General features: G+C 67.5%; 42 protein-coding genes (1 of these 42 running past the window's edge). 15 read left to right on the top strand and 27 right to left on the bottom strand.

The window, feature by feature from the left end; genetic code table 11:
• Both ACTJJX_RS04290 and ACTJJX_RS04285 read left to right on the top strand, forming a co-directional pair.
• Nucleotides 1-272, top strand: the end of a protein-coding gene (locus ACTJJX_RS04290) for an alpha/beta fold hydrolase (protein ID WP_003091278.1). Its footprint begins 730 nt before the window's first position; only the last 272 of its 1,002 coding nucleotides appear in the window; its start codon lies off the left edge, out of view; its stop codon occupies nt 270-272.
• 167 nt (nt 273-439) lie between these two features.
• A complete protein-coding gene (locus ACTJJX_RS04285; RefSeq protein WP_016852658.1) occupies nt 440-2,344 on the top strand; it encodes a M14 family metallopeptidase in 1,905 nt (634 codons plus the stop codon).
• Between the two features lie 116 nt (nt 2,345-2,460).
• Here the strand turns inward: ACTJJX_RS04285 and ACTJJX_RS04280 are convergent, their stop codons facing one another.
• On the bottom strand, nt 2,461-2,937 hold the full coding sequence (locus ACTJJX_RS04280) for a helix-turn-helix domain-containing protein (protein WP_003130642.1): 477 nt from the start codon (nt 2,935-2,937) through the stop codon (nt 2,461-2,463).
• Between the two features lie 37 nt (nt 2,938-2,974).
• The gene (locus ACTJJX_RS04275; protein ID WP_009313801.1) at nt 2,975-3,451 is read right to left on the bottom strand and encodes a helix-turn-helix domain-containing protein; all 477 of its coding nucleotides are present in this window, start codon (nt 3,449-3,451) and stop codon (nt 2,975-2,977) included.
• 125 nt (nt 3,452-3,576) lie between these two features.
• Between ACTJJX_RS04275 and ACTJJX_RS04270 the strand changes: the two genes are divergently transcribed.
• Nucleotides 3,577-3,807 (top strand): hypothetical protein, encoded by a 231-nt coding sequence (locus ACTJJX_RS04270; protein ID WP_003091282.1) that lies wholly within the window; start codon nt 3,577-3,579, stop codon nt 3,805-3,807.
• A gap of 40 nt (nt 3,808-3,847) precedes the next feature.
• On the opposite strand, the gene pelG is transcribed toward ACTJJX_RS04270, so the two are convergent.
• The 12 genes from pelG to ACTJJX_RS04210 all read right to left on the bottom strand — a co-directional run bounded on the left by pelG (nt 3,848) and on the right by ACTJJX_RS04210 (nt 24,636).
• On the bottom strand, nt 3,848-5,218 hold the full coding sequence (pelG, locus tag ACTJJX_RS04265; protein ID WP_003091283.1) for an exopolysaccharide Pel transporter PelG: 1,371 nt from the start codon (nt 5,216-5,218) through the stop codon (nt 3,848-3,850).
• Between the two features lies 1 nt (nt 5,219).
• On the bottom strand, nt 5,220-6,743 hold the full coding sequence (gene pelF, locus ACTJJX_RS04260) for a GT4 family glycosyltransferase PelF (protein WP_003103472.1): 1,524 nt from the start codon (nt 6,741-6,743) through the stop codon (nt 5,220-5,222).
• Nucleotides 6,740-7,729: a tetratricopeptide repeat protein gene (locus ACTJJX_RS04255; RefSeq protein WP_003143628.1), complete on the bottom strand. Its 990-nt coding sequence runs from the start codon at nt 7,727-7,729 to the stop codon at nt 6,740-6,742. The genes pelF and ACTJJX_RS04255 overlap by 4 nt, the downstream gene beginning before the upstream one ends.
• Nucleotides 7,707-9,074 carry a PelD GGDEF domain-containing protein gene (locus tag ACTJJX_RS04250; RefSeq protein ID WP_010793211.1) on the bottom strand — a complete coding sequence of 456 codons (1,368 nt, stop codon included), beginning with the start codon at nt 9,072-9,074 and terminating at the stop codon, nt 7,707-7,709. Before ACTJJX_RS04250 ends, ACTJJX_RS04255 begins: the two co-directional genes overlap by 23 nt.
• Before the next feature lie 5 nt (nt 9,075-9,079).
• A complete protein-coding gene (locus ACTJJX_RS04245) occupies nt 9,080-9,598 on the bottom strand; it encodes a pellicle/biofilm biosynthesis outer membrane protein PelC (protein WP_003091288.1) in 519 nt (172 codons plus the stop codon).
• A gap of 39 nt (nt 9,599-9,637) precedes the next feature.
• Complete coding sequence (locus ACTJJX_RS04240) at nt 9,638-13,219, bottom strand: tetratricopeptide repeat protein (protein ID WP_016852657.1); 3,582 nt, start codon at nt 13,217-13,219, stop codon at nt 9,638-9,640.
• A complete protein-coding gene (locus ACTJJX_RS04235; RefSeq protein WP_016852656.1) occupies nt 13,197-16,043 on the bottom strand; it encodes a bifunctional glycoside hydrolase 114/ polysaccharide deacetylase family protein in 2,847 nt (948 codons plus the stop codon). Before ACTJJX_RS04235 ends, ACTJJX_RS04240 begins: the two co-directional genes overlap by 23 nt.
• Before the next feature lie 481 nt (nt 16,044-16,524).
• Complete coding sequence (locus ACTJJX_RS04230; protein WP_003119773.1) at nt 16,525-17,511, bottom strand: FUSC family protein; 987 nt, start codon at nt 17,509-17,511, stop codon at nt 16,525-16,527.
• A gap of 12 nt (nt 17,512-17,523) precedes the next feature.
• The gene (locus ACTJJX_RS04225; protein WP_003103486.1) at nt 17,524-18,096 is read right to left on the bottom strand and encodes an isochorismatase family cysteine hydrolase; all 573 of its coding nucleotides are present in this window, start codon (nt 18,094-18,096) and stop codon (nt 17,524-17,526) included.
• A 42-nt stretch (nt 18,097-18,138) separates the two neighbouring features.
• Complete coding sequence (locus ACTJJX_RS04220; RefSeq protein WP_003109601.1) at nt 18,139-18,582, bottom strand: MarR family winged helix-turn-helix transcriptional regulator; 444 nt, start codon at nt 18,580-18,582, stop codon at nt 18,139-18,141.
• A 147-nt stretch (nt 18,583-18,729) separates the two neighbouring features.
• Nucleotides 18,730-23,592, bottom strand: coding sequence for an NAD-glutamate dehydrogenase GdhB (gene gdhB / locus ACTJJX_RS04215; protein WP_003103491.1), 4,863 nt, complete (start codon nt 23,590-23,592; stop codon nt 18,730-18,732).
• 273 nt (nt 23,593-23,865) lie between these two features.
• Nucleotides 23,866-24,636, bottom strand: coding sequence for a hypothetical protein (locus ACTJJX_RS04210; RefSeq protein ID WP_003091293.1), 771 nt, complete (start codon nt 24,634-24,636; stop codon nt 23,866-23,868).
• A gap of 339 nt (nt 24,637-24,975) precedes the next feature.
• On the opposite strand from ACTJJX_RS04210, the gene ACTJJX_RS04205 reads away from it, so the two are divergent.
• The 9 genes from ACTJJX_RS04205 to cprS all read left to right on the top strand — a co-directional run bounded on the left by ACTJJX_RS04205 (nt 24,976) and on the right by cprS (nt 34,954).
• A complete protein-coding gene (locus ACTJJX_RS04205; protein WP_003103494.1) occupies nt 24,976-25,956 on the top strand; it encodes an AAA family ATPase in 981 nt (326 codons plus the stop codon).
• Nucleotides 25,957-25,966: 10 nt separating this feature from the next.
• A complete protein-coding gene (locus ACTJJX_RS04200; RefSeq protein WP_003091295.1) occupies nt 25,967-26,905 on the top strand; it encodes a DUF58 domain-containing protein in 939 nt (312 codons plus the stop codon).
• Entirely contained in the window at nt 26,902-27,396 is a 495-nt protein-coding gene (locus ACTJJX_RS04195; protein ID WP_003113947.1) for a DUF4381 domain-containing protein, read from the top strand. The genes ACTJJX_RS04200 and ACTJJX_RS04195 overlap by 4 nt, the downstream gene beginning before the upstream one ends.
• A complete protein-coding gene (locus ACTJJX_RS04190) occupies nt 27,389-28,411 on the top strand; it encodes a vWA domain-containing protein (protein ID WP_004350938.1) in 1,023 nt (340 codons plus the stop codon). Before ACTJJX_RS04195 ends, ACTJJX_RS04190 begins: the two co-directional genes overlap by 8 nt.
• Nucleotides 28,408-30,168, top strand: coding sequence for a VWA domain-containing protein (locus tag ACTJJX_RS04185; protein WP_003119769.1), 1,761 nt, complete (start codon nt 28,408-28,410; stop codon nt 30,166-30,168). The genes ACTJJX_RS04190 and ACTJJX_RS04185 overlap by 4 nt, the downstream gene beginning before the upstream one ends.
• Nucleotides 30,165-31,796 (top strand): BatD family protein, encoded by a 1,632-nt coding sequence (locus ACTJJX_RS04180; RefSeq protein WP_003113945.1) that lies wholly within the window; start codon nt 30,165-30,167, stop codon nt 31,794-31,796. The genes ACTJJX_RS04185 and ACTJJX_RS04180 overlap by 4 nt, the downstream gene beginning before the upstream one ends.
• Nucleotides 31,797-31,849: 53 nt before the next feature.
• On the top strand, nt 31,850-32,929 hold the full coding sequence (locus tag ACTJJX_RS04175; RefSeq protein ID WP_016852655.1) for an alpha/beta hydrolase fold domain-containing protein: 1,080 nt from the start codon (nt 31,850-31,852) through the stop codon (nt 32,927-32,929).
• A 61-nt stretch (nt 32,930-32,990) separates the two neighbouring features.
• Nucleotides 32,991-33,662, top strand: coding sequence for a cationic peptide response regulator transcription factor CprR (cprR, locus tag ACTJJX_RS04170; protein WP_003091311.1), 672 nt, complete (start codon nt 32,991-32,993; stop codon nt 33,660-33,662).
• Nucleotides 33,659-34,954 carry a cationic peptide sensor histidine kinase CprS gene (cprS, locus tag ACTJJX_RS04165; protein WP_003110077.1) on the top strand — a complete coding sequence of 432 codons (1,296 nt, stop codon included), beginning with the start codon at nt 33,659-33,661 and terminating at the stop codon, nt 34,952-34,954. The genes cprR and cprS overlap by 4 nt, the downstream gene beginning before the upstream one ends.
• A 70-nt stretch (nt 34,955-35,024) precedes the next feature.
• On the opposite strand, the gene ACTJJX_RS04160 is transcribed toward cprS, so the two are convergent.
• From ACTJJX_RS04160 to ACTJJX_RS04115, 10 genes are all read right to left on the bottom strand, one after another.
• Nucleotides 35,025-37,406, bottom strand: coding sequence for an efflux RND transporter permease subunit (locus ACTJJX_RS04160; protein ID WP_003110076.1), 2,382 nt, complete (start codon nt 37,404-37,406; stop codon nt 35,025-35,027).
• Between the two features lie 12 nt (nt 37,407-37,418).
• Nucleotides 37,419-38,516 carry a WD40/YVTN/BNR-like repeat-containing protein gene (locus ACTJJX_RS04155; RefSeq protein ID WP_003158751.1) on the bottom strand — a complete coding sequence of 366 codons (1,098 nt, stop codon included), beginning with the start codon at nt 38,514-38,516 and terminating at the stop codon, nt 37,419-37,421.
• A gap of 179 nt (nt 38,517-38,695) precedes the next feature.
• A complete protein-coding gene (locus ACTJJX_RS04150; RefSeq protein WP_003091320.1) occupies nt 38,696-40,063 on the bottom strand; it encodes a DUF1329 domain-containing protein in 1,368 nt (455 codons plus the stop codon).
• 58 nt (nt 40,064-40,121) lie between these two features.
• Nucleotides 40,122-42,086 carry a DUF1302 domain-containing protein gene (locus ACTJJX_RS04145; RefSeq protein ID WP_003104994.1) on the bottom strand — a complete coding sequence of 655 codons (1,965 nt, stop codon included), beginning with the start codon at nt 42,084-42,086 and terminating at the stop codon, nt 40,122-40,124.
• 446 nt (nt 42,087-42,532) lie between these two features.
• Nucleotides 42,533-45,190 carry an aminopeptidase N gene (gene pepN / locus ACTJJX_RS04140; protein WP_017001934.1) on the bottom strand — a complete coding sequence of 886 codons (2,658 nt, stop codon included), beginning with the start codon at nt 45,188-45,190 and terminating at the stop codon, nt 42,533-42,535.
• Nucleotides 45,191-45,208: 18 nt separating this feature from the next.
• Complete coding sequence (locus ACTJJX_RS04135; protein ID WP_003091329.1) at nt 45,209-46,042, bottom strand: DUF2797 domain-containing protein; 834 nt, start codon at nt 46,040-46,042, stop codon at nt 45,209-45,211.
• Nucleotides 46,042-46,305, bottom strand: a complete 264-nt coding sequence (locus ACTJJX_RS04130) for a YeaC family protein (RefSeq protein WP_003104989.1) — start codon at nt 46,303-46,305, stop codon at nt 46,042-46,044. Before ACTJJX_RS04130 ends, ACTJJX_RS04135 begins: the two co-directional genes overlap by 1 nt.
• Before the next feature lie 83 nt (nt 46,306-46,388).
• Nucleotides 46,389-47,249 carry a rhomboid family intramembrane serine protease gene (locus tag ACTJJX_RS04125; RefSeq protein WP_003104987.1) on the bottom strand — a complete coding sequence of 287 codons (861 nt, stop codon included), beginning with the start codon at nt 47,247-47,249 and terminating at the stop codon, nt 46,389-46,391.
• Nucleotides 47,246-48,226 carry a metallophosphoesterase gene (locus ACTJJX_RS04120; RefSeq protein ID WP_003091336.1) on the bottom strand — a complete coding sequence of 327 codons (981 nt, stop codon included), beginning with the start codon at nt 48,224-48,226 and terminating at the stop codon, nt 47,246-47,248. Before ACTJJX_RS04120 ends, ACTJJX_RS04125 begins: the two co-directional genes overlap by 4 nt.
• Nucleotides 48,226-49,113, bottom strand: a complete 888-nt coding sequence (locus tag ACTJJX_RS04115; RefSeq protein ID WP_003091343.1) for an NAD(+) kinase — start codon at nt 49,111-49,113, stop codon at nt 48,226-48,228. Before ACTJJX_RS04115 ends, ACTJJX_RS04120 begins: the two co-directional genes overlap by 1 nt.
• Nucleotides 49,114-49,237: 124 nt before the next feature.
• Between ACTJJX_RS04115 and ACTJJX_RS04110 the strand changes: the two genes are divergently transcribed.
• Complete coding sequence (locus ACTJJX_RS04110; RefSeq protein ID WP_016852653.1) at nt 49,238-50,203, top strand: DUF1853 family protein; 966 nt, start codon at nt 49,238-49,240, stop codon at nt 50,201-50,203.
• Here the strand turns inward: ACTJJX_RS04110 and ACTJJX_RS04105 are convergent, their stop codons facing one another.
• From ACTJJX_RS04105 to ACTJJX_RS04095, 3 genes are all read right to left on the bottom strand, one after another.
• On the bottom strand, nt 50,204-51,103 hold the full coding sequence (locus ACTJJX_RS04105) for a 1-aminocyclopropane-1-carboxylate deaminase/D-cysteine desulfhydrase (protein WP_003091346.1): 900 nt from the start codon (nt 51,101-51,103) through the stop codon (nt 50,204-50,206).
• A gap of 37 nt (nt 51,104-51,140) precedes the next feature.
• A complete protein-coding gene (locus ACTJJX_RS04100) occupies nt 51,141-52,580 on the bottom strand; it encodes a hypothetical protein (protein ID WP_016852652.1) in 1,440 nt (479 codons plus the stop codon).
• 336 nt (nt 52,581-52,916) lie between these two features.
• On the bottom strand, nt 52,917-54,956 hold the full coding sequence (locus ACTJJX_RS04095; RefSeq protein ID WP_003119758.1) for an oxidoreductase: 2,040 nt from the start codon (nt 54,954-54,956) through the stop codon (nt 52,917-52,919).
• Nucleotides 54,957-55,170: 214 nt separating this feature from the next.
• Here ACTJJX_RS04095 and ACTJJX_RS04090 point away from each other — a divergent pair, with 214 nt between their 5' ends.
• Together ACTJJX_RS04090 and ACTJJX_RS04085 are read left to right on the top strand one after the other, a co-directional pair.
• The gene (locus tag ACTJJX_RS04090; protein ID WP_003103515.1) at nt 55,171-56,289 is read left to right on the top strand and encodes a carbon-nitrogen hydrolase family protein; all 1,119 of its coding nucleotides are present in this window, start codon (nt 55,171-55,173) and stop codon (nt 56,287-56,289) included.
• Nucleotides 56,286-57,323 carry an AraC family transcriptional regulator gene (locus ACTJJX_RS04085; protein ID WP_003103517.1) on the top strand — a complete coding sequence of 346 codons (1,038 nt, stop codon included), beginning with the start codon at nt 56,286-56,288 and terminating at the stop codon, nt 57,321-57,323. Before ACTJJX_RS04090 ends, ACTJJX_RS04085 begins: the two co-directional genes overlap by 4 nt.
• Nucleotides 57,324-57,671 lie beyond the last annotated feature (348 nt).

Here is a 57,671-nt window from a genome sequence, read left to right as displayed (position 1 = left end):
TCACCCAGCCGGTGGTCTACGAACTGGACCGGTTGCAGATGCCGACCCTGCTGCTGATCGGCGAGAAAGACAACACCGCCATCGGCAAGGACGCCGCGCCGGCAGAACTGAAAGCCAGGCTGGGCAACTACGCGCAACTGGGCAAGGACGCCGCCCGACGGATTCCCCAGGCGACCCTGGTGGAATTCCCCGACCTTGGCCATACCCCGCAGATACAGGCTCCGGAACGCTTCCACCAGGCACTGCTGAAGGGTCTGCAAACCCAGCCCTGAACCATCCACCGGCGGCGCTCTCGCCATCGGCTTCGCCGCGCCTTGCCCGGCGTCAACACCGATGCCTGCCGCCGGCGTTTCACTGCACTGGCTGCGCGACGACGCGTGGCTCGCGTCGCGCAAGCCCACCCACGCCGCGGCCGTTCCCATCCACATGGAGGTTCATCGTGTTCCCTTGCCAACCCCGTTCGCTACTCGCCGGCGTCCTGCTGGCGAGCGCCCTGCCCGCTCACGCGGAGCTGCCCCACGCGCCCGCCTACATCGATGACAGCGCCTACCCGGCCGCGGCCCGCCAGCGCATCCTGCCACCGATGTTCGAGCAGAAGCTGGGCAGCCTGCGCTACCTCGCCAAGCCCGGCGACCCCTTGATCACCCAGGCCGAGAGCAGCGACTTCCAGCGCACCAGCGACTACCGCGAGACCCGCGCCTACCTGGAGAAACTGGTAGCCGCCTCCTCCGGCCGCATCGCCCTGCGCGAGTTGCCCGAGCGCAGCGCCGAGGGCCACCCGATGCTGCTGGTGACCGCCTCCACCGAGGCCGACAAGTCCGCCGCCGGCCTGAAGCGCTCCGCCAAGCCGACCTTGCTGGTGGAAGCCGAGATCCATCCCGGCGAGGCCAACGGCAAGGACGCCATGTTCATGCTGCTGCGCGACATGAGCGCTGCCGACCGCCCGCTCGCCGGGCTGCTGGAGAAGATCAACCTGCTGTTCATCCCGGTGGTCAACGTCGACGGCGACCTGCGCCGCAGCGCCTACGGGCGGATCAACCAGAACGGCCCGCAGGAGACCGGCTGGCGGGTGAACGGCCGCAATCTCAATCTCAACCGCGACTTCACCAAGCTCGACAGCGCGGAGATCCGCAACGTCGCCTGGGTGTTCAACCACTACGAGCTGAGCTTCTTCGCCGACACCCACTCCACCGACGGCGCCATGTATCCCTACGACAGCTCCTACTGCCACAACGGCAACGGCTGGTCACCGGCGAGCAGCGCCTGGATGGACCAGGTCATGCGCAAGCCGGTGTACCAGGCGCTGGAAAGCCTCGGGCACATGGTCCATGAATGCATCAGCCTGAACGACAACCAGGATCCGACCCAGGGCTACTACCCCTACCGCACCGACCTGGCGCGCTTCTCCAACCAGTACGGCGACATCCGCAACGTGCCGTCGATCCTCATCGAGCAACACGCCCTGCATCCGTACAAGACCCAGGTGCTGGGCAACTACGTGATGCTCAAGGCGATGTTCGAGGTGATCGGCGAGCAGGCCGCCAGCCTGCGCCAGGCCATCGCCAGCGACCGCGAGCGCCTGCTGCGACAGAAGGAGGTGATCCTCACCTGGAAGCCGGGCGAGGCCGCCGAGACGCCGTTCGTGGTGGGCGACTACCGCTACGAGCAATCGCCGGTCACCGGAGCCCGCACCATCGTCTGGAGCAACCAGCCGAAGACACTGAAACTACCGGTGACCGACAACGGCGTACCCGACCTGGTGGTGCCGCGTCCCCAGCGTTTCATCGTCCCGGCGCAGTGGCACGAGGTGATCGCCCGGATCAAGGCCCATGGCATCCGCTATAGCACCCTCGAGCGTCCGACCGAAATCGCCGTGACCCTGTACCGCATGGACGACATCAAGCTCGCCGATGGCTTCGAACCGGATCGCGTGCAAGGCAACCGGATTCCGGGCTACGAAGGTCGCCTGCTGGTCAGCGGCACGCCGAAGCCGTTCCAGCGCCTGCAGACCTTCCCGGCCGGCTCGCTGTCGATCGACACCGCCCAGCCGCTGGGCGTCCTGGCCATCGACCTGCTGCAACCGCAGAGTCCGGATTCCTTCTGGTCCTGGGGCTTCTTCAATTCCACCCTGGTGGCCGCCGAGGAACCGGAGGAATACGTGATGGAGCCGATGGCGCGCAAGATGCTGGCGGAAGACCCGGCGCTGAAGGCCGCCTTCGACAAACGCCTGCGCGAGGACAAGGCCTTCGCCGCCGATCCGCAGGCGCGCCTGCAATGGTTCTACCAGCGCACGCCGTTCTACGACGTGAACGCCTTCGTCTATCCGGTAGGAGTGGTGTTCTGAGGCCCACCTGGGGCTGACGGCGGATAACGCTGCGCGTTATCCGCCCTACCGCTGGGCTTCGGGAGCCCCGTTGCCTCTCCCGCTTGCGGGAGAGGGCTGGGGAGAGGGAGCCGGTCTCAGGTACCGTCGGTGGGTGTGGGCAGGTTGCTTCTCGGCTTGCGCTTGCGCCTGGGTTTCAGTGGTTTTTCAGGTGGCGGCGACAGTTCCCGCTTGCGCAGCTTCTTGAGGATTTCCCGATGCTTCTCGCGCCAGGCCGGCACGTCGAGACCGTGGAGTTCGAGCAGCTCGGGGTTGCGCTCCACCAGATAGACCGCCGCTTCCTGGGCGGCCTCGGCGATCTTCCAGGCGATCGACTGCGGTTCGATGCTGCCTTCATAGGCGATCCAGTCGCTGAACTCCGGAAAGGTCCCGCAGACCTTCTCGAAATCCTCGTCGTGCATACGCTGCCGGCCACTCTCGATGTTCTCAAGGCGTTTGGGATCCATGCCGACCACCTCGGAAAACTGCGGTCGGTTCAACCCCGTCAGCCCGCGCAACCCGAACAGGCGCTCGCCGGCGCGAAACAGGCAGCGCTTCCTCACTACATAGACCATGTACAGATACTTCCCTTCGTTTCTGGCGCGATGCGCCTCAGTCGCCCTTGCCGCTCGCGGGCGTTTTCCTCTTCCGCTGGCGCCTGGGTTCCGGCGGCTCTTCCAGGGGCGCCGGCTCCGCCTCCGGCGCCTGTTCCGCCGCCAGCAGCGCCTCGCGTATCTCACGGTGGCGTTCGCGCCAGGCCTGCATGTCGATGCCGTGCCGCTCCAGCAGCACCGGGTTGCGCTCCACCAGGTAGACCGCGGCCGCCTGTGCCGAGTCGGCGACCTTCCAGGCGATCGACTGCGGCTCGATGCTGCCTTCATAGGCGATCCAGTCGCTGAACTCCGGGAAGGTTCCGCAGACCTTCTCGAAGTCCTCGTCGTGCATGCGCTGCAGCTCGTTCTCGATGTTCTCCAGGCGCTTGGCCGTCATCCCCACCAACTCGGCGAACTGCGGACGGCTCAAGCCCATCAGCTCGCGCAGGGCGCGCAAGCGCTTGCCAGCAGTGAACAAACGTCGATTCTTTACCATGTGTAGTCCGCGTCTGATGGTTCCCTATGCATATTGATTCACTAACTGTTAGTAGATCAATATGAATCCAAGCCCTCTAGACCGAGGGTTCCCCTCCAACATCGGACCATGGTGCAGGACGCCTGATGAAAGTGGAAGAACTCCCCCAAGAGGGTTTCGCCGAGTGCCCCCGCTATATAACCCTGATGCGTTTCGCCTTCCTGACCGGCCTCAGCGACCGGCCGGACCTGCTCTACGCCTGGATAGAGAGCGGCGACCTGCCGATGCGAACCTTCGGTACGCAACGCCTGGTGGATATGCAGAAGCTGCAAAAACGCATCGAGGAAGCAAAAAAAGGGGCCGATTCAACCGGGTGAATCGGCCCTTTCTGAAAGACCCTGCCGCCGGCGAAACCCCTCAGCGATTGAGCATGAAGGTCTCGTACTCCAGGTCGTCCAGCGCGGTGGTCAGGCGGTACAGCCCGACCAGCACGCAGACCAGCAGCGACAGGGTGAAGCCGTAGCCGAAGAAGCTCGGCCCGAGCAGCAGGCTGACGAAGGTCAGGGCGCCGTTGACGATCACGAACAGCACGCAGAGTTCGAGGACGATGCGGCGCTTGTCCAGGTAGAAGAAGACGTTGAGCAAGGCCATGAACACTACCTGGATGCTCACCCCGATCAGGTCGATGTAGAACAGCGGCAGGTAATAGCGGGAAATTCCCAGCCAGCCGAGCAGTTGCGGCGCCAGCAGGAACAGCAGGACCACCGCCAGCCCCTGCACCTTGCAGATTTCCAGCAGGCCCTGGCGGATGGCGAGGATCATCTGCTCCTTGAGCAGGCCGATGTGCTGCAGGGTCTCTCCGCCGCGGATCGCCTCGTAGACCCGCTCGTACCACTCGGCGAAGTCGGTCTCGATGCGCACCAGGAACACCGCCATGCCGGGAATGATCGACAGGTAGGCGAGGAAGATCGGCAGGTCGTAGAGGATCGAGGCGCGCAGCGGGCCGATCACCAGGTCCGAGGTGGAGGGGTTGAACCAGAAGATGAACTTGTCGATCCAGATCCCCAGGTTGTAGCAGAGGCCGGTCAGCAGCAGGCTGACGAAGACCTGCCGGCGGTCGAGGAAGTCGAAGGCCACCATGCGCCTGGCCGGGTACTCGCGGAGGATGTCGTAGAGGAAGACGAACAGCAGGCTGGCGTGGCCGATCAGCAATGCCAGCAGCAGGCCGTCCATCTGCATGAAACGCAGCAGGTAGGCACAGGCGACCATCAGCGCGTAGCCGATGAACATCACCAGCAGGATGCGTTTGTAGGCCTTCATTCCCGACAGGAAGATGATCACCAGCCACAGGTTGCAGAGCACCACGAAGTTGGCCATCACCAGCAGGCGGTAGGCGAACGGCTCATCGAACAGGGTCGCCAGCAATATCGCCGAGAGCAGGCCCGCCGCCAACGTCACCAGCAACAGCACGCCCACCAGGTTGGGCAGGATCGCCTCGTGCTTGCGCTCGAACAGGCGATCGGAAATGAAGCGGGTGAAGAACAGTTGCAGTCCCCCGGTGAAGATCAGCGACAGCGCCATCAGGTAGGTCACCGTGATCAGGAACTGCCGGACCAGCACGTCCGGCACCACCACGCCGAGGCTCAGCACGCCGATCAGCATCACGCTGACGATCGACAGCACCCAGGGACCGGAGCTGATCAGCCCGGCGTAGAGGTAGGCGCGCAGGGTCGCCGTATAGGAATCGCGGGAAAGGATCTTCCGCAGTTCGAAGCCGATGCCGGCCATGTCATGCAATCTCCGTGGCTTCGCGGTACAGCCCGCGGTAACGTCCGAGCATCAGCGCCTCGGTGTAGTAGCGTTCGACCCGTTGCAGGCCGACCGCCTGGGCCGCCTGCCAGCGCTGCGGATTGCGCAGCAGGGCGAGGATCGCCCGCGAAGTGGCCTGCGGGTCGGCGATCGCCACCACCTCCCCGGCGCGACCCAGGGCGCGATCTTCGGCGTCGGCGCCTTCGATCAGTTCGCGGCAGGAGCCGACGTCGCTGCTCACCACCGGGGCGCCGGCAGCCCAGGCTTCGAGGATCACCAGCGGCTGCGCTTCGCTGATCGAGGTGAGGACCATCAGGCCGAGTTGCGGCAGGACCTCGCCGATCCGACGGAAACCGAGGAACTTCACCTTGTCCTGCAGGCCGAGGCTGGCCACCAGGCTGCGGCATTCGCTGGCATAGTCCGGATCTTCCTCCTCCGGACCGACGATCCAGCCCTCCGCCTCCGGCATCGCGCTGACCACCCCGCGCATGGCGCGGATGAAGGTCTTCACGTCCTTGATCGGCACTACCCGGCCGACCAGCCCGACCACCGGCGGAATCCCCGGCGGCCGCCGTTCGAGGGCGCCGGCCCAGGCATCGAGGTCGATGCCGTTGGGGATCACCCGGGTGCGCCGTGGCTCGGCGCCATCGAGTACCTGGCGCTGGCGGTTGCCTTCGTAGAGGGCGACGATCGGATTGGCGGCGCGATAGGTGAGCAGGCCGACACGCTCGAAGAAGCGGATCCACAAGCGACGGATGTAGCTGACCTCGGCATCCAGTCCGGTACTCAGCTGCTCGTCGGGGTTCTCCGCGATCCAGTTGGCCTGGGCCAGGTCGATCTTGCGCTCCTTGGTGTAGATGCCGTGCTCGCTGAGCAGGTAGCGGCAGCCCCAGCGACGTTGCAGGATGCAGCCCAGCAGGCCGGCGTAGCCGGTGGAGATCGAGTGCAGCATGCGCGCCCGCGGCATCCGCCGGGCCGCCTCGGCGAGCATGAACACCGGCGCCTGCATCGAGCGCAGGGTCCAGAAGTAATTGACGAAGGACGGATCGGTGCAATAGCGCTCGTAGCCTGCGGTGATCGCCTCCCAACTGGCCTTGCTGTGGAGAAAGTCCTCGCGGCCGATGCGGCCCTCGGCGAGCAGGTCGAGCAGCGCGTCGCCCTCCTCCACGTCCGGCGTCTCCGGGTAGTGGAAGAAACGGTGCAGATCGCGCAACGCCTTTTCGGTCTCGCTACTGCCCTGTCGCGTCTGCGGGTTCGGCGAACTCCAGGCGGTTTCCAGGAAGTGTTCCTCGATGTGCAGCACATTGTCCGGGATCGGGTAGTGGCGCTTGCCGTAGGCATCCTTCTGGCCGCCGATGAAGAACACCGAGAAGGTCAGGTCGGGGAGACCGAGGATCAACTGGTTGACCCAGCTGGAGACGCCGCCGCGGACATAGGGCCAGGTGCCCTCCAGCAGCAGGCAGACATCGGCGACGGGCGCCGTCGGAGCGGTGTGTTCGGTCATGTCCAGTATCTCGCCAGGGCCGCGAAGGGCGGCCGTTGCAGCATGTCGTCGGGCATTCCGGCGAGAAGCCGGGGGATGTCCCGGTAGCGCCGCTGGAAGAACGCCACCTCGGCGCGGAACGGCGCCAGCTGGGCGCTATCGATTCCCGCCTCCTCGGCGGCCTGGAGGGCGCGTCCGGCATCCTCCAGGCGGCCTTGTTCGAGGGCGATGCGCCCGGCCAGCAGATGCAGGTCGGCCGAGGGTGTGCCGCGCAGCGCCTGGTCGGTATGCTCGCGCGCCTGCTCGAGGATGTGCTCCAGCACGCTGCCCTGGGCCAACCCCAGGTAGGCCAGTTCCCAGTACCAGCGCGCCAGGGTCCCGTGCAACGCGCCGCGTCGCGCCGGCGTGGCGCCGGCGAGGCGGCCTAGGGCGGCCTCGATGCGCTGGTTGATCCGGCTTTCCTTCTGGTCGAGCATCGAGTAGGCCAGCAGGCGGACGTCGTCGGCAGGGTCGCGCAGGGCCAGCTTGAGGATCGGGATCGCTTCCTTGCCGGGCATCCGCCGGGTGGCGAAGATCGCCGTGAGCCGCTGGTTCGGGTCCGGCGCATGGCGCAGGACGTCCTGCAGGCCGCCGTCGCTGAACATCATGTCGAGGCGCTTTTCCTTCGGCCGGAACGGCAGCTCGGGGACGCCCATCGCCTGCCAGGCCTGCTCGCCACGCTGGCGCGGCAGGTACAGCGCCGGGAATACCGCCGCAGCGACGCCGACCGCTCCGATCAGCGGCACGAAGAAGGCCAGGCTGAAGAGGAACAGCGGGCTCCACGGCAGCGGGAACTTGTAGCGCCGCGGCAGCAGCAGCCATACGCCGACGCACAGCAGCGCGCTGCCCAGGCCGTGGGCGAACAGGTAGAGCGCCAGCGCCTGGCCGAACGGCAGGTCGGCGAAGACGCTCGCCCAACTGCTCAGCTCGAACAGGAAGGCGCCGCTAAACAGCCACTTGCTGATCATTCAGGCCGCACTCGTTGAAAAGGAAATGTCCCAGCGCCTGCCGATCGTTGCCGGCGTCCAGTTCGTACTGGCGGATGCGCACGCCCAGCGACTCCAGCTCGCGGGCCTGGCCGAAGCGTTCGGCGAAGAGAATCCTCAGGCGCTGCAGATACCCCTGGGAGCCTTCGGCGGAAGTCAGCGGCAACAACACCAGCAGGACCCGCCGGCCCTCGTCGTTGCGCAGTCGCAACTGCACGTCGAGGCCACGCTGGCTGCCTTCCAGCAGACGCTGGACCTCTTCGCCGTAGCGCGCATCGGTCAACTCGAAGGCATACAGGCAGGCCGGCAACCCATGGTCGCGGGCGTCCAGCAGGGAGCGCTTGAGGTACTGGGAGAAGCGCTGGGCGTCGATGTCGGCCAGTTGCAGTGCGCGACGGTCGCTCTGCAGCAAGTCGGCGATGTGCCCGGCGAGGATCGCCAGCAGGCTGAAGGTACGTTCGTTGAAGACGAAGAACGGCATCTGCTCCACCGCCAGCAGGGCGAGGATCCGCCCATCGGTGTCGACCAGCGGCACGCACACCTGCAGCGCGCTGTGCGCACGCTGCTCGCCGCGCTCCAGCAGTTCCTGGCGCACGCTGACCAGTTCGCCGCGCTCCAGGCAGGTGCGCACCAGCAGATCGTCGGCGTCCAGCGCCGGCATCTCGCCGAGCGTCGCCAAGGGTTGCGGCTCCGGGGTGCGGTCGTGGCGCACCCGGTAGAGTCCGGCGATGCGCAGCGAACCGTACTGGGCCAGCAGCGCCAGCACGGTTTCCGCCAGCGCATCGAGCGGTGCCTCATCGCCCGGCAGCTCGCGCAGCAGTTGTCGCAGACCGAGCAGCGAACTGCGCAGGCTCTGGTCGTTGCCGGCGACCCGCTGTTCCAGGCGATCGTGGGAGATGCGCAGGATGTGATGGGCGCGGGTGAATTCGTCGAGGCGCAACTGACGGTACTCGTTCGCCAGCTCCAGGCGCTCCAGGCGGCGTTCCCAGATGTCGCGGAACTCGCCCACCAACATGGCGCAGAGCAGCACGCCGACGATGAAGGCCGCCGGTACCTGGGCATAGGCCTCGACGCCCTGGACGCGAAACGCGAACAGCGCCGCCACCAGCAGCGCCGCGCTGGCCAACCCGCGGACGAAGCCGTAGCGCATGCCCAGCAACAGGGGCGCGAGGATCACCCAGGGAAAGGTGGCGTTGACCTGCAGCGGGTCGTCCGGGCTGAACCACCAGCCCAGGCCCAGCGCGAGCACGCTGATGACCAGCGTCTCGACCCAGGAGACGCTGCCGCTGGCGCGCGGTGCGAGGGCGAAATCCTTGTGCGCGGACATCGCCGTCACTCGAGCCGCAGGTCGCCGACCAGCTCGCGCAGGACTTTCTGCGCGGCGCCCGCCAGGCTTTCCCGGGACCAGCCGGCGCGCGCCCCGCTGGTGCTCCAGAGCACCCGCCCGGAGGCCGGCTCCAGCACCTGCAGGCTGACGCCCACCGCCGGCTCGCCGTCCAGGCCGTTCTTGTACTGCCACTCCTCGACGCTGCCGGTGACCACGTAGGCCAGCTTCTGCTGGCGTGCCCAGTCCAGCGCGCGCTGCTGGCGCTCGCGGTCGTCGACCAGTTGCAGGTCGCCTTGCGGCTGCGCCGGGTACAGGCGCGGCCGCACGCCCTCCTCGGCCAGCACGCTGAGCAGGATCTGCTCGGCACGCTCGCCGGCCTGCGGCGCCTGGGAGTAATTGAGCAGCGGCACCAGGCCCCACTGCGCGCCGCGCGCCAGCGGCGTAGCGCTTTCGCTGGTGAAGCTGGAGCAGCCCGCCATGAACAGGGCGACGGCCGCGAGAGCCAGGCAGCGGATGGATTGCATGTTGTGTTCCTCCTGTTGAATTCCGTATCCGGGCCGCGTTCAGCGGCCGAAGCGCGTGCTGTAGGTCACCCCGAGCGTGCCGCCGGCATCGCCGCCGCCGCCCTGGGGAGCCGACTGGTAGCCGAAGGTGAACGCCAGTTCGTCGTCGCCCAGCAGCTCCATGCCGATGCCGAGATCGATGCCGTAGTTGAACTCCTTCTCTGTCCACTGCCAGCCGGCCAGGGTGTCGACGATCCAGGTGTATTGCGGACGGCTGCGGTTCAGCGCGCCAGGGAAGCCACGGCGCCAGGTGCTGTCGAGGTAGACCTGGCCATAGCGGTCCTGCAGCAGGTCCTGGCTGCGCGCGCCATCGAGCGCCAGCGCACCGCCATGGGCCGCCAGCAGGTCGTCCGGCACGCGGTTCTCCAGGCGATTGCGCTGGTAGTCGATGCCGCCGCGCAGTTGCCAGGCCGGGCCGTCGAAGAACAGTGTGTGGGCCCATTCCAGGGACAGCGCCTCGCCGTTGCCGAGGTCGTCGCCCTGGCGGGTAGAGAAGCGGTTGTGCGCCAGCGACCAGCTCAACTGGTCGCGCCCGCTGAGGGTGTGGCGGCCGCCGAGCCGTAGGCTGTCGCGCATGCCGAGGGCTCGCATCAGGCCGGTCTCGTCGGTCTCGCGGTGCCAGTCGAGGCCCGCTTCCAGTTCGTCGCGCGAGCTCAGCCGCCAATTGCGCAGCAACCCCAGACCGTGGCGGTCCTCGTCGTCGCGCCAGCTGCCATCGAGCGTCGCCGCGGCGAAGCCATCGGCCAGTTCGCGCCGCAACGTCAGCCTGGCGTTGCGTTCGCTACCGAGGAGCGAGCTATCCAGCGCATCGCCGTGATAGCGGCCACTGCCCAGTTCGAGATCGGCGTACCAGTCGTCGCCGAGGTGGCGCGCCGCGCGCAGCGTCGGCCCCTTGAAGTCGAGACCGCCGAAGTCGCGCTTGTTCCAACCCAGTTGCAGGCCCTGGGGAGTGCGTTCGAGGATTTCCGCCGCCTGCCGCCGCAGCTGCTCGCGGTTGTCGCGCGAGTGGCCGTCGCCCAGTGCGCCCAGGGCCTCGCCCAGCGCTTCGCCGCCATGGCCGAGACGCACCAGCGCCTCGACCCGCTGCGCCGGATCCAGCTCGCCGCGCTCCAGCAGGCGTTGCAGGGCGGCGCGATTCTGGCTGCGCAGGGCGGCCTGGATCTCTTCGTTGCGCCCGATCTTCAGGCCCCGGCCGCGCGCCCAGGCCAGCCAGTCATCCTTCAGCGGCTCCTGGTTGGTGGCGGCGAGCTGGTCGAGGAACTGCTCGAACCACAGCTGCAGCATCGCCGGCTCGCCATTCCAGGCCCGCCGCGCCTCGCCCTGGGCGAGCAGCGGCCCCTGGGCCACGGCGAGCAGGCGCAGGTAGGCGGCGAAGCTGTCCGGGGTGGCCCTGACCGCCTCGCGGTCGAGCCGCCGGAGCAGTAGTCGGCGCAGGCGCAGGGCCTTGTCCTGGTAGCCGCTGGCATCCAGTGCGTCGGCGTAGGCGGCCTGCACCAGCCAGTCGCTGGGATTGGACTTGAGGTACAGGCGGAACCAGGCCAGCGCCTGGTCGTTACGCTCGAGCAGCAGGCTGGCGCTGGCGAACGGCAGCCACAGCGTGCTGTCCCGCAGCGCCAGGCCATGCCACTGCGCCAACAGGGGCGCCAGGCTGTCGCGACGGCCACGGTCGATGTAGAACCAGAGCAGGCGTTCGCGCACCAGGTTCTCGCCGGGGAAACGCACCAGGGCTTCCCGGTACAGACGCTCGGCGACGTCGCCATGGCCTTCCTGTTCCGCCAGCCGCGCCCTGGCCACCCAGTAATAGGGGCTGCCCTGCGCTTCCGGCAGGCCTTCGGCCTCGGCCAGCAGGCTCTTCAGGGCCGGCCAGTCGTGGAGGTTCTCCGCCAGTTGCAGGGCGCTGGCCAGGCGCCGCGGATCGCGGCTGCGCTGCCAACTGCCGATAAGCACCTGCAAGGCCTGCTTCGGATTGCTGTCCCGGTACAGGGCGATCAACTGGTCCTCGTCGCTGCTGTTCAGGCGGATGTCCAGGGCCAGCATGCGCTCGTAGGCGGCGCGGGCATCGTCGTCCTGCTCCAGGGCCCAGGCCAGCGCCGCGCGCAGGCGCCAGAACTCCGGCTCGCGGATCGCGCGGGTATCCACGCCGGAGAGGACCTTCCAGGCCTGGCGCGGATCGAACAGGTTCCAGTGGGTTTCCGCCCACTGCATGCGTTCCTTGACACTCAGCGGGAAATGCCGGGCCATCCGCGCCCAGACCCCGGTCTCTTCCTGCAACTGCTGGGTGTGTTCGAGAATCTGTTGCAAGCGCTGCCAGGCCAGGCGCTGTTTCGGATAACGCTGCACGTAGCCGCGCAGCCATGCCTCGCCCTCTTCCGGCGTGCCGCGGGTTTCATGGCTGTAGACCAGCGCATCGAGTTCCTCGTCGGTCATCTGTCGCTGCGCACCGATGGGCGCCAGCAGCTCGATGGCGCTGTCGAAATCGAACATCTGCAGCGACAGGCGCCAGGCATGCTCGCGCAGGGCCGGGTCATCGGCGCCGGCCAGCAGTTGCTTCCACAGGCCCAGCGCCCGCGGGCCGTTGCCGGTCCATTCGCCAAGGCGCGCGAGATCGGCCAGCAGCGTCCTGTCCTCCGGGCGCAGGGCCAGCAGCTCCTGGCCGACCTCCCAGGCCCGCTCGATCCGCCCGGCGGCCATGTTCAGGCGCAGGTCGGCGGCCAGCGCCTCATGGTCCTCGGGGCGCAATTCGCGCCAGCGCCGGATGAAGCGTTCGGCCAGGTCGTAGCGCTGGCTGCCTTCGGCGGCGCGTACGCCCTCGGCGAGCCAGGCCAGGGTCGATTCATCCTCCGGCAAGGCGTCCAGCCGCTCGTCCAGCAACAACGCCGCCTGTTCGCCGCGCTCGCCAGCGAGCAGGCTGGCGAAGGCCTGGCGCAGATAGGCCAGGCGCTTCGCCGGCTCGGTTTGCGCTTCGGCCAGTTGCCGCTGGATGTCCGCCGCCGGCAGCGGCTCGCCGGAAGCCAGGTACCAGCGCGCCGCCTCGTCCAGCCAGCGCTGCCGGCCCTGCGGGTCGCGACCGGCCAGTTCGGCAAAGGTCCGCGCCGCCAGGTCCGGCGCGTCCAGGGCCAGGGCATGACGGGCAAGTCGTTCGAGCATGGCGTCGTTCAACGAAACGTGCTCGATCTTGCGCAGGCGCTCCAGCAATCGGCGCGTCTGCTCCTCATCCATGCCCTCGGGCCTGGCCAGGGCGCCAAGGATGTCCAGTTCCACCTCGTAGAACGGCGTTGCCAGGCGGTCCTTGCCGCGCAGACGGGCGAGGTGATGACGCGCCTGCTCGAAGTCGCCGAGCTTGACCAGCAGGTCGATCAGGGTCAGGCGCAGCGCGTCGTTCTCCGGGTGCGCCTGCAACAGCAGTTCGGCGTAGTTCACCGAGACCGCGTCGGGCTCGCCATCGCCGCTGGGCATGAATACTTCTTCGCTGTTGAAGGTCAGCCACAGCACCAGCGCCACCCCGAGAGCGACCGGCAGCAGGGCCCAGGGATTCAGCAGGCGCGCCTGGGGATGCTTGTCAGCGGCAGACGAGTTGGCCATCGCGCACCTGCTCCATCGGCAACTCGAACGTCCACAGGCCGTTGCCGGCCTTTCCCGGGAAGGCCTTGCCGGCCGCACTCAGCCGGCAATCGCCCGCCGCGCGCACCACCAGGCGCAATGGCAGGTGCCCGGCGAAGGCGAACTCGACGCGGCCATCGTCGCGGTAGCGCCAGTGCTTCAGCGGCAGGTTGGCCTCCTCCAGCGCCGGCCGCGGATCGCGGCTGTCGCGCAGGACCAGGCGCGCATTCGCCGCACTCAGGTGCACATAGCGCCCCTGGGGCAGGTCGCGCACGCCCGCGACTCCCGTGGAGCGGCCGAGGTCCGGCCAACCCAGCGCCGGGTCCAGGCGCAGGGTGCGCAGGGCGGCGAAGCCACGCAGTTGCCAACTGCCATCGGCACGCTTGGCCAGGCTGGCGCGATGCAGGCCTTCCAGGCGCGGGATGTAGTCGCTCATCCACAGCGACAACGGATGCTCCGCCTGCATCGCCGCGTAGATCTGGTGCATGGTGCGGATCGAGGCCGGCTTGGTCCCCGAATAGAAGTGGTAGTACAGGTGCAGGCCGCGCAGGCGGCGCGGGCTGTCGGTCAGGGCGAAGGTATCGATGACGCCGCGGAAGCCGTAGTACGGCCCCTGCCAGAGATTGGTGTAGACGTTCTCGTTGATGATCGGCGCGTAGTACTGCACGCCGCCGCGGGTGGGCCGGATCAGCGGGTAGAGTCCGGTCAGCGAGGGAAAGGCCCGGGTCAGCGCGGTGTTGCCGCCGTTGACGTTCATCAGCCCGGCGTCGTAGGCGAGCTTGATGGTGGCGGCGTCGGGCAGCGCGTCGCCGGACCAGAAGATCATCTTGACCGGCTTCCGCGGGGTGGTCAGGCGCTGCTCGATGTAGTCGCGGGCGCCGATCACCTCGCGTACGAAGTCGACCTTGTCGTAGCCCGGGATAGCCATCTTGTAGCCATACTGGGCCTCGAAGTTCTCGCCCTGCTCGGCCAGTTGCGGCTGCCAGAAGAACGGATGGCTGAAGGTATGGCTGGCGACCTCGACCTTGTCGTCGGCGAAGATGCGCCGGGCGATCGGCTCCAGTTCCCTGGCCAGGTGCGGGTACATGCCCTTCGGCCCGACCTCGCCTTCGATCACCGAGACCGAGGTGAGGAACGGATAGGGCTTGATGAAGTCCTCCAGCACCTGCTGGCCGGCATAGGGACTGCCGGGCACCTCGGCACGGGAGACGAAGCCGTCGCCATCGATGTGCACGGTGGCGATGCGCCGGCCATTCTCGGTGGTCGCGTCGGGACTCGGCAGCGGCACAAGACGCAAGGCCTTGCGCAGGAAGGCGAACGGATCGAGGATCCAGCGCCGGTGCTCGCTACCCTCCTCCAGCACATAGGGCGCCAGGGCGAAGCCCCCCCAGTCGGCGGTCGCCACCGGCACGTACTCCTTGCCGTCGCCCTTGAGCTTGAGCGCCGGGGTCACCCGCGCCGGATCGAGTACGGTGAGCGCCGGCAGGTCGCGGATCCGGATCACCAGCGGCGCTTCGAAGGAACCAAGCAGCGCCTGGTCGTGGGTCTCGGTGCTCGGCTTGACCTTGAGTTTCTGCGACAGTCGGCGAATACCCAGGCGCTGCAACAGGCCGTCGTTCTCGGTAGGCAGGCCGGCGAGGAACGCCACCGGCACCTTTTCGTCGAGACGTGCAGCGATCCAGTTGTCGAAGGCGTCGCTGGCCAGCGGCGGTCCACTGGTCATCCAGGTCACCACCCCGGCGTAGAGACCGCTCAGCGGACGTTCGGGCAGCGGCTGGTCGGTGGGCAGGTAGTCGACCCGATAACCGAGGTATTCGAGCAGGCCGCCGAGGTAGACGTGACCGGGGCTCAGGGTCAGGTCGCCCTCGCGCGGATCGTAGAGCAGCGCGATGCGCCGCGGTTGCACCTCGACGTCGCTCACCCCCAGGTAGTCCAGCGCCGGGGTGCTGACGAACGGCACGTAGCCTTCGCTACGCAGGCGCGCAGCGAGCGTGCGCGCCTCGTCACGCCGCTCCGGCGGCAGGTAGTCGATGGCGACGATGGGCATGCCCTGGGCGCGCAGGGCATCCAGGTGGCCCTTCAGCCAATCGCGATCCTCCTGGGGCACCTCGCGGTATTGCCCGGCAGCGGCGTCCCAACCGGCATGGATCGACTCCACGGCCACCGCCGACGCGACGCCGGGCAACTCCGGCAGCACTTCGAAACCGCGATTGAAAAACAGCTTGAGGCCCGGCTCCTGGCGATGCAGCTGGGCGAGGAAACTGGCCAGCGCCCGGCGCTGGCCCTCGCGGCGCTCCTCGGCCTGTAGCTGGAAGCTGTCCAGGGTATCGAGGAACAGGCCGGCGTAGCCCTGTTTGCGCAGCTCCGCGGCGCGCTTGAGCAGGTACGCCCGCCAGCTCGGCGCGGCGAGGTCCATTACCTGGCTGTTCCAGGCTTGGTTGCGGACCGCGCTCTTGCCCCGGGCCAGGCCGCTGTCGGCGATGGCGGCGGCGTCGCCGTCGAACTCGCCGACCGACAGATAGGCGAAGGGCGTGCTGCCCTGCTCTTTCAGATACCCGACATCGGCCGGCTTGAGGTGCGCCGCTTCGAGCACCACCCAGTCGAACTGGGAAAGCTCGGCCAGCGGCGGCCGCTCGGCGTACCAGAACGCCACGCTGGACGGCCCGCCGGCAGCCCCTGCGGCAGTGCCGGCACAAAGCGCCAGCGCCAGGCCGGCAAGCCAGGCGAGCGGGCGCTCGATGGGTCGAAGGGTGTTACGGCGGGACGGCAGACGCAGCACGGCGATTCCTTTCTTGCTGAACCGCATGCCCAGCCTACGCGGCAGGGTCGATACCGACCGAAGCGGCAGGTCGGAAGCATGGATGCGGTTTCCGGTGGCAACGTCGAATCCCTGACAGTGCGGGCACATCCAAAGCAGCCGCAGGCGATTAACGTCAATCTAATGACTAAATATGCTAATTGCTAAATTTTTAAGCGGAAACTGTCAATTTTTAGGCACATACATGACGCCATGGTGTCCTTTTGCCTGCCCGTGACGCTTTGCAGGTCAACTCCGCGCTTTCCGAGACACCGGTGTGGCAAAGTGGAAAGCCCAGGTTTCACGCACTTCATCAGGAAAGTCGACGGCCCTCCGGAAGCCCCCGGAAGTCACTTCGTCTAGACCCATCGGTTCGGTAGACGCCGTTCGCTAATAACTAAATATTTATTAAATCCGTGAAACAGGTTGTCTTTTCCGGCCAACGAAAGGCGCCGGGCATTTGGCGCACGCGCGTGCGGTCGCACCGCCTTCAGTTGCGTGCGAGGAACCGCACCAGCCACACCGAGGCGACGCCTATCGCCCCACCCGCCAGTACTTCGGCGACCCGCAGCGAGGCGACCAGGGGCGACTGCTGAATCGCCCAGGAGGCGCAGGCGATGCACGCGCAACGCGCGGCAAAACCTGTCGCGTAGTGACGGAATCCGACGAGGGTGAGGACCGAGGCAAGAGTCGCCAAGGTGTGGACCAATAGAACATGTGGTAGAGCGGCCCCTACCACGAGGCCGAGCGGTACGCCGAGCAGCGCGCCAAGCCCGCGATCGCGCAGCTTCAGGTGCGCGCTGGCGGCATTGCCGGTAACCACGCTGGCGGACGACCAGATCGCCCACTGGCCGTATTCGATGTGCCGCCACGCCACCAAGGTCGCGCTGCAGGCTACGGCGAGTGTGACCGCCAACACAGCCTGGAGCAGCTCGTCATGCGCGGCCGCGTGGCCCGTCAAGTGCGCCCCACGCCAGCGCAGCAGGGTACCGTAACGGCGTGCGAGCGCTGCGTGGCGCAAGGTATCGACACCGGCGAGCGCCACCGATGGTAGCGTCGCGACGACGAGATACGGCACCAGGGACAGCGCAGCGCGGTGCGTCGCGGCAACCTCGCAGGCCAGATAGAGCACAGGAATAAAGACGAAATTGCCCAGCGTGCGCAAGCGCGTATCCAGGCCGGATAGCGCGACAGCAGCAGCGGCGAGCGCTGCGCAAGCGATGGCAAACGCCGCTCCCCAGGCGAGCGCGAACGACAGGCCGAGAAAGCCGAGGATGATCGCCACCCCCTGGCCGAGCGCCGCGAGCGGTGCGCTACCGACCCGCTCGACGACGACCGCCACGGAGATCGTCGCGATATTCGCCAGCAGCCAGTTGGCATCGCCGCTGGCGCTGTAGAGCACGAACAGCGGCAGCGACACGGCGAGCGCGCGCCCCATGGCGCGGCCGTCGAACAGGCGTGTCAGCGAGGCGCACACACGACGCGCCGCCTAGAGCGCTGCCAACTGGTCGAGCGTGACGATCCGCGCGATGCCGCCCAGGACCTCGATGGAGCGCCGGTGCTCCTCGTCGCTGGCCGCCGCGCAGGCCTCCTCCAACACCAGCACTTGGTAGTCGCGATCGTGCGCATCGCGCGCGGCGGCCTGCACAGCCCAGGTCGTACTGACACCGGCGAGCACCAGGCGCTCGATCCGCCTCGCCCGCAACACGGCCTCCAGGCGCGTGGCATAAAAGGCGCTGATGCGCGGCTTGAGCACTTCCATCTGCACGGCATCCCGCTTCAGGTCAGGATGAAATGCGCAACCGCGCCCGCAGAGGTCGAGAGCGCCGAGTGCCTGCGCGGCAGCGAAGATCGGCGAATGTTCCGGCAGGTCCGGATAGCCGGGCTCGAAGCCCACCCTCACCGCGATCCGCAGCCAGCCACGCTGCTCGGCGACGGCGAGAGCGCGGTTGAAACGCGCGACCACGCCACGCAAGGCGGCCTGTTCTGCACAGCGGGCAATCCTACCGTCGGGATGCATGATATCGACGATGTAGTCGAGACCGATCAGTGCTGTGTTCATCGGGAACTCCTCTTCCATCTGCCGGAACCCAAAGCCCTGGATTCAGGGCTCCTCGAATTGCGCCAGGCGTGTCAGCAACGGACCGGCCGCCGCCAGCAGGGCGCGCTCGCTCTCGTCGAGACAGGCGTGCATGGCACGCACCAGCCATTCTTCGCGCTTGGCGCGGTTGCCGTAGAGATTTCGCCGGCCCTCCGAGCTCAGCGACACGCGGGTTCTGCGCCCATCTTGCGGATCGGCGTGACGGACGATCAGCCCTCCGCGTTCCAGTTCGCGCAGCAGCGCGGCCAGATTCGACGAGCGCATCCGCTCGGCGGCGGCCAGCTCGGAAGGTGTGACGTCGCCGCCAAGGCGGTCGATCGCGCCAAGCACGACCAGTTGCGAGAATTGCACCGGATCGGCCTGCGCCTCGCGACGCAGGCGGCGGGTCAGGGTGGTGACCTGGCTGCGCAGATGCGCTGCCAGTTGGAGATCCTGGTTGGTGGGCATATTTATCTACATAATCATAGCTATATTTTCATAGCAAAATAACACATCCAACGCCGCCCGCCATGGGACCCGACCGACGGCACGACAGCTGAAATGAAAGAGCCCCGCACTAGGGCGGGGCTCTTGCTTGCCGTCAGTCCGGTCGCATCAGGGGATGCAGACACCGTGCTGGCTGCTCTGCGCCAGGTCCATCAGCTCGCGGTTGGCCACGGCGTACATGGCGTAGTCGGTACCCGACGCGGCACGCAGTTCGACCAGCATCGCCCGCCAGCGCTCGACCAGCGGCAGGTGCTGTTCCAGCCACAGGCCGACGCGAGCCTCGACCTCCTTCGGTCCGTCCTGCATCTGCAACACCGAGACGGTGATCGCCCGCTGCTGCCAGTCGAGGTCGTCGCGGAACGCCTCGCGGGCCAGCGCCTGCCAGTTGTTCTCCACCGGCAGGTTGGTGATCTGTTGCAGGTACCAGGTCAGGTCCAGCGCGCTGCCCACGGCGAAATAGGCCTTGGCCACTTCCGCGGTGTCCTGGCCGGTCACGTCGGACGCCTCGATGATCGGCAGCAGCGTGTACAAGTGGCTGGTACCGGCCACCATGCGTGCCAGCAGTTCCGGCACGCCGGCGTCGACGTAGGTCTGGTAGCGCGCCTGCCACAGCTCGCGGGTCGGCCCTTCGAGCAGCTCGTTGAGCTTCAGGCCGAGGGCGGCGATGCGCGGGCCGAAGTGGGCCACGTCGCGCGCCGCGTCCAGCTCGTTGCGGCGGCTGCGGAGGAACCAGCGGGTGGCGCGGCGGCCGAGGCGCATCAGTTCGTCCATCAGGGTCAGCTGGATATCAGCGGGCACCTGGTAGTCGAGATTCTCGATCTGGCGGAACCAGTGCGGCAGGTGGAATACGTCGCGGACGATCACGTAGGCCCCGGCGACGTTGGCCGCGCTCATGCCGGTGGACTCCTTCAGGCGCTGCACGAAGGTGATGCCCATGTGGTTGACCAGGTCGTTGGCGATCTGCGTGCTGACGATCTCGCGCTTCAGGCGATGGCGGCGCATGGCGTCGCCGAACTTCTCCGCCAGCAATGCCGGGAAGGCGGTCTCCATGTCGCGGGTCAGGTAGTCATCGTCCGGCACCAGCGATTTCAGCAGCGATTCCTTGAGGTCGATCTTGCTGTAGGAGATCAGCACCGACAGCTCGGCGCGGGTCAGCCCCTGGCCGGCACTGATGCGTTCCGCCAGCTCCTCGTCGGAAGGCAGGAACTCCAGGGCGCGATCGAGCTTGCCACGCGCCTCGAGGTCGCCCATCAGCCGCTTGTACTCGGCGATCCGCTCGCGGGCGCGACGTTGCGCCAGGGACAGCGCCTGGGTCTGCTTGTAGTTGTTGCCCAGCACCAGGGCGCCGACCGCGTCGGTCATCTTCACCAGCAGCGCGTTGCGCTGCTTCTCGGTCATGTCGCCGGCCTGCACCACTTCGTTGAGCAGGATCTTGATGTTGACCTCATGGTCGGAGCAGTCCACGCCACCGGCGTTGTCGATGAAGTCGGTGTTGTTGGCACCGCCGTGCAGGCCGAACTCGACCCGCGCCAGTTGGGTCATGCCCAGGTTGCCGCCCTCGCCCACCACCTTCGCGCGCAGCTCGCGGCCGTCGACGCGCAGACCATCGTTGGCCTTGTCGCCGACATCGGCGTGGGTTTCCTTGCTCGACTTCACGTAGGTACCGATCCCGCCGTTCCAGAGCAGGTCGACCGGCGCCTTGAGCAGCGCATGGATCAGCTCGGTGGGCGCCAGCCTGTCGGCCTGGATGTCGAAGCGCGCCTTCATTTCCGGGGTGATGGCGATGCTCTTGGCGCTGCGCAGGAAGATCCCGCCGCCGGCGGAGATCAGCTTGGCGTCGTAGTCGGCCCAGCTCGAACGCGGCAGGTTGAACAGGCGCTGGCGCTCGACGAAGCTGCTGGCGGCGTCCGGGTTCGGGTCGATGAAGATATGCATGTGGTTGAAGGCGGCCACCAGTTGCAGCTTGTCCGACATCAGCAGGCCGTTGCCGAACACGTCGCCGGCCATGTCGCCGATGCCGATGACGCTGATGTTGTCCTTCTGCACGTCGATGCCGCGTTCGCGGAAGTGCCGTTGCACGCTGACCCAGGCGCCCTTGGCGGTAATCCCCATGCCCTTGTGGTCGTAGCCGGCGGAGCCGCCCGAGGCGAAGGCGTCGCCGAGCCAGAAGCCGTACTCGGCGGCGATGCCGTTGGCGATGTCGGAGAAGGTCGCCGTGCCCTTGTCCGCGGCGACCACCAGGTAGGGATCGTCCTCGTCGTGGCGGACCACGTTGGCCGGCGGCACCACTTCGCCTTCCTTGAGGTTGTCGGTGATATCGAGCAGGCCGGAAATGAAGATCCGGTAGCAGGCGATCGCCTCGGCCTGGATCTCGTCGCGGCTACCGCCAAGCGGCAGGCGGCGCGGGACGAAGCCGCCCTTGGCGCCGACCGGCACGATCACCGCGTTCTTCACCTGCTGGGCCTTGACCAGGCCGAGCACCTCGGTGCGGAAGTCTTCCTCGCGGTCCGACCAGCGCAAGCCGCCGCGAGCCACCTTGCCGCCGCGCAGGTGCACGCCCTCGACGCGCGGCGAGTAGACGAAGATCTCGTACTTGGGCACCGGCCTGGGCAGCTCCGGAATGGCCTTCGGGTTGAACTTGAAGCTGAAGTAGCTCTTGTTCTGGCCGTTGCCGTCGGGCTGGTAGAAGTTGGTCCGCAGGGTCGCCTTGATCAGGTCGAGGTAGCGCCGCAGGATGCGGTCCTCGTTGAGCACCTGGACTTCGTCGAGGGCACCGAGGATCGCCTGCTCCAGCTTCTGTTGCTTGTCTTCCAGGTCTTCCGCGGTGAGTTTGCGCGCCAGGTAGAAGCGGGTCTTGAACAGCCGCACCAGCTCGCGGGCGATGTCGGTGTGGGCATTCAGCGCACTGGCGATGTAGCCGAGGTCGAAGCCCAGGCGGATCTGCTTCAGGTAACGCGCGTAGGCACGCAGCAGGGCGACGTCGCGCCACGGCAGGTTGGCGGTCAGCACCAGGCGGTTGAAGGCGTCGTTCTCGGCGTCGCCGCTGACGATGTGGACGAAGGCGTCCTGGAGGATCTCGTTGAGCTGCTGGATGTCCACGTCCAGCCCTTCGGCGTAGGTGAAGGCGAAGTCGTGGATCCAGTATTCGCGGCCGTTCTGGTGGCGCAGGCGGTAGGGGAATTCGCCGAGCACGCGCAGGCCGAGGTTCTCCAGGATCGGCAGGACGTCGGACAGGGCCAGCGGGGTGTCGGCGTGGTACAGCTTGCAGTGCAGTTGCTGCTCGCCCTGCGCCAGCGGCTGGTAGAAGCTCATCACCAGCGGGCGCTGCTCGGAGAGGCTGAGCAGGTGCTGCAGGTCGACCACCGCGAAGTGCGGGGCGAAGCGCTCGCGGTAGCCGGCCGGGAAGCCTTTCGGGAAGTCGGCCAGGACGTTGGTGCCCTTGGCCTCGCCGAGGTTTTCCACCACCAGGCTGCTGTAGTCGTCCTGCCAGGAACGGCAGGCCTGGATCACTTCTTCCTCCAGGCGCGCCGGGTCGATGTCGATGCGCGACTTCGGGTCGACGCGGAGGATGAACTGCACGCGGGCCAGCACCGACTCGGAGAAGAAGGTCCAGAACTCGCAGTCGCTGGCCTGCAGGCGCTCCATCAGGACCTGCTGGATCTTCAGGCGCGTCTCGGTGGAATACACGTCGCGCGGCACGTAGGCCAGGCAGTAGCAGAAGCGACCGTAGGGGTCCTTGCGCAGGAACACGCGGATCTTGTTGCGCTCCTGGATGCGGACGATCGCCAGGGCGGTGCTGAACAGCTCGTCCACCGGGGTCTGGAACAGGTCGTCGCGCGGCAGTACTTCCAGCACCTGGGCCAGTTCCTTGCCGAGGTGGGCCTTGGTGTCGAAACCGGAGCGCCGCATCACTTCGGCGACCTTGCCGCGGATGAAGGGGATGTCGTTGACGCTCTCGTTGTACACCGAGGAGGTGAACAGGCCCATGAAGCGGCACTCGCGGATCACCCGGCCCTTGCCGTCCAGCTCGCGGATCGACACGTAGTCCGGGTAGGCCGGGCGGTGCACACGGCTCGGATGGGCAGCCTTGGCGAAGGACAGCAGGACCGGTTCGCGCAGGTAGGCGACGGCATAGTCCTCGATGTGCAGGTCATCCTTGCTCAGGCCGGCACGCAGCAGACGGGTCAGGCCGAGGAAGGATTTCTCGTCGTAGACCATGCGCCCGCCGTCGGCCTCGTCGGCGACGCTGAATTCCTCGTAGCCGAGGAAGGTGAAGTGGTTGTCCAGCAGCCATTCGAGATAGCTGCGTACTTCCTTCAGTTCCTCCGCCGGCACCTTCAGCTTGGCCTTGCCAAGCCAGGTCAGCAGTTCGCGGGCCTTGGCCTTCATCGGTTCGAAGTCGGCGACGGTCACGCGTACTTCACCGAGCACTTCCAGGATGGCCTTCTCCAGCGCCCGCAGTTCGCCGGCGTGGGCGCAACGGTCGATCTCCAGGTACATCAGCGATTCCTGGCTGACGTCCTTGCCCTGGCTACCCTTGGGCAGGATTTCCTTCAGCTCGCCCTTGGCCGAGCGGCGCACGCTGAGGACGTTGGTCTGCAGGGTATGGATGCTGTAGCCGCGGCGGTTCAGTTCCATGCGCACCGAGTCGACCAGGAACGGCAGGTCCGGGTGCAGCACTTCCACCGCGGTGTGGGTGGATTGCCAGCCGTGCTTCTCGTAGTCGGGGTTGTATACGCGGACTTCGGGCTGGTCGCGGTCGAAGCGCTCCAGCAGGCGCCAGGCGGAAAGGGTGCAACCGACCAGGTCGGAAAGCCGACGCTGGGTCAGTTCATCGAGGGAGATCAGGCTGAAGAACTGTTCGGCGAACAGCGTGACTTGTGGTAACGCCTTGTCGCCGAGGTGCTGCGCCAGTGCCGTCTGCAGTTGATGCTGGAAATCGGCTTTGCTGGCCGCGGTGAAGAACGCCATGGTTGTACTCCGCTTGGCTTGTTATTTCATGGAGGCGAGCGGTTCGCGGGAAAGGTCGCGAGCAACGCACCTTCGGACCGACCCTCGCTGCGTCCATGAAGTTCAGCAGAAGCTGAGCATTAATCCAGGCAGGCAGGCGCACAGCAAAGGCTGACCGGGAACCGCCCTTTTTCGGCGAGCGACCCGCCGGTCATATCCGACAGAGCTTAACGAGCCGGCAAGGCAAAACACTTACCGTGCTGCGACATATTCGTTCACCCCGGGAGCATCGGCTCACTGCACCGGCAGGAAATGCATGAACAGCAGTCCCTGGGCGTAGTTCACGCTGATCCGCCGGTAGCGTTCGCCGAGCACCTCGGCGAGCAGGTCCAGGCGCGCGACGATCTTGGCGAACTCGCGGGCGTAGCTGAGGTTGCTGGCGTCGTCGGTGAGGGCGTTGGAAAGCAGCAACGGGGCACCCTTGTCGTCCTTGCGGGTAGCCAGCATCCAGGTGGCGACCTCGACGTTGCGCGCGGCGTTGTAGACGTACTGCGCGTCGATCCCCTGGTAGACGTAGAACTCGGTGCGCCCGCCATGGGCGGTGATCAGCATGCTGGCCAGGGAGTATATGAAGGCACCGACGCGGTCGCCCTTGAACGCCGGATCGAGGGAGTAGGACAGTGCGGCGATGTCGCGGCGGCCGCCCAGGTCGCTGAGTTCGCGGTTCTGCTCGATGGCCCGGCGGATCGCCAGCTCGGCGTCGGCCTGGCTCGGCAGGCCGGTCTTCTTCCATTCGGCGGGATTGCGCTTGTACAGCTTCCAGAGCAACTGGTAGAGGCTTTGCAGGTTGTCGCGCATGGCCAGGGTGGCCATGCGATCGGCATCGGTCTGGAGGAATTCGCCAGCGCGCATCGAACCCTGGCTGGTGTCCTCGCCGGCGGCGTTGCGCGGCGCGTTCGAACATCCGCTGGCGAGCGCGCCGAGCAGCAACAGCAGCCCACCGACCCAGCGCCGCCACCCACGCCGGGCGCGGCCCTCCCCCTTGCGCCGGGCAAGCCCCGGCAATGTCGCTCCTGACAAACGCTCTGTCCATTCGCTGTTCGCATCGCGGAAACCGACCCGCCTGCGCCGGCGAAGTTCCCCGGGCGCGTCGATCCGCCGCGCTTCGCGAGGCAGGTCACGGCGAGAGGCGGAGGCTTTTCACCGGCATACCCGCGCGGGTTCACGAATAGGCGCGGCACGAGCGTCGGAGAGTACGCTAGGCAGTCGCCGTGCGCTAACATGTGCGGGATCGGGGGGCGTCATCCGCCGCAGAGCGGAGCCTTCTCCCCGCCCGCGCGCGCCGGCCTCGCCGTGCGCCACCGAGCGACACCCCAGCAGGCCTTGGAACCGGTAGTCCAGACAATGAGCAACGAGCCAGAAAGCACGCAGCACAAGAGCGCCCTGCAGGGACTGAAGGGCTACCTGTCGAGCCAGATCCTCGGCCAGGAAAAACTCGTCGACCGCCTGCTGATCGCGCTGCTAGCCGACGGCCACCTGCTGGTGGAAGGCGCGCCGGGACTGGCCAAGACCAAGGCCATCAAGGACCTCGCCGAAGGCCTCGAAGCCGAGTTCCACCGTATCCAGTTCACTCCCGACCTGCTCCCCGCCGACATCACCGGAACCGAGATCTACCGTCCGGAGACCGGCACCTTCGTGTTCCAGCAAGGCCCGATCTTCCATCACCTGGTGCTGGCCGACGAGATCAACCGCGCCCCGGCCAAGGTGCAATCGGCGCTGCTCGAAGCCATGGCCGAGCGCCAGGTTTCGGTCGGCCGCAGCACCTACGACCTGCCACAGCTGTTCCTGGTGATGGCGACACAGAACCCGATCGAGCAGGAAGGTACCTACCCGTTGCCGGAAGCCCAGCTCGACCGCTTCCTCATGCACGTCAAGATCGGCTACCCGGAGGCCTCGGTGGAACGCCGCATCCTCCAGCAGGCGCGTGGCGAGGCACTGAACGGCGAGGCCCGGCCGGAGCGCCGGGTGACCCAGGAAACCATCTTCGCCGCGCGCCAGGAAATCCTCGGCCTGTACATGGCCGACGCGGTGGAGGAATACCTGGTGCAACTGATCATGGCCACCCGCACCCCGGCCAAGCACGACGCGGAACTCGCCGAATGGATCTCCTACGGCGCCAGCCCGCGCGGCTCCATCGCCCTCGACCGCTGCGCGCGCGCCCACGCCTGGCTGGCCGGACGCGACTTCGTCAGTCCCGAGGACATCCAGGCGGTGCTGTTCGACGTGCTGCGCCATCGCCTGATCCTGACCTTCGAGGCGGAAGCCGCCGGCATCGACCAGGACCGGGTCGTGCAGCGCATCCTCGACGTGGTCGCCGTGGCCTGAGGCCGCCGCCATGCTGAGCGCCGCCCCGGGCGTCGAACTGGGCCTCGACGAGCTTCTGGAAATGCGCCACCGGCTCCACGAAGCGCGCCTGTTCTCCTCGCAGAACCGCCGCAGCCCGCTGGTCGGCCTGCATCACTCGCGCCTGCGCGGACGCGGCGTGGACTTCGACCAGGTGCGCATCTACCAGCCCGGCGACGACGTACGGACCATCGACTGGCGCGTCACCGCGCGCACCCGCGAGCCGCACACCAAGCTGTTCCACGAGGAACGCGAGCGACCGGTGTTCGTCCTGGTCGAACAGAGCCAGCGCCTGTTCTTCGGCTCCGGCCTGTGCTTCAAGGCAGTGCTGGCGGCACGCGCGGCGGCCTTCATCGGCTGGTCGGCGCTGGCCCACAACGACCGTATCGGCGGCCTGGTATTCAGCGACCGCGACTGCCACGAAATCAAGCCGCGACGCAGCAAGCACAGCCTGCTGCAACTGTTCAACCAGCTATTGCGGGCCAATCGCGAGCTGCGCGAGACGCCGGCCGAGCGGCCTGGCGAACTGTTCGGCCTGGCCCTGCGCCGCGCCCGCGAAGTGCTGCGCCCGGGCAGCCTGATCCTGGTGCTGTGCGACGAGCGCACACTCAATGACGTCGCCGAGCAGCAACTCAGCCTGATCGCACGCCATACCGACCTGGTGCTGCTGCCGCTGTCCGACCCGCTCGACCATGCCCTCCCCGCCGCCGGACTGCTGCGCTTCCGCGAAGGCGCCGCCGACCTCGAGCTGGACACCCACGCCGACGAGCTGCGCCAGGCCTATCGCGAACTGGCCGAGGCGCGCCGCGCGCGCTGGCAGCGGCTGGCCCAGCGACTGGGCGTGCCGCTGCTGCCGCTGTCGACCCAGGAAGACCTGGTGGAGCAGTTGCGGGACCTGCTGGAACAACACCAGCCGGGGTATCGCGCATGAATCCGCTCGACCGGCTGGAACCGCTGATCGCCCCCCTGCCCGTCGGCTGGTGGCCGCCAGCGCCCGGCTGGTGGCTGCTGGCCGCCCTGCTGCCGTTGCTCGGCTGGGGGCTCTGGCGACTGCGCCGGCACCTGCCGCGGCGCACCATCGCCACCCGCGGCGAAGCGCCGCTGGATCCGCTGCGCGAAGCGGCCCTGGCCGAACTGGCGGCGCTTGCCAAGCCCTACGGCAGGGCTTCCGCCGGACCCTGGCTGCAAGCCATCAACGGCCTGCTCAAGCGGGTCTGCAGGGCGCGCTGGCCAGATAGCGGCAGCCACGCCCTCAGCGGCCGCGCCTGGCTGGCGTTCCTCGACAACCGTTGCCCGGCCGCCGGCCTGACCCGCTGGATGATCCTGGTGGAAGGCGGCTACCGCGCCGACTGCACCCTCGACGACAAGGCCGTGGACGGCCTCGACGCCGCCGTCGCCACCTGGATTCGCAAGCATGTTTGAGTTCGCCTGGCCCTGGGTCTTCGCCCTCGCCCCGTTGCCCTGGCTGCTGCGTCTGGTGCTGCCGGCCGCCGACAGCGGCGAGGCGGCGCTCAAGGTGAGCTTCCTCGACGAACTCGAAAGCCTCGCCGGGCGTCGTGCCCGCGCACGCCTGCCGGCCTGGCGGCAGCAGGTGCGCTTCGCCCTGCTCTGGTTCCTCCTGCTGCTCGCCGCGGCCCGCCCGCAGTGGGTCGGCGACCCCCTGCCGCTACCCGCCAGCGGCCGCGACCTGCTGCTCGCGGTGGATGTCTCCGGTTCCATGGACTACCGCGACATGCGCTGGCAGGACGACGAGATCAGCCGCCTGGAACTGATCAAGAAACTCTTCGGCGACTTCATCGAAGACCGTCGTGGCGACCGCGTCGGCCTGATCCTGTTCGGCAGCCAGGCCTACCTGCAGGCGCCGCTGACCTTCGACCGGCACACCGTGCGGGTCTGGCTGGACGAGGCGCAGATCGGCATCGCCGGCAAGAACACCGCGATCGGCGACGCCATCGGCCTGGCGGTCAAGCGCCTGCGCCAGCGGCCTGCGGAAAGCCGGGTGCTGGTGCTGATCACCGACGGCGCCAACACCGGCGGACAGATAGCCCCGCAGATCGCCGCGCAACTGGCCGCCGAGCAACAGGTGAAGATCTACACCATCGGCATCGGCGCCGACCCGCAGCAAGGCGGCGTGCCCGGCCTGTTCGGCTTCAACCCGGGGCTCGATCTCGACGAGCCGACCCTGCGCGGTATCGCCGAGAGCACTGGCGGCGAATACTTCCGCGCGCGATCCAGCGCCGAGCTGGAAAGCATTTCCGCGACCCTCGACCGCCTCGAACCGGTCGCCCAGCAGACTACCCGGGCGCGCCCGGCCCTGGCGCTGTACAGTTGGCCGCTGGCCGCCGCCCTCGGCCTGAGTGTGCTGCTGGTGGCGCTGGAACTCTGGCCACGGGAAAACCGGACCTGGCCGCGCCGCCGTTCCGGGAGGCAACCATGAACCTGTTGCTGGACGCCTGGCCGCACTGGCTGCGCCCCTACTGGCTGCTGCTGGCGCCGCTGCTTGGCTGGTTGCTGTGGAAGCTGCTGCATCGCCAGCGTCGTGCCGGACGCTGGCAGTTGCTGTTGCCGACGGCCTTCCAGCCCTGGCTGCTGGTCGGCGGCGCCGGGCGGCAGAACCGCATGCCCTGGATCTGCCTCGGCATCGCCTGGCTGCTGGCCCTGCTGGCCTTGCTCGGGCCCAGTTGGCAGCAACTGGAACAGCCCTCGATGAAGCGTAGCGACCCGCTGGTGGCGATCCTCCAGCTGACTCCCGGGATGCTTGCCGGCGACCTGTCGCCGACCCGCCTGGAGCAGGCCCGGCGCAAGCTGCTCGACCTGCTTCGCACGCGCAACGACGCGCAGACCGCGATCGTCGTCTACGCCGGCAGCGCGCATACCCTGGTGCCGCTGTCGGACGACCAGCTCACCGCGCGCAACCTGCTCGACGCCCTGAAACCTTCGATCATGCCCGAGCCCGGCCAGCGCGCCGACCTCGCCGTGCGCCAGGCCCTCGACCTGCTGGAACAGGGCGCCCAGGGCCGCGGCCGCCTGCTGCTGCTGACCAGCGAGCTGAGCGAACCCGAGCGCCAGGGCATCCGCAGCGCCCTTGAGCACCGGGCGGCGCGCCTCGCCGTGCTCGGCGTCGGCACGCCGAAGGGCGCTCCGGTGCAGCAGGAGGATGGCAGCTTCCTCAAGGACGACCAGGGCGGCATCCTCCTGCCCAGGCTCGACGAAAGCGGGCTGCGCCGCTTCGCCGCGGAGATCGGCGCCGGCTACCAGCGCCTGCGGCCGAACGACCGCGACCTCGACAGCCTCGGCCTGCTGGCCCGCGGCGGCACGCTGGAGGAAGATCGCGAGAACGCCCTGCTGCGCCTGCAGCGCTGGGCCGACCAGGGTTACTGGCTGCTCCTGCCGCTGCTCCTGCTGGCCGCCTGTGCCGGACGGCGCGGCTGGCTGTTCTGCCTGCCGCTGTTGATGCTGAGCCTGCCGCAACCGGCCATGGCCTTCCAGTTCGAAGACCTCTGGCTGCGTCCGGACCAGCAAGGCCAGCGCCTGTTGCAACGGGGCCAGGCGGACGAGGCGGCGAAGCGCTTCGAGGACTTCCGCTGGAAAGGCCTGTCGCTCTACCAGGCCCGCGACTACGCCGCCGCGGCCCAGGCCTTCGCCCAAGGCGACCAGGCCGACGATCACTACAACCGTGGCAACGCCCTGGCCCGCCAGGGCGAACTGGAAGCCGCCGTCGACGCCTACGAACAAGCCCTGGAGCGCCAGCCGCAACTGGTCGCCGCGCAACGCAACAAGGCCCTGGTCGAGGAACTGCTGCGCCAACGCCAGGAACAGGCGGCGCAGCAGCAGGCCGGCGAGAACAAGGAACAGCGCCAGGAAGCGAGCCAGCAGAGCCCGCCATCCGGAAGCAGCCAGCGGCCGCCGCGCGACGCGGCGACCGTCGATGCGCAGAAGGCCCAGGCCGCGGCGCCCTCGACCAGCCTGCCGGAAGACGAAGGCGAGAAGACCGCCGGAGCACCCGGCCAAGCGCAGCCGCAGCCCAACGCCGAGGACGAGCGGACGGGCGACGAGGAAGCCGACGACGGACTCGACGACGAACGTCGCCAGGCCCTCGAGCAATGGCTGCGACAGATTCCCGACGATCCCGCCGAATTGCTGCGGCGCAAGTTCTGGTACCAACAGCAGCAACGCCAGGAAGCCACGCCATGATCCGCCTGTTCTGCAGCCTGCTTCTCGCGCTCCTCTGCGTTTCCGCCCATGCCAGCTTCAGCGCCAGCGTCGACCGCGCCCGCCTGACCGAAGGGGAAAGCGTCGAACTGACGCTGGAATCGGACGACCCGACCCTCTTCGGCAAACCCGACCTGAGCCCGCTGGACGCCCTCTTCGAGGTCCTCGGCACGCGCCAGGTCAACCGTCTCGCCACGCAGAACGGCCGGGCCCAGGCCACCACCCGCTGGATCGTCACCCTCCTGCCGAAGCAGAGCGGCTACGTGGCGATCCCGCCGATCAGCCTCGGCGCCAGCAGCACCCAGCCGATCAGGCTGCACGTACTGGAGGCGCGCGACCGCGCCAAGAGCAGCAAGCTGGCGCCGGTCTTCATCGATGCCAGCGTCGACCAGGAGACAGTCTACGTGCAGGCCCAGGCGATCCTCACCCTGCGCATCTACCACTCGGTGTCGCTATACGACGACAGCAGCCTGACCCCGCTGGCGATGAACGACGCGAAGGTCGAACAGCTCGGCGAGGCGCGCACCTACGAGAAGGAGATCAACGGCATCCGCCACGGCGTGATCGAGGTGCGCTACGCGATCTTCCCGCAGAAGAGCGGCACCCTGGAGATTCCTGCGCAAGCCTTCAGCGCTACCCTGGTCGACCGTGGCAGCGACGACTACAACCCCTTCGGCCCGCGCCCCGGCCGGCAGATGCGGGTGACTTCGCCGAGCATCCCGCTGCAGGTCCGGCCCAAGCCCGCCGACTATCCGGCCGACGCGCCCTGGATGCCGGCCCGCGCGCTGAGCATCAGCGAAAGCTGGAGCCCGCAGCCGGAGCAGGCACAGGTCGGCGAATCGCTGACGCGCAACGTGCTGCTGAAGGTCGAGGGGCTTTCCGGCACCCAGCTTCCGCCGTTGCCGCTGCCCGACGTGCAAGGCCTGCGGCGCTACCCGGACCAACCGCAGCTGGCCGACCAGAGCACCGACCAGGGCCTCATCGGCAGTCGCGAGGAGCGCGAGGCGCTGGTGCCCGAGCAGGCCGGGCGCATCGAGTTGCCGGCGCTCGAAGTGGTCTGGTGGAACACCCGCGAAGACCGCCTGGAGCGCACCAGCCTGCCACCGCGCACCCTGGAAGTGGCCGCCGCGCCGCAGGCCGAGGCGGAGCCGCCGGCGGCGGCGCTGCCGCTCGGCGAACGCCTGGAGCCGACGCTCTGGCCCTGGCAACTGGCTACCGCCGTGCTGGCCCTGACCACCCTGCTCGGCTTCGGCCTCTGGTGGCGCGCCCGCCAGCTGCCGGCGGTGATCCGCGCCGCGGCCAACGGCCCGAGCAGCCGCAGCCTGCTCGACGAGCTGCGCCGCGCCTGCCTGGCCAACGATCCCCAGGCGACCCGCCAGGCCCTGGACGCCTGGGCCCGTCAGCAACCCGATACCCTGGCCGACATGGCGGCCCGCTTCGTACCGCTGTCCGACGCCCTGGATGGCCTCAACGGCGCGCTGTACAGCGAGAGCGGCCATTCCTGGCAGGGCGAGGACCTGTGGCGGGCGATCCGCGCCCTGCCCACCACGGAACAAGCGCCGGCGGGAGCGGTCGACAATGGCGGCCTGCCACCGCTCTATCCGCGCTGAACGGCGCTATGGTTAGGACTGGCACGACATTCCGATTCCGCAAGAGGGCCCGCATGCGCTTCCGTACCCTGTACCTCGTCCTGTGCGGCCTGCTCCTGGGCCACGCCGCGACGGCCGCCGAACCGCCGACCGCGCCCACGCCGCCGACGCAGCCGGCCGAAGGGCCGGGCGGCGCGGCCTATCGCCATGCCAGCGTGCATCAGTGGCACTTCGGCGAAGGCGCTCGCGAATACTGGGTGTTCACCCCCGAGCAACCGGTCCCCGGCAACGCTCCGCTGGTGATCTTCCTGCACGGCTGGAGCGTGATGCAGCCGGACCTCTACCGCGCCTGGATCGACCATATCGTCCGCCGCGGCATGGTGGTGGTCTACCCGCGCTACCAGCCGGACCTGAAGACGCCCAACGCAGACTTCCTCGACAATGCCGCCGGCGCCCTCGGCGACGCCCTCAGGCGCCTGCAGGCCGGCGAGCTGGGGGTGCGCCCGCGGCTGAACCAGGTCGCCTACCTCGGCCACTCCGCCGGCGGACTGCTCGCCGCCAACCTGGCGGCCGCCAGCGAACGCCTGAAGCTGCCGGCGGCGAAGGCGCTGATGGTGGTCGAGCCCGGCAAGAGCCAGGGCAAGCGCTGGGACGGCGTGGCCCAGGAACGCCTGTCGGGGCTGGCCAAGGGCACCCTGCTGCTGGCGGTCTGCGGCGACGAGGACAGCCACGTGGCCTGCACCGACGCCAAGCGCATCTACCGCCAGAGCCGGCACATTCCGCCCAGCGACAAGAACCTGCTGCTGCTGCGCAGCGATCGCCACGGCGCTCCGCCGCTGCTGGCCAACCACGCGGCACCCACCGCGCCGGTATGCGGCCCGCAGTATCCGAAGGAAGAAGACAGCGACTGGTTGCTCGACCGCGTCGAGAAGCGCCTCGAAGTCCAGCAGGCCGAAGGCCGCTATACCGGCCACGACCCGCTGGTGATCGACGCCCTCGACTGGTACGGCACCTGGAAGCTGTTCGATGGCCTCACCGACGCGGCGTTCTACAACCGCAACCGCCAGTACGCCCTGGGCGCTACGCCGGAGCAGACCGGCATGGGCCAGTGGAGCGACGGCACCCCGGTGAAGCCGATCAAGGTGCTCAAGTAGGCGCGGGCAACGCCCGCGGCGAACCAGGCACAGCGTCCCATCCGTCATGCGAACAGATACCATGCATATCCACGTACTCGTCGTCGAAGACAACTTCGATCTCGCCGGCACCGTCATCGACTACCTCGAGGCCGCCGGGGTGGTCTGCGATCACGCCCGCGACGGCCAGGCCGGCCTCAACCTGGCGCGCGCCAACCGCTACGACGTGATCCTGCTGGACATCATGCTGCCGCGCATCAACGGCCGGCAGGTCTGTCGCCAGCTGCGCGAAGCCGGCCTGCAGACCCCGGTACTCATGCTCACCGCCCTGGATACCTTGCAGGACAAGCTCGACGGCTTCGACGCCGGCGCCGACGACTATCTGCTCAAGCCCTTCGAACTGCCGGAGCTGCTGGTCCGCCTGCAAGCCCTCAGCCGGCGCCGCAGCGGCCAGGCCCAGCGCCTGCAGGTCGACGACCTGGTGATGGACCTCGACAGCCGCCAGGCCAGCCGCGGCGGCACGCCCCTGGCGCTGTCCCCCACCGCCTGGAAGATCCTCGAGTGCCTGATGCGCGCCAGCCCCGCGCTGGTCACCCGCGAGCAGCTGGGGCGCAGCGTCTGGGGCGACGAGCCGCCGGAAAGCAACACCCTCAACGTGCACATGCACCACCTGCGCAGCACCGTCGACAAGGGGTTCGCCACCCCTCTGATCCATACCCTGCACAGCGTCGGCTTCCAACTGGAGCGCAAATGAAACGCGGCCTGAGCCTGATCCCCATCGTCGGTGGCGGCGTCAGCCTGATCCTCGCCGGGGTGTTGCTGGTCTACACGCGCATGCTCGGCGACTACGGCGAGACCGGCGCCCTCTACCTGCTCAGCATGATGATGGAAGAGGAAGGGCTGTACTTCGCCCAGCGCTACCAGGAAGACCCGGCTACGCCGGCGCCGGACAGCTACTACTTCAAGGGCAGCGTCGGCACCGCGGGGCTGCCGCCGAAACTCAGGGAGATGCTCGACACCCCGCCCTACAAGAGCATCGGCGCCATGCAACTGCTCGGCAACTGGGACGACGATGACGAAGAGGAGGATGACGACGCGCCCAGCGACGATGCCTACGTGGTGGTCCGCCAGCCACTGGCCGACGGCAAGACGCTCTACCTCTACGACAACGACGCCGCCGGCAGCATCGACACGCCGCTGTCCGACGCCATCATCGACGCCCGCGTCAGGCAGACCTGGATCGTCACCCTATCGGTCACCCTGCCTTCGCTGGCCGCCGTCGGCCTGCTGGTCTGGTTCATCGTCGCGCCGTTGCGCAAGCTGACGCGCTGGTCGATGACCCTCGACGACCTCGCCCCGGACAGCCAGCGGCCGCGCTTCAACTACCGCGAACTCAACGTGCTGGCGGATACCCTGTGGAACAGCGTGACCCGGATCAAGGACTTCAGCCAGCGCGAGGAGCGCTTCCTGCGCTACGCCAGCCATGAGCTGCGCACCCCGCTGGCGGTGATCGGCATGAACCTGGAGCTGCTCGACCAACCCGGCCGCGCGCCCTCCCCGCATGCCTTGCAACGCATCCGCCGCTCGGCGCTGGGCATGCAGCAGATGACCGAAACCCTGCTCTGGCTCAGCCGCGAGAGCGGCGAACTGCGCGACGACGGACACATCGAGGTCGGCCGCCTGCTGGAGGAACTGCTCGAGGAGCAGCAGGCGCTGAGCCAGCGCCGCGGCCTGACCTTCCACCTCGACGTGGAGCCACACAGCCTGCCGCAGACCCGCGCACGGATCATCATCGGCAACCTGCTGCGCAACGCCCTGCAGTACAGCGACGAGGGCGTGGTGGAAATCGTCGTGCGCGACCGCAGCCTGCTGATCAGCAACCCCATCGGTGCGGCCCAGGGCACGGAGGAGTCGATGGCGTTCGGTTATGGCCTGGGCCTCGACCTGGTCCAGCGCCTGTGCCAGAAGAGCGGCTGGCGCCTGCATTACAGCAGCGACGAGCAGCGCTTCCGCTGCGAGCTGCTGTTCCCCGCCACGCCGGACTGAAGCGCGACGGCCTTCCTCCGCACAAAAAAACCGCGGCCTGGGCCGCGGTCTTGGCGGGGCTCGGCGCGACTCAGTGAGCGAACAGCGAGGCCTTCCTGGCCTGCAGCTTGGCCGGGTTGATCAGGAAACGCGCCAGGGCCGGCAGCAGCCAGAGGGCGCCGAACATGTTCCAGAGCAGCATGAAGGTCAGCATCAGGCCCATGTCGGCCTGGAACTTGATCGCCGAGAAGATCCAGGTGGCCACGCCGATCGCCAGGCACAGGCCGGTGAACAGCACCGCCTTGCCGGTGGAGCGGAGGGTCTCGTAGTAGGCCTCCTGCAACGGCAGGCCCATGCGCAGGAAAGACTCCAGGCGGGTGTAGATGTAGATCCCGTAGTCCACCCCGATGCCGACGCCGAGGGCGATCACCGGCAGGGTCGCGACCTTCACGCCGATGCCCAGCGCCGCCATCAGCGCGTTGCCCAGCACCGAGGTGAGGATCAGCGGCAGGACGATGCAGAGGGTCGCGGCGAAGGAACGGAAGGTGATCATGCACATGGCCGCCACGCAGATGTACACCAGAACCAGGATGATCAGTTCGGACTGCTTGATCACCTCGTTGGTGGCGGCCTCGATCCCGGCGTTGCCGGCGGCCAGCTGGAACTGCAGGTCGTCCTTGTCGTTCTCCGCGGCGAAGGCCTGCACCGCCGCCACCGCGCGGTCGAGGGTCTCGGCCTTGTGGTCGTTGAGGAAGACCAGCAGCGGCGCCAGCGAGCAGTCGGTGTTGTAGAGACCGTCGGCACGGGCGATGGAGTTGTTCAGCACGTCCTGGTTGCGCGACAGAGTCTCCCATTTCAGGTTGCCTTCGTTCATCCCCTTGATCACCTGCTTGGACACGGTGACCATCGAGATCGCCGACTGCACGCCCTCGGTGTTCTCCAGCTTCCAGGCCAGCTCGTCCATGGCCGCCAGGGCCTGGTGGGTGGAGCAGCCTTCCGGGGAGGTCTTGACCATCACCACCAGCACGTCCGAACTGGTCGAGTAGTTGCGGATGATGAAGTCGTTGTCGAGGTTGTAGCGCGAGTCGGGACGCAGTTCCGGCGCACCCTGGTCGAGGTCGCCGATCTTCAGGTGCTTGCCATACCAGAGGCCGCCGCCGAGCATCAGCAGGGCGATGGCGATGGACACCGGGGCCACCTTCGGGCTGGCGAAGTTCGACAGCAGGCGCCAGAACGGGTGCTCGCGCACCGCGTCATCCTTGCTGCGCTGCACCGCCTTCTTGCTGATGCCGATGTAGGAGATCGCCACGGGCAGCAGGATCAGGTTGGTGAAGACGATCACCGCCACGCCGATCGAGGCGCCGATGGCCAGCTCGCGGATCACCCCGATGTCGATCACCAGCAGGGTGATGAAGCCGACGGCGTCGGCGAGGATCGCGATCATCCCCGGCAGGAACAGTTGGCGGAAGGTCAGCCGCGCCGCCATCAGCGCATTGTCGGCGCCGCTGGACTGCAAGGCGATGCCATTGATCTTCTGCACGCCGTGGGAAATACCGATGGCGAAGATCAGGAACGGCACCAGCATCGAATAGGGATCGAGGCCGAAACCGACCAGGTTGAGCAGGCCGAGCTGCCAGAGCACCGCGACCAGGGTGGTGATCAGCACGGCGATGGTGCTGCGGATGCACTTGGTGAACCAGTACAGCAGGACCAGGGTGATCAGCAGGCAGATACCGAAGAAGCCGACCACCATCACCAGCCCGTCGATCAGGTCGCCGACCTTCTTCGCGAAGCCGACGATGTGCACCTTCACGTTGGGGTTCTGCAACTGGTACTTGTCGCGGATCTTCTCTTCCAGCTCATGGGAGAACTGGCGGTAGTCGAGCTTGATCAGTTCGCTCTGGTTCTTCGGATTCGGGTACATCTCCAGCAGCGGTACGTCGACGATGCTCGACTTGAAGTTGTTCGCCACCAGGCGGCCGATCTGCCCGGACTTGAGCACGTTGTTGCGCAGTTCCTCCAGCGCCCGCGGCGAACCGTCGTAGGTCTGCGGGATCACCTCGCCGCCGGCGAAGCCTTCCTCGGTCACTTCGGTCCAGCGCACGCTGGGGCTCCACAACGACTTCAGGCCGGAACGGTCGACGCCGGGGATGTAGAACACCTCGTCATGGATCTGCCGGAGCGTCTCCATGTACTCCTTGGTGAAGATGTCGCCGTTCACCGCCTCCACCGAGATGCGCACGGTGTTGCCGAGGTTGGCCAGGTCGTTGCGGTGCTCGAGCATTTTCTGGATGAACGGGTGCTCCAGCGGGATCATCTTCTCGAAGCTGGTGGACGGCCGCACCTGGGTGGCCTGGTAGAACAGGAAGACGCTGACCAGCAGGCAGAGGAAGATCACCACCGGCCGGTTGTTGAAGATCAGGCGTTCGAGCAGGCTCGCCTTGTTTTGCTGATGCTGGTTCATGGCACTCATGCGACCCCCGCCTTATTGTTGTTGTTCGAGCGCGGCACCGTTCGCCGCAGCGAGGTGCACGCCGCCCTGGCCGACCAGGATCAGGTGGCCGTCGCCGGTGGCGCTGACGCCGGCCAGGGACAGCCGGTCGGGACGGTTGAACACGCTGAAGCTGCGCCCGCCGTCGGTGCTTTCGAGGACACTGCCGCCGTGGCCGACCACGACGATACGCCCGTCCGCCAGCAGCGCGCCGTCGGAGAGACCGAATTCCAGGTCGCCGGACGCCGCCTTCAGCGGTATCTCTTCCCAGCTGTCGCCGAAATCGGCGGAGCGGAACAGGTGGCCGCGCAGGCCGTAGACCAGCACGCCGCCCGCATCGGCGGTACCGATGGCGCCGAACAGCGAGCCCTCGTAGGGGCCTTCGAGTTTTTCCCAGGTGGCGCCCCAGTCCTTCGAGCGGAACAGGCTGCCGGCTTCGCCGACCACCAGCAGGCCGTTGTCCTTGACCGCGGCGATGGCGTTGAGGTGGAACTGGTCCTCGTTGTCCAAGCGCTCGCTGACGTCTTCCCAGTGCTGGCCGCCGTCGCGGGTCTCCAGCAGCGCGCCATAGGCACCGACGGCCAGGCCGTGCTGTTCGTCGGCGAACCAGATGTCCAGCAACGGCGCTTCGCGGCCGAGGTCCTCGAACTGCCTGGCCCAGGTGCTGCCGGCGTCGTCGCTGACGAGGATCTGCGCATCGTGCCCGACCGCCCAGCCCTTGCGCTCGTTGACGAAGAACACCGAGGTGAGCAACTGGCGGGTCGGCACCTTGGCCTGGGTCCAGGTCTTGCCGTCGTCGTCGGAGAGCAGGATATGCCCACGGTCGCCGACCGCGACCAGCCGCTTGCCGGCATGGGCGACGCTGAGCAGCAGGCTGCTGGCGGCCTTCGGCGACTCCACGGCGAATTGCGGCGGCGCGGCGGTTGGCGTCGACTCGGCCAGGACCGGGGTGGCGGCGAAGGTCAGAAGAGAAAGCGCCCCGAGAAACGACAGGGCCCTGCTGGCCAGGGGCGATCTGGAAGGAATGGCCGGATGCCGCAAAGCGTCCGCGGATTGGCCGGGCGAAGTGCGCCACGTCATGGGCTCACGCATGGATACCGTCCCCGTTGTTGTTATTAGTGGTTCGTGGTGAGCGTTATATAGCCAGCGTTTGGCGACGGAGACAATTGAAGCCACGTTATCTTTTGTTAAGCGTGTAAGCCGTCTGTAACGGGGGATCGGCGCCGCCCTCCTCCCCGGAGGGAAGCGGTCGGCGCCGGCGAGCGGAGCGATCAGCGGGTGCCGCGGCGGCGCAGGGCCGAGGGCTTGAAGTAGGAGTCGTCCGGTATCGCCTGGGTGAAGTCGATGGTACCCGGCTCCTCGTTGTCCAGGTTCTGCACGTGGTAGCGACGCGCCTGCAGGTCGTGGAACACATCCAGCGCGCTCCAGGTGTACGGCAGGTCGTAGAAGTTCTTCAGGTAGGCCATCGACACCCGCCACAGTTCGCCGCGACCGTCGTACTGGTCGACCACCGCCGCGCTCCAGCTGTCCTCGTCGAGGTACAGGGTGCGCTTGGAGTAGATATGCCGCGCGCCCGGCTTCAGGGTACCTTCCACCACCCACACGCGGTGCAGCTCGTAGCGGGTGTATTGCGGATCGAGGTGGCCCGGCTTGAGCAGTTCCTCGTACTTCACCTCGGGGCTGCTGACCTTGTAGTTGTTGTAGGGAATGTAGATTTCCTTCTTGCCCAGCAGCTTCCAGTCATAGCGGTCCGGCGCGCCGTTGAACATGTCGGTGTCGTCGGCGGTGCGCAGGCCGTCGGCGGCGGCGATCGGCGTGTCGTAGGCAAGGTTCGGCGCACGCCGCACACGGCGCTGGCCGGCGTTGTAGCCCCAGGCCTGGCGCGGCTCCTTGACCTGGTCGAGGGTCTCGTGCACCAGCACCGCGCCGCCGGCCAGGCGCGCCGGGCTCTTGGTGAACGACAGGTAGTAGAACATCAGGTTGTTCAGGTCGGCGAAGCTGCCGCCCTTGAGGTAGTACTTGAACAGCGCTTCCTGCTGCGAGGTCACCAGCGAGTAGCTACCGTTGCGCTGTACCGCGACTTCCGAAGCGCGGCGCACGACATAGGTGCCGCGGTAGCGGGCGACGTGGTTCCACAGCGCCTCCACGCCGCTCTTCGGAATCGGGAACGGCACCCCGCCATAGGCGTCGGCGAACCCGTTGCCGCCGTCCAGCAGCCTGGCGCTGGTGGCATTGGCGAAGGTGTTGTCGTACAGCCACTGCGGCGCCGAGCCGGAACGGCGACTGGGGTAGACCGGCATCCGGAAGCTGTCCGGGTAGGTCTTGAACAGCGCCAGCTGGCCCGGGGTCAGGTGTTCCCTGTACTGCTCCAGGTTGGCCTTGTCGATGGTGAACAGCGGCTTGTCCGCGGCGAACGGATCCGGGTGGTGCTGGCCCGGCTTGTAGCCGGCCGGCGCCTGGGTGATGCCGCCGGTCCAGGCGGGAATGCTGCCGGCGGCGTTGCCGGCCTTCTCCGCGCCCAGCGGGGTGAGGCTCGACTTCAGTTGCGCCGCCTCGCCGGCGGAAACGCCGGCCAGCGCGCCGCCGCTGCCCAGTGCCAGCGCCAGGGAAGCGCCGATCAGCAGGTGCTTGTTCAACATGAGGGTTCTCCGTGTGAGGTGCCGGGCGCTCGCGGCGCCCGTGTCGTTATCGGTTCGGTCAGAAGGAGTACTTCACGGTCAGGCCGATGTTGTCGCGGTCGCGGATGTTGTTGTTCTGCCCGCCGCCGTAGAACTCGGTGTACTGCAGTTCGCCTTCCAGGCTGTTCAGGTAGGTGGCCTTGATCCCCAGGGTGTAGGCCTTGCGACCTTCGATGAAGTTGCCGGTCTGGTAGGAGTTGCCTTCGAAGTCGTCCTTGTAGACCACGTAGGGCGACACGTTGACCCCGGCGAACACGTCGTTCCAGGTGCCACTGAGCAGCAGGGTGTAGCCGTAGGCGTTGCGGTTCACCTGGTCGCCACGGTCGCCGCCGGAAACGTACGAGCTGTTGCCGCGCCCGGCATAGTAGCGGGTGCTGCCGTCGTAGGCGGTGTACTTCAGGCTGCTGCCACGCAGGTGTTCCGAGGCCAGCTCGGCGACGCCGGTCAACGAGTCGAAGCTCAGCGACGGGCCGAAGTTGTAGATGGTCCCGAGGGAGGTGTTGAACGCCTCGACCCGCTCGTAGTTGTGGATCTGCCCGCCGAGGCCGACCATCTGCCCGCCGACGTTGATCTGCCCGCCGTTGGCGGCTTCCGCCGCACCGTGGGCGAGGTCGCCGATCAGGTCGTTGGTGGCGGCGATGCCGATCGGCAGGTTCGGCCGATAGGCCAGCTCGCCGAACACCGAGGCGTCGCCCACCGTGGTGTTGAAGCTGAAGCCGTACATGCGGATGTCTTCGGCGAACTCGCGGCGGGCATTGATGTTGCCCATCACGTCGGCGGTCACCAGGCCGTTGGCCAGGGCTTCGGCGAGGTTGCCGGCGATCGGCCGCAGGGTGTTGGCCAGCGCCGCCAGGTCGGCCCCGGCATAGTCGCCGATGTCGGCGTACAGGGTCGGCTCCTTGGAGTGGTAGTTGACGAAGTAGAAGCCGAACTCGGTGCTGTTCAGTTCCTCGGCGATGTAGCGGAAGGCCACGCCGAACTGGCCGTCGTTGCGCGCGTTGATGTCCTTGCCGATGGACGACACCTTCATCACGTTGCCGTAGGCCGGGGTCACGCCGTTGGCATAGAGGCCGGTGTTCTTCAGCGCGCCGCTGAGCAGCGGATTGTTGCCCAGCGCCTGGTACAGGCCGATGACGTTGCCGAAGCCGGGCACCGGGGTGTCCAGCGCGGTACCGGTGAAGTCGCTGTAGCCGGTGTTGCCGCCGTCGGCGAACAGGTCGGTCTCGGAGAAGAAGGTACCGACCGGGTCGAGGCGGGTTTCCTTCCAGTTCCACTGGTAGAAGGTTTCCATCGACAGGTTGTCGGTCAGGCCGATGTTGAAGCTCAGCGCTTCCACCGGCATCAGCACTTCCTTGAGCTCGGAACCGGGCAGGCGGTACTTGGCGGCGTCCACCGGGTTGGTGGTGTTGACCCCGCCACGGTAGAAGATGCCCTCGCCCCAGTTGAACACCTGGCGGCCGAAGCGCGCGCTCAGCGGCATGTTGCCGATGTCCCAGCTGCCGTAGACGTAGGCGTCGAGGATTTCCGCCTTGTGCCCGGCGATGTCGCGGGTCTGGCTGGTGAAACGGTCGTCGTGGGGATAGCTCTGGCTCGGCTGCGATGGATCGTTGTGGCTGTAGTAGTCGTTGCGCTTGTCCATGATCTGGGTGTCATAGAACGCCGTGCCGCGGATGAACACGCCATAGTTGCGCCAGGTCGCCTCCAGGTCCGAGGTGATCTTGTAGACCTCGGAAACCAGGCCGGTATCGAAGTTGCGGTTGCCGTCGTTGGTGTTGATGTCGTTGTTGCTCTTGTCCTGCCCCTGCACCCGCCACAGGGTGCCGTAGGACAGGGTGGTGTCGAGCGAACCGGACACCTCGTTGTCGAGGAAGCTGAATTCGACGGCCTGGGCCTGGCCGCCCAGCAGCGGCAGCAGCCCGGCGAAGGCGAAGCCGGCCCGGGCCGGCGCGGAGCGCAGCCGGGGCTGGCGGTTGGGGATGTACATCGGGAACTCACTCCATGTGGTCATGCGTTGGGCGCCGCCACTGCGGGCGGTTCGCCGTTCGGCCGTTTCTCTGCGGCCTTGTTATGGGTGGTCGCGGCGTCACCGGCCTCGCATCGACGAAAGGGAACCGCGCGACGAGGCAGTGCAACCGGGATGCCAATTCAACGGAATCCTCCAGGCAATTCAATGGATTGCGAAAAAAACAGGACTTCCTGCGGGATGACTGTTCATTCACTGACCAGAAAACAGGAAGTGTCCGACAAAACGCGCCAGGCGAATTTCGCCGGTGGCGCGAAAAGTCCCTTCGCAGAGCCTGCGCAGGGAGGTTCGCGAAACACGATTAAGCGGACTTCATCAATGGAAAACAGTGAAGCGATTCCCAGAAGTAACAAAGGGCGTTACCAGCCAGTGGCCAGTAACACCCTCTTCCGGGTGAAGCTGGCGGATCAGGCCAGGCTCTTGCTCACCACTTCGTAGACGTCGCTGGACAATTCGCCGGAGGCCAGGATGCGTTCCAGCTCGCCGCGCATCAGCGCCTGCCGCGCCTCGTCGTACTTGCGCCAGCGGGTCAGCGGCACCAGCAGGCGCGAGGCGATCTGCGGGTTGAGTGCGTTGAGCACGATCACCTGGTCGGCGAGGAAGCGATAGCCGGCGCCGTCAGGACGATGGAAGTTGACCAGGTTCTGGTTGGCGAACGCGCCGATCAGCGCGCGCACCTTGTTCGGGTTCTTCAGGGTGAAGGCCGGGTGCTGCATCAGCGCCTGGACCCGCTCCAGCCCGCCCGGCAGCGGCGAGCCGGCCTGCACGCTGAACCACTGGTCCATCACCAGCGGGTCATCCTTGAAGTAATCGGCGAACATGGCCAGGGCCTTGCCCTTCTCCGCCTCGAAGCCGGAATTGACCAGCACCGCCAGGGCGGTCAGGCGCTCGGTCATGTTGTCGCAGCCTTCGTACTGCTCCAGGCAGGCGGCGAGGATTTCCTCCCGGCCCGACAGCGACAGGTAGGACAGCGCGATGTTCTGCAGGCTGCGCCGGGCTATGTGCGAGGCCTCGGCGAGGTAGGCGGTGTCGCGGGAAATCTTGCGGTTGGCCTGGTAACGCTGCCACAGCGGCTCGAACAGCGCTTCGCCGATACGCTGGCGGGCGAATTCGCGGGAGGCATGGATCGCGTCGACATCGGCGACTTCGCTGATCTCGGTGAGATAGGCCTCGCTGGGCAGCGAGAGCATCTCGGCGACCATCGCCTGGTCCAGCGCCTCGTCCGCCAGGAGGGTGCGGTAGGCCTCGATCAGGCGCGGGTCGAGTACCAGTTGCTCGCCGCGCTGGTGCTGGCCGATCAACTCCTGCAGGACCTGCACCGAGAGCTGTTGGCCGGCCTCCCAGCGGTTGAAGCCGTCGCTGTCGTGCTGCATGAGGAACAGCAACTGGTCGCGGCTGTAGGGGAAGCTCAGTTTCACCGGCGCGGAGAAGCCGCGCAGCAGCGATGGCAGCGGCTGCTCCGGCACCTCGACGAAGACGAAGCGCTGCTCGGCCTCGGTCACCGCCAGCACGCGGTTGCCGCCCTGGGCCACGGCCTCGCCTTCCAGGCGCAGCGGAAGTTCGTGGCCCTGGCCGTCGAGCAGACCCAGCTCCAGCGGGATGACGAAGGGTTCCTTGCTCGGCTGGCCGGGAGTCGGCGGGCAGCTCTGGCGCACCGTCAGGGTGTAGCGGCGGGCGGCGGCGTCGTACTCGCCTTCCACCGCCAGGCGCGGAGTGCCGGACTGGCTGTACCAGCGCTTGAACTGGGTCAGGTCGACGCCATTGGCGTCTTCCATGGCCTTGACGAAATCGTCGCAGGTCACCGCCTGGCCGTCGTGGCGCTGGAAGTACAGGTCCGAGCCCTTGCGGAAGCCTTCGGCGCCGAGCAGGGTGTGGATCATCCGCACCACTTCCGAGCCCTTCTCGTAGACGGTCAGGGTGTAGAAGTTGGAAATCTCGATGAACGAGTCGGGGCGCACCGGATGCGCCATCGGCCCGGCGTCCTCGGCGAACTGGTTGGTGCGCAGGAAGGCGACGTCCTCGACGCGCTTGACCGTGCGCGAGTTCATGTCGGCGGAGAACTCCGAGTCACGGAATACGGTGAAGCCTTCCTTGAGCGACAGTTGGAACCAGTCGCGGCAGGTGACCCGGTTGCCCGACCAGTTGTGGAAATACTCATGCGCCACCACGCCCTCGACCCGCTGGTGGGCGGCGTCGGTGGCGGTTTCGGCGCGGGCCAGGACGCAACTGGAGTTGAAGATGTTGAGGCCCTTGTTCTCCATCGCGCCCATGTTGAAGTCGTTGACCGCGACGATCATGAAGATGTCCAGGTCGTACTCGCGGCCGTAGACCTCCTCGTCCCAGCGCATCGACTTCTTCAGGCTGTCCATGGCGTGCTGGACCTTGTCAATGTTCTCCGGCTCGACGTAGATGCGCAACGCCACGTCGCGCTGGCTCATGGTGCGGAAGCTGTCCTCGACGCACCAGAGGTCGCCGGCGACCAGGGCGAACAGGTAGGCCGGCTTCTTGAACGGGTCTTCCCAGGTCGCCCAGTGCCGGCCGTTGCCTTCGGAACCGCTGGCCACCGGGTTGCCGTTGGAGAGCAGCACCGGGTAGCGCTGCTGTTCGGCGCTGACGGTGGTGGTGAAGCGACTCATCACGTCGGGACGGTCGAGGTAATAGGTGATCTTGCGGAAACCCTCGGCCTCGCACTGGGTGCAGAACATCTTGCCGGACTTGTACAGGCCTTCCAGCGCGGTGTTGCTCTCCGGATGGATACGCACCGTGCTCCTGAGGACGAACTCGGCCTGCCGCGGTTGCACCCCGAGCTGCTCGTCGTCCAGTTGGTAGTCGTCCGCGCCGAGCGCCTGGCCGTCCAGTTCGAGCGCCAGCAGCTCCAGTTGCTGGCCATGCAGCAACAGCGGCGGCAGGCCGGCGCCGCGCTCGGGGTTGCGCCGCAGCTTCAACTCGGCGTGTACCAGGCTGTGGTCTTCGAACAGTTCGAACTTCAGGTGGGTCTCGTCGATCAGGTAGTCCGGCGCCTGATAGTCCTTGAGGTGGATGACTTTCGGTTGCTCGGTGCGCATGGCTTGTGGCCCTTCTGCTCAGTGATGCACGGCGATCTGGTAGGCCGTGTATTTGCGAATGTTGATCACCCCGGTGTCGAGGATCAGGTACTGGCCCTTGATACCGCGAAGCGTGCCTTCGACGATAGGCGTTTTTTCCAGGTCGAGGCTGGCGACCTTGCTCGGGTAGGCCTCGACCGGGTAGGCGATCTCGAGCGGATCGAGGTCGATAACCGGTTGGATCGCCTGCAGGCCGAAACGTTGCTGCAATTCGCGCAGGCCGTCGGCGCACTGGTCGAACAACTGCTCGCGGACTGCCGCCAGATCGACCGGCTCGGCTTCGCCCTTGAGCATGGCCCGCCAATTGGTGCGGTCGGCGACCTGGCTGCGCAGCAGGTCTTCCACCAGGCCGGACTGCTGGCGGGTGGCCACGCGCAGGATCGGCAGCGCCTGGCGCGCGCCCTGGTCGATCCAGCGGGTGGGAATCTGGCTGGCGCGGGTGATGCCGACCTTCACCCCGGAGGAGTTGGCCAGGTACACCACGTGATCGGTCATGCAGAACCGCTCGCCCCACTCCGGTTCGCGGCAGGTGCCCTGCTCGTAGTGGCACTTCTCCGGGCTGACGATGCAACTGTCGCACTGCGCCAGCCGGGTGAAGCAGGGATAGCAATAGCCCTGGCTGAAACTCTTCTTCGTCTTGCGGCCGCAATGGGTGCAGAAGATGCTGCCGAGGTACTCCAGGCGCAGCGGCCGGCCGATCAGCGGGTTCACCGCGACTTCGCGGTCGTCGAGGCGGAAGGCGTATTGCACGGGAGCATTGCTTTCCAGGCGCGCCGTCATCTTGCTCAGCGCGCCGCGGGCGATTTCTTCCATCAGTGCACGGAGTCCGACTTGAACAGGATGTTCGGGATCGGCTCGTCGGAATGCGAGGAGCAGTGCTGCGGGCCCATGTAGCCGGTGCGCTCCTCCTCGGGGAGGTTCTGCAGCTCCCAGGCGATCACCGCCTGCAGGCAGAGTTCCTTCTGCTCCTGGGTCAGCTTGCGGCCGTCCGGCCACTTGCCGATCTCGATGGCCAGCTTGAGGTTCTGGTAGATCTCAGGAGTGATGTTCTCGATCGCTTGATTGAAGGACGACATGGCCGGCTCCGGTGAAAAGGCGTACCGGCCATTCTACCGGGCCGGGGCCGGCGGCGCACATCGAAGCTGCCGCAGCCCCTCGCTCAACGGCGACGCCGCGCCAGCAGGCCGCCCAGCAAACCGCTGAGGCAACCGACCAACAGCCCGCCAACGTGCGCGCCGTTGGCGATGGAGCCGAAGCCGAGCAGGTCGATCACCCCGGACAGGCACACCAGCAGCCAGATCAGCATCATCGCCACGACGCCCCTGGGCAGGCGATAGGCCTGGTTCGGCGCCAGGTACTGGAAGATCCAGCAGTGCCCGAGCAGGCCATAGAGCACCCCGGACAACCCGCCGAACAGGCTGGCGCCGCTCACCGCGTACTGCACCACGTTGGACACCAGGCCGAACAGCAGGGTCAGGCCGAGCAGCATCGGACGGCCCTGGCGGAATTCGATGCGCCGGCCCAGCTCCCAGAACCACATGGCGTTCATCGCCAGGTGCAGCCAGCCGAAGTGGATCAGCATCGGCGTGAACAGCCGCCACCATTGACCCGCCGCCAGGCTCTCGGCCAACGGCGTGAACAGCGCGTACTGGCCCTGGATACGGAAGTCCTGGAAGGTCAGCCAGCGCATCGTCGCGAAGTTGTCGCCAAGGTAGGTGACAGCGGCGACGACGAAGGTCAGCAGCAACACCGCGGCGGTCATCGGGCTCATCCGCAGTTGCCGGACGAAACCCTGCCCCGCCGGTCGCGGCGCGGCCTCCAGGGTCGCCTGCGGATCGCCTTCGGGATAACGCCGGTACAACTCGCGGACCTGCTCGGCGAGCCGCTCGTCGGGCACCCAGAGGACCTGCTGGCCGGATTCCTCGCTGACCCGGTGCGGCACGTTCAGACGCCGCAGCAGGCCGACGAAGCCGGCCAGGTCGACCGAGAGGGGAAACTTCAGGACCTGCACCGCGCTCACTCGTCAGCCTCCGGCCGCTTCACTTCGACCCAGACGAACTTGTGCCGGTCCAGGCGGGTTTCCTCATCCAGGCGGTAGGCCGCCAGCTTGCCGTACATCACCGCGCTGTAGTCCAGGCAGGCCAGGTTCGGCCGGATCGGCGCCGGCGTGCCGCGTCGCCAGTAGTGGCCGACGAACAACAGCGGTTCGTCGGCGCCGTAGGTCAGCAGGCTGGACTTCTGCTCCTCGCTGAGCGGCTCGCGGGCGATCGCTTCGGGCAACGCGTCGGGCTGGAAGACGATATCGCCGTAGGTGCGCGGCGCCTCGTCCTCGACCCAGAACTTGGTGCGGAAGAAGGCGCGCGTATAGCCATCGCTGCTGGTCAGGGTGGCACCGTGCGGCAGGCGCATGTCGGTGCCGCGCAGCAGACGGTTGCAGGCCAGGTCGGCGAAGCTGCCGGGCTCCGCCGACTCCTGCAGGAAGGCTTCGCTGATCCGCCCGTCGGGGAACTGCCGGCGCAGGGTCGCGATCAGCTCGCCGTCCCAGCAGGCATGGACCATGCGGAAGCGCCCGGCATCGAGGAACAGCGGCAGTTGCTGGAACCAGCCGAGGAAGTCGCGCCAGTCGGCGTCGTGGCCCTCGAACTGCTCGAGGGTCTCCTTGATCAGCCGGGCATGCCGCGGCGTATGCTCGCGGACGTACTGGCGGCCGCTGCCGGGCGCCGCCGGGGTGCTCCAGCCGAGCGCGTTGAATTCGTGGTTGCCCATGATGCACAGCGCCTCGCCGGCGTCGACCATCGCGTGCACCCGGTGCAGGGCCTCGCGGATGCGCGGGCCGCGGTCGACGATGTCGCCGAGGAACAGCGCCTGGCGCCGCGGATGGCGCCAGACGCCGCCCTGCAGGCGGTAGCCGAGCAGGTCGAGGAGGCGGTCCAGGGTATGCGCGCAGCCGTGGACATCGCCGATCAGGTCGTAGCCACGTCCGGGGTCGAGTTGCATCAGTCGCCTCCGCCCAGGCGGCTGCCCCAGCCGAGCTTGGTCCGGCAGATCTCGTAGTAGTTGTGGTCGATGGGGTGGATCAGGCGCAGCTTCTGCGGCTTCTTGCTGATCGTCACGGTATCGCCGGGGGCGCAGGTGAAATGGTTCTGCCCGTCGCAGGAGACCTGCGGGTAGATCTGCATGTTCGGCGACACGACGATCTTCAGCTCGCTGTTGCCGTCCACCACGATCGGGCGGCTGGAAAGCATGTGCGGGTACATCGGCACGATGACGATGGCATCCAGCTTCGGATGCATGATCGGACCGCCGGCGGACAGCGCGTAGGCGGTGGAACCGGTGGGCGTGGCGACGATCAGGCCGTCGGCCTTCTGGCTGCAGACGAACTGGCCGTCGATATACAGCTCGAACTCGATCATCCGGGTCGACTTGCCCGGGTGCAGGACCACGTCGTTGAGCGCATCGCCCTGCCCCATCGAGTCGATACCGCGACGCACCTGGGCATCGAGGAGGAAGCGGCTCTCGACGATGTACTGGCCGTCCAGCACCTCGCCGACCTTGGCCTCCAGTTCATCCGGGCGGATGTCGGTGAGGAAGCCCAGGCTGCCGCGGTTGATCCCCAGCACCGGCACCTTGTGCCGGGCCAGCGCGCGGGCCGCGCCGAGCATGCTGCCATCGCCGCCGACCACCACCACCAGGTCGCAGATCTCGCCCATGATCTTCCGCGAGCAGGTCTGCAGGCCGTGTCCGGGCAGGACTTCGGCGATGGTGTCCTCGAGGATCACATGCAGGTGGCGATCGATCAGGAATTTCTTCAGCCGGCGAATGGTGTCCAGCACCTGGGTGCTGCCGAGGCGGCCGATGATGCCGATATTGCGAAAGGGTTCCATGCGGTTCCTGCGAAAAGCTGGCGGGCGGGATAGAGCGGATTATGGGCGAAAGCCGCGGACAGCGGCAAACCCGCGCATGTACGGGAAATCGCCGCGAGTGGCGCAACCCGGCTAACCTCTGGGTATGACGCTGCTGACCGAATTGCTCGACGAATTGCGCCACCCGGCCGTCCGCGACCTGGCCTGGACCCTGCTCGCCCCGCCGTTGCTGCGCCGGACCCCGGAGCCGCAGCGCCATCCGCTCGCCGCCAGCCGCTGGCGCCAGGAACCGGAGCGCCTGGCCGCCTGGTTGCGCGAACAGGAGCGACAGCCGCAGCACCTCGCCGCCTGGCTCGCGCAATGGCCACGGCAGCGTCTCGGCCTGTACTACGAACATCTCTGGCAATTCGCCCTGGAACAAGCCCCGGACGTGCGCCTGATCGCCGCCAACCTGCCGGTGCGCGACGGCGGGCATACCCTTGGCGAACTCGACCTGCTGCTGCGGGACGACGACGGCATCCACCACCTGGAACTGGCGATCAAACTCTACCTGGGGCCCCAGTCCGGCCCCGGCGACTGGCTCGGGCCCGGCGGCCAGGACCGCCTGTCACGCAAGCTGGAACACCTCTGCCGACACCAGTTGCCGCTGGCGGCGACCCGCGAGGGTCGCCAGGTGCTGGCCGCCCATGGCGCCGAATCGGCCGTTTCCGCATTGTGGCTGAGCGGCTACCTATTCCATCCCTGGCCCGGGCCGGGCAGCCTGCCCGCCGACATCGAGCCACGGCATCTGCGTGGCCGCTGGCTCCGCCAGCGCGACTGGCCGGCGTACCTGGCCAGCCTGGCCGGACCGCAGACCGGGCAGCATTGGCTGCATCTGTCGCGCGAGCACTGGCTGGCGCCGGCCATGCGGCGGCAGGACCCGCTCGCCCCTCCGCGCGACGGCGCTTGCTGGAACATCGCCTTCGCCGACGAGGCACGTCCGCAAATGCTGGTAAGGGTGGTGCCGCGCGACGGCTACTGGGTAGAGGCCGAGCGCCTGTTCCTGGCCAGCGACGACTGGCCACCGGGGCTCAGCCTGTGGGGTAGCGCGCGCCAGGCCGCGGATGCCTGATCAGAGCAACGCCAGCAAACGCTCCTGCAATGCCCGGCGGCCCTGCAGGCCTCCGCTGTGCAGCGCCACCAACCGGCTGCCGCGAGCCACCGCGCCGCTCTCCACGGCCTCGCGCAGGGCGAGCAGCAGCTTGCCGGTGTACAGCGGTTCGAGGGCGACGCCGCTGGCCGTCTCGAACTCGACGATGAACCGCGCCAATCGCCCATCGAGGCGGGCGAAACCACCACGGCTGGCGTCCAGCAGGCGATAGCCGGTATCGGCCCAGCCCGCCTCGGCAAGGGTCGCCGCGACCTGGGCGGCGACGCCGTGGTCCTCCGGCACCGCCAGCGCGCCCACCACGGGATGCCGCCCGGCCTCGCCGAGCACCAGGCCGGCCAGTGTCGTACCGGTACCGGCGGCCACCCAGATCGCGTCGTAATCGTCCCAGCCGAGCGTCGGCAACTGGGTCGCTATGCGCTCCACCAGCCCGATACAACCGCGCGCGCCCAGCAGCCCGCCACCGCCCTCGGCGACCGGCAGCAAGCCTGGGTAACGTTCCCGCCAGGGAAGCCAGAAGCCGGCGGCATGCCGCTGGCGATAGCCGCCGTAGCCGAGCCAGTGCAGTTCCATGCCGAGACTGCGCAGGTCGCGCACCGTCGGCGTATCGACTTCGTGTCCGCGCAACAGGCCGACGCAACGGAAACCGAAACGCGCGCCAGCGCCGGCCAGCGCGTGCAGGTGGTTGGAGTGGGCGCCGCCGAGGCTGATCAGGCCGTCCAGCCCCTGCTCGCGGGCCAGCGCCAGGTGTGGCGCGAGCTTGAACCCCTTGTTGCCGGAGATCAGCGGATCGGCCTGGTCCAGGCGCAGCAGCGCCAGTTCGACCCCGGCCCGTTGCAGCCAGTCGAGTTCGAGACGCTGCAAGGGTGTATGCGGTGACCAGTGGGGAAACGGCAAGGAGTCAGCTCACGGTGCGCAGGCGCCCCGTGGTCTTGTGCCGGGCGCAGCAGTTGGTGTCGCCGGCGACGAAGCGCGCCGGGTTGTCGACCCGGTCGAGCGGCAGGTTGCAGCGTTCGCCGCCGGGCAGCAGCGCCTCGCAGCGCGGCTGCTGGAAGTGGTCCAGCCACTGGCGGTACTGGCTCTCGGAGACGAAGCACTTGGCCGCCGCGTAGGCCAGCGGATTGTCCTGGTAACGCGGGATGTCCTGCAAGGGGATGGTCAGGTGCCCGGCGCCGGGATGGTAGGCGACGAATACCACGCCCTGGCCGGATAGACGCTCCAGCAGTTGCTCCGGCCCCTGGGCGGCCAGACGGTCGCGCTCGGCGCGCAGCTCGGCCAGTTCCTGCTCCAGTTGCTGGTCCAGCTCGTTGCGGTAGGCCAGTTCGACGTCGCGGATCGAGATCTGCTCCTTGTAGCCGGCCACCGCCGCCGCCACCCGAGCCTCCAGTTCGTCGGCGAACTCCGAGCGCAGCAGGTCGGTCTCGTTGCGCCCCTGGTTCTCGATGAAACGCAGTTGCCGGGTCAGTTCCTCGCGGTTGCGCTGGAACTGCTCGCCCTGCTCCAGCAGACGCTGCTGCAATTCGGCGTTCTCCCGCGCCTGCCGTTCCAGGGCCTGTTGCAGGCTGAGCACTTCGCTGCGCAGGATGTCCAGTTGCCCGCGGGCGTCCTGTTCGCGCCTGGCCAGTTCCTCTTCGTGCTGCCGGGCGAGCCCGGCCAGGCGCTGCTCCTGCTGCCGGGCCAGGGCGGCGAGCTGTTGTCGCTGCTGCTTGACCAGTTGCGCCAGGCGCGCCGTCTGCTCGTCCTCCTGCTTGCGCGGAGGCTCCGCGGGCGGTGCCTTCGGGGCGGCGGGACCGGCGGCGTACCATTGCTCTTCGGCGGCCATCTGCAGCCGCTGCGGCTCCACCGCGGCAGGCTCTTCGTCCACCAGCAGGCCCAGCTGGTTGCGCCTGAGCGCGTCGCGGATGAGCACGAAATGGTTGCGTCCGGCGCTGCTCTCCGGGTCCCAGAGGTGCATCTGGTGCCAGGACACCGGGCACTGGCTGCGACAGGCCAGGCGGATCGGCCCGCCGCCCATGTCGGGGCCGCGTCCGGCGCGTTCGGCGAGGTTGCGCAGAGGCAGGTTCCAGCCGGTGTCGGCGCCGCCCTGCTCGTCGAAATCGAGATAGAAGAACACCGCCGCCCGCGCCTGCAGGCGCGGATTGATCAACACATAGGCCAGGTGCATCTGCCGGTCGGCGTATTCCGGCATGCGCACCAGGCCATCGAGCAGCGCCTCGAATTCGGGATACAGCATTTCCTTGCAGACGCCGCTGTCGTTGAAGAACAGCACGGCCTCCGCCATCTGTGGCTTTTTCTGCATGCTCATCGCTAACCCTCGAACGCCTGGCGAGGCGGCCCGCATCCGGCAGTACCCATCTGGCATGTCACCTGAAAAACAGGCGCTATCTCGTTGTTCGGGCAAGTCTAGGGGAAAAAATGTCGCGGGCAATGTGACTGGGTTGGCAGACACCCGGGCGATGCCGGACGGCCCGCCGAGCGGTAGGGGAAATTGTGAAGCGGTCGGGTTTTGAGCGGACGGAGATCACCGTGGCAGAGCGCCACCGTTCACCGAACCGGTGCGCAGCGCCCCGCCGCGCCGACGAGGGCGGACAGGGGCGATACGCAGAACCTGTGCGAGCTGGAGAAAAGCCGTTTTCAACGCAGTTTCTCCGCTACGCAACAGATCGCGGAAAGGCTCTCAGAGTTCGGCGGCCAGGCGCGAACCCTGGTTGATGGCGCGCTTGGCATCCAGCTCGGCGGCGACGTCGGCGCCACCGATCAGGTGCACGCTCTGGCCGGCCGCCAGCAGGCCGTCCTGCAACTCGCGCAGCGGGTCCTGGCCGGCGCAGACGATCACGGTATCCACCGGCAGCACCTGCGGCTCGCCCTCGGCAACGCGGATATGCAGGCCGGCGTCGTCGATCCCGAGATACTCCACGGCATTCACCATCTGCACCTGCTTGTTCTTCAGGCCGGCGCGATGGATCCAGCCGGTGGTCTTGCCGAGGCCGTCGCCGACCTTGCTCTTCTTGCGTTGCAGGAGGAACACCTGGCGCGCCGCCGGATGCACCTCGGCCTTGATCCCGGCGATGCCGCCGCGGGCCTCCAGGCGAGTATCGATCCCCCACTCCTTCCAGAACGCCTCGCGCTCCAGGCTGGTGGACGGACCGGCATGGGTGATGAATTCGGAGACGTCGAAGCCGATGCCGCCGGCGCCGATCACCGCCACCTTGCCACCCACCGGCTTGCGCTCGAGGATCGCATCCAGGTAGCTGATCACCTTCGGATGCTCGATGCCGGGGATAGCCGGTGTGCGCGGAACGATGCCGGTGGCGAGGACGATCTCGTCGTAGCCGCCCGCGACCAGGTCGTCCACGCCGACCCGGCGGTTCAGGTGCAGTTCGACACCGGTGCTCTCCAGCTTGTTGCGGAAGTAGCGCAGGGTCTCGTGGAACTCTTCCTTGCCGGGAACCCGCTTGGCCACGTTGAACTGCCCGCCGATCTCGCCGGCGGCGTCGAACAGGCTGACCCGGTGCCCACGCTCGGCGGCCACGGTGGCGGCGGCCAGGCCGGCCGGGCCGGCACCGACCACGGCGATCTTCTTCGGCCTGGTGGTGGGGATGTAGTTCAGCTCGGTTTCGTGGCAGGCGCGCGGGTTGACCAGGCAACTGGTCAGCTTGCCGCCGAAGGTGTGGTCGAGGCAGGCCTGGTTGCAGCCGATACAGGTGTTGATCCGTTCGGCGTGGCCGGCGGCGGCCTTGTTGACGAAATCGGGGTCGGCGAGGAACGGCCGGGCCATGGAGACCATGTCGGCATCGCCCTCGGCCAGGACCTTCTCCGCCACCTCGGGAGTGTTGATGCGGTTGGTGGTGATCAGCGGGATGCCGACCTCGCCGCGCAGCTTGGCGGTGACCTTGGTGAAGGCCGCGCGCGGTACCTTGGTGGCGATGGTCGGGATGCGCGCCTCGTGCCAGCCGATGCCGGTATTGATCAGGGTCGCGCCGGCCTTCTCGACGGCCTTCGCCAGCAGCACGATCTCGTCCCAGCTGCTGCCGCCCTCGACCAGGTCGAGCATCGACAGGCGATAGATGATGATGAAGTTCGGCCCCACCGCCTCGCGCACCCGGCGGACGATCTCCACCGGCAGGCGCATGCGGTTCTCGTAGCTGCCGCCCCAGCGGTCGGTGCGCTGGTTGGTGTGCTGCACGAGGAACTGGTTGATGAAGTAGCCTTCCGATCCCATGATCTCGACGCCGTCGTAGCCGGCGACCTGGGCCAGGCTGGCGCAGTTGACGAAGTCGGCGATCTGCTTCTCGATGCCTTCCTCGTCGAGTTCCTTGGGCTTGAACGGATTGATCGGCGCCTGGATCGCGCTCGGCGCCACCTGCTTCGGGCTGTAGGCGTAGCGGCCGGCATGCAGGATCTGCATGCAGATCTTGCCACCCGCCTCATGCACCGCCTGGGTCACGATCCTGTGCTTCTCCGCCTCTTCCGGCGTGCTCAGCTTGGCCGCGCCGGAATACACGCCGCCCTCCTCGTTCGGGCCGATGCCGCCGGTGACCATCAGGCCGACGCCACCGCGGGCGCGTTCGGCGAAGTACGCCGCCATGCGCTCGAAGCCCTGCGGCTTCTCTTCCAGGCCAGTGTGCATGGACCCCATCAGGGTGCGGTTGCGCAGGGTGGTGAAGCCGAGGTCCAACGGGGCGAGCAGGTGCGGATAGGGAACGGCGGCGGTCATCGGGGGTCTCCACATCGGGCGAAACGCGTTCACGGATATGCCGCGGCCTCGGGCGCAATGCGCGGGACGGGCAGCGGTCGGTATGGCGACGACTCTAAGGAGCGCCACCGGAGCGCTCAATGATCCTAAATGACAAGTTACTGATCGGAATGCACAGGGATGCTTGGCAAGCCGACGCCACTCCCCTACCCTGTGGGCTGCCTTGGAGACCCGCATGCGCAAGCTGATCTTCCTGATCCTCATCACCCTCTTCGCCGCCTACGCCGGCTGGGCCGAACGCCGCCCGGTAGGCCACTACCTGTCCGACCTGCGCAGCCAGGTCAGCGTGGTCCAGGGCCAGCCCGGCGAGCGCGGCAATCTGCTGGCGGTCCAGCCGGAACTGTTCACGCCGGACTACCAGAGCGCCGAACGGTTGCAACTGAAATTCCACGCCTACCTGGAAAATGCCCGCCGCCAGGGCCTGCTCAACGAGCGCACGGTGGTGGTGTTCCCCGAGCATGTCGGCACCTGGCTGGTGGCCAGCGGCGAGAAGCCCGAGGTCTACGCCGCTGCCGACTGGCCCACGGCGATGGACTGGATGGCCGCGAGCAACCCACTGAAGGTGGCGCGCGGCTGGATCACCGCGCGCGGCGATCAGCGTCTCACCGACACCCTGTTCCGGATGAAGGCGGTGGACATGGCCCACGACTACCAGACCCTGTTCGGCGGGCTCGCCCATGATTTCAAGGTGACGGTGGTCGCCGGCTCCATCGTCCTGCCCGACCCCGAGGTCGAGGACGGCGAGCTGCGTCCCGGCACCGGCCAGCTGTACAACGTCAGCCTGACCTTCGGTCCCGATGGCCGGCCGCTCGGCCAGCCGCAACGCAAGGTGTTCCCGACCCGCCACGAACTGAGCTACCTCAACAACGGTCGCGGCGAGCGCCTGCAGGTGCTGGATACGCCGGCAGGACGCCTGGGCGTGCTGATCGGCACCGACAGCTGGTACCCGGACACCTACGCCACCCTGGTCGAACAGCGCGTCGAACTGCTGGCGATCCCCGCCGCCCTGAACCAGAGCGGTCGCTGGCAGCAGCCCTGGCCCGGCTTCGATGCGGAGCTGGTTCCCGGCGACGTACGCCTGGCGCCGAACAGCCTGAGCAACGCCGAGGCCTGGCAGCGCCTGGCGGTCGGCGAGCGCCTGCTGGCCAGCGGTGCGCGCGGCGCCGCCGTGGCCTTCGCCCATAGCCGCCTGTGGAACGTCACCGAAGACGGCCAAAGCCTGCTCGGTTCGTCGCAGGGCATGCGCCAGGCCAATCCCGGCGGCGGTGCGCAACTGGTCAATCTCTGGCTATGAGCGCGCCCCGGGTTCGCCTCGGCGACCTCTCGGTCGGCTTCGTCCAGGCGCTGGCCGACGCCCTGCTCGCCGCCGGCGTCGAGCCCGCAGCACTGCTCGAGCAGTACGGCCTCGACCAGCGGCGCCTGGCCGAACCCGGGGCGCGCCTGTCGATCCCTCGCTACATGCGCCTCGGCCATGCCGCCATACAGCTCAGCGGCGACCCCGCCCTTGGCCTGCAGATGGGCCGCCTGAGCCGTCTCGGACAGATGGGCCTGGCCGGCGTCAGCGTCGCCCAGGCGCCCAACCTGCGCGCCGCCGCGCGGGCAATGATCCACCTGGAACCGCTTTACGCGCAGAACTACCGGGGCCAGTCGAGCCTGGTGGAAGACGCCGGCGGCGCCTGGCTGCGCTTCTATTCGATCAGCCCTTATAACGCCTATAACCGCTTCGTCGTCGATTCGGTGCTGGCAGGCTGGATCAGCCATCTCGGCGCCCTGGCAAGGCAGCCGTTGAAAGCGGAGCGGGTGGAGATCGAATATCCAGCGCCGCCTTGGGCCGAGCGCTACGAGGCATTCTTCGGCTGCCCGGTGGAATTCGGCGCGCCGACCAACCAGTTGCGCCTGAGCCAGGCCAGCCTGGCCCTGGCGAATGCCGAGCACTGTCCGAGCACCTGGAGCCAGATGCTGGAACTCTGCAACCGCGAACTGGAGCAGTTGACCCGCACCCGCAGTTGGCGCGAGCGCGTCAGCCGCCTGCTGGGGCCGATGCTCAATGGCCGCGAGCCGGACCTCGAGGAAATCGCCGCGCGCCTCAAGTTGCCGACCTGGACCCTGCGGCGCAAGCTGGCCGAGGAAGGCACCCAGTTCCGCAGCATCCTCAACGACACCCGCCGCGACCTGGCGATGGTCTACATCCGCGAGACCGACCTGGCTTTCGGCGAAATCGCCTACCTGCTCGGCTTCGCCTCGGCGGAAGCCTTCCAGCGCGCCTTCAAGCGCTGGAGCGGGCAGACGCCCGGCGAATTCCGCCGCGCCCAGCGACAGAGCGCCTGATCACATCTCGGTGGCGTCGTCCGCCGGCTCTGGCAGATCGCATTCGGCGGCATGCTGCTCCAGCAGTTCTTCCTGGTAGTCGTCCATCGCGGATCACCTTTCGTTCGTCTGTGTCTTTCAGCTGTAGACGAGGAAGATGACAGCGGGATTACCGCGCGCGGACCGACGGAGCAGGAAATCCGGCAAACAAGGAGAAAACGGAAGGCGCAGGGGACGACGGAAACGAAAAAAGCGGCCATTGGCCGCTTTCTTCGTGGCTCACCCCGCCTCGGCGTGGTGAAGATGTATGGCGCAGCGGACGGGACTCGAACCCGCGACCCCCGGCGTGACAGGCCGGTATTCTAACCG

Origin of the sequence: Pseudomonas sp. 22490, from assembly GCF_052044465.1 — a bacterium.
Taxonomy (GTDB): Bacteria; Pseudomonadota; Gammaproteobacteria; order Pseudomonadales; family Pseudomonadaceae; genus Pseudomonas; species Pseudomonas aeruginosa.
The sequence above is the reverse complement of the archived record's forward strand: the minus strand, read 5'-3'. Positions and strand labels throughout refer to the sequence as shown.

Coding starts and splice junctions, on each gene's coding strand:
- ACTJJX_RS04275 (WP_009313801.1), bottom strand. CDS start 3,451: ATGGTAAAGAATCGACGTTTGTTCACTGCTGGCAAGCGCTTGCGCGCC.
- ACTJJX_RS04130 (WP_003104989.1), bottom strand. CDS start 46,305: ATGTCGTCCTTCAATCAAGCGATCGAGAACATCACTCCTGAGATCTAC.
- ACTJJX_RS04100 (WP_016852652.1), bottom strand. CDS start 52,580: ATGCGGGCCGCCTCGCCAGGCGTTCGAGGGTTAGCGATGAGCATGCAG.
- ACTJJX_RS04095 (WP_003119758.1), bottom strand. CDS start 54,956: ATGACCGCCGCCGTTCCCTATCCGCACCTGCTCGCCCCGTTGGACCTC.
- ACTJJX_RS04180 (WP_003113945.1), top strand. CDS start 30,165: ATGATCCGCCTGTTCTGCAGCCTGCTTCTCGCGCTCCTCTGCGTTTCC.
- ACTJJX_RS04120 (WP_003091336.1), bottom strand. CDS start 48,226: ATGCAACTCGACCCCGGACGTGGCTACGACCTGATCGGCGATGTCCAC.
- ACTJJX_RS04250 (WP_010793211.1), bottom strand. CDS start 9,074: ATGTCCGCGCACAAGGATTTCGCCCTCGCACCGCGCGCCAGCGGCAGC.
- cprS (WP_003110077.1), top strand. CDS start 33,659: ATGAAACGCGGCCTGAGCCTGATCCCCATCGTCGGTGGCGGCGTCAGC.
- pepN (WP_017001934.1), bottom strand. CDS start 45,190: ATGCGCACCGAGCAACCGAAAGTCATCCACCTCAAGGACTATCAGGCG.
- ACTJJX_RS04205 (WP_003103494.1), top strand. CDS start 24,976: ATGAGCAACGAGCCAGAAAGCACGCAGCACAAGAGCGCCCTGCAGGGA.
- ACTJJX_RS04270 (WP_003091282.1), top strand. CDS start 3,577: ATGAAAGTGGAAGAACTCCCCCAAGAGGGTTTCGCCGAGTGCCCCCGC.
- ACTJJX_RS04235 (WP_016852656.1), bottom strand. CDS start 16,043: ATGCGGTTCAGCAAGAAAGGAATCGCCGTGCTGCGTCTGCCGTCCCGC.
- ACTJJX_RS04200 (WP_003091295.1), top strand. CDS start 25,967: ATGCTGAGCGCCGCCCCGGGCGTCGAACTGGGCCTCGACGAGCTTCTG.
- ACTJJX_RS04085 (WP_003103517.1), top strand. CDS start 56,286: ATGAGCGCGCCCCGGGTTCGCCTCGGCGACCTCTCGGTCGGCTTCGTC.
- ACTJJX_RS04090 (WP_003103515.1), top strand. CDS start 55,171: ATGCGCAAGCTGATCTTCCTGATCCTCATCACCCTCTTCGCCGCCTAC.
- gdhB (WP_003103491.1), bottom strand. CDS start 23,592: ATGGCGTTCTTCACCGCGGCCAGCAAAGCCGATTTCCAGCATCAACTG.
- pelF (WP_003103472.1), bottom strand. CDS start 6,743: ATGACCGAACACACCGCTCCGACGGCGCCCGTCGCCGATGTCTGCCTG.
- pelG (WP_003091283.1), bottom strand. CDS start 5,218: ATGGCCGGCATCGGCTTCGAACTGCGGAAGATCCTTTCCCGCGATTCC.
- ACTJJX_RS04150 (WP_003091320.1), bottom strand. CDS start 40,063: ATGTTGAACAAGCACCTGCTGATCGGCGCTTCCCTGGCGCTGGCACTG.
- ACTJJX_RS04135 (WP_003091329.1), bottom strand. CDS start 46,042: ATGGAAGAAATCGCCCGCGGCGCGCTGAGCAAGATGACGGCGCGCCTG.
- ACTJJX_RS04280 (WP_003130642.1), bottom strand. CDS start 2,937: ATGGTCTATGTAGTGAGGAAGCGCTGCCTGTTTCGCGCCGGCGAGCGC.
- ACTJJX_RS04255 (WP_003143628.1), bottom strand. CDS start 7,729: ATGATCAGCAAGTGGCTGTTTAGCGGCGCCTTCCTGTTCGAGCTGAGC.
- ACTJJX_RS04220 (WP_003109601.1), bottom strand. CDS start 18,582: ATGCCCACCAACCAGGATCTCCAACTGGCAGCGCATCTGCGCAGCCAG.
- ACTJJX_RS04115 (WP_003091343.1), bottom strand. CDS start 49,113: ATGGAACCCTTTCGCAATATCGGCATCATCGGCCGCCTCGGCAGCACC.
- ACTJJX_RS04110 (WP_016852653.1), top strand. CDS start 49,238: ATGACGCTGCTGACCGAATTGCTCGACGAATTGCGCCACCCGGCCGTC.
- ACTJJX_RS04225 (WP_003103486.1), bottom strand. CDS start 18,096: ATGAACACAGCACTGATCGGTCTCGACTACATCGTCGATATCATGCAT.
- ACTJJX_RS04240 (WP_016852657.1), bottom strand. CDS start 13,219: ATGGCCAACTCGTCTGCCGCTGACAAGCATCCCCAGGCGCGCCTGCTG.
- cprR (WP_003091311.1), top strand. CDS start 32,991: ATGCATATCCACGTACTCGTCGTCGAAGACAACTTCGATCTCGCCGGC.
- ACTJJX_RS04245 (WP_003091288.1), bottom strand. CDS start 9,598: ATGCAATCCATCCGCTGCCTGGCTCTCGCGGCCGTCGCCCTGTTCATG.
- ACTJJX_RS04160 (WP_003110076.1), bottom strand. CDS start 37,406: ATGAGTGCCATGAACCAGCATCAGCAAAACAAGGCGAGCCTGCTCGAA.
- ACTJJX_RS04155 (WP_003158751.1), bottom strand. CDS start 38,516: ATGCGTGAGCCCATGACGTGGCGCACTTCGCCCGGCCAATCCGCGGAC.
- ACTJJX_RS04145 (WP_003104994.1), bottom strand. CDS start 42,086: ATGTACATCCCCAACCGCCAGCCCCGGCTGCGCTCCGCGCCGGCCCGG.
- ACTJJX_RS04175 (WP_016852655.1), top strand. CDS start 31,850: ATGCGCTTCCGTACCCTGTACCTCGTCCTGTGCGGCCTGCTCCTGGGC.
- ACTJJX_RS04190 (WP_004350938.1), top strand. CDS start 27,389: ATGTTTGAGTTCGCCTGGCCCTGGGTCTTCGCCCTCGCCCCGTTGCCC.
- ACTJJX_RS04185 (WP_003119769.1), top strand. CDS start 28,408: ATGAACCTGTTGCTGGACGCCTGGCCGCACTGGCTGCGCCCCTACTGG.
- ACTJJX_RS04195 (WP_003113947.1), top strand. CDS start 26,902: ATGAATCCGCTCGACCGGCTGGAACCGCTGATCGCCCCCCTGCCCGTC.